Annotated in this window: 50 protein-coding genes and 1 tRNA gene; 6 read left to right on the top strand and 45 right to left on the bottom strand. The window is 47.6% G+C overall.

Annotated elements, in window-relative coordinates:
* From JHL22_RS16005 to ndk, 23 genes are all read right to left on the bottom strand, one after another.
* On the bottom strand, nt 1-223 hold a 223-nt coding region (locus JHL22_RS16005; RefSeq protein ID WP_234041309.1), incomplete at its 3' end, for a hypothetical protein.
* Between the two features lie 20 nt (nt 224-243).
* A complete protein-coding gene (locus JHL22_RS14055; protein WP_200238808.1) occupies nt 244-618 on the bottom strand; it encodes a rhodanese-like domain-containing protein in 375 nt (124 codons plus the stop codon).
* A 28-nt stretch (nt 619-646) separates the two neighbouring features.
* A complete protein-coding gene (gene msrAB, locus JHL22_RS14060; RefSeq protein ID WP_234041310.1) occupies nt 647-2,215 on the bottom strand; it encodes a bifunctional peptide-methionine (S)-S-oxide reductase MsrA/peptide-methionine (R)-S-oxide reductase MsrB in 1,569 nt (522 codons plus the stop codon).
* 461 nt (nt 2,216-2,676) lie between these two features.
* A tRNA-Ile gene (locus JHL22_RS14065) sits at nt 2,677-2,753 on the bottom strand.
* Between the two features lie 120 nt (nt 2,754-2,873).
* Entirely contained in the window at nt 2,874-5,240 is a 2,367-nt protein-coding gene (gene rpoD, locus JHL22_RS14070) for an RNA polymerase sigma factor RpoD (RefSeq protein WP_234041311.1), read from the bottom strand.
* A gap of 118 nt (nt 5,241-5,358) precedes the next feature.
* Nucleotides 5,359-7,272, bottom strand: coding sequence for a DNA primase (gene dnaG / locus JHL22_RS14075; protein ID WP_200238813.1), 1,914 nt, complete (start codon nt 7,270-7,272; stop codon nt 5,359-5,361).
* Entirely contained in the window at nt 7,269-7,481 is a 213-nt protein-coding gene (rpsU, locus tag JHL22_RS14080) for a 30S ribosomal protein S21 (protein WP_169294755.1), read from the bottom strand. Before rpsU ends, dnaG begins: the two co-directional genes overlap by 4 nt.
* Before the next feature lie 231 nt (nt 7,482-7,712).
* Entirely contained in the window at nt 7,713-8,258 is a 546-nt protein-coding gene (locus JHL22_RS14085; protein WP_200238816.1) for a phosphoribosyltransferase, read from the bottom strand.
* A 19-nt stretch (nt 8,259-8,277) separates the two neighbouring features.
* Nucleotides 8,278-9,573 carry an adenylosuccinate synthase gene (locus tag JHL22_RS14090; protein WP_200238819.1) on the bottom strand — a complete coding sequence of 432 codons (1,296 nt, stop codon included), beginning with the start codon at nt 9,571-9,573 and terminating at the stop codon, nt 8,278-8,280.
* A gap of 68 nt (nt 9,574-9,641) precedes the next feature.
* Nucleotides 9,642-10,808, bottom strand: a complete 1,167-nt coding sequence (locus JHL22_RS14095) for an ATP phosphoribosyltransferase regulatory subunit (protein WP_200238821.1) — start codon at nt 10,806-10,808, stop codon at nt 9,642-9,644.
* Nucleotides 10,809-10,938: 130 nt separating this feature from the next.
* Nucleotides 10,939-11,829, bottom strand: a complete 891-nt coding sequence (hflC, locus tag JHL22_RS14100; protein WP_200238824.1) for a protease modulator HflC — start codon at nt 11,827-11,829, stop codon at nt 10,939-10,941.
* 12 nt (nt 11,830-11,841) lie between these two features.
* On the bottom strand, nt 11,842-13,164 hold the full coding sequence (hflK, locus tag JHL22_RS14105; RefSeq protein ID WP_200238827.1) for an FtsH protease activity modulator HflK: 1,323 nt from the start codon (nt 13,162-13,164) through the stop codon (nt 11,842-11,844).
* Complete coding sequence (hflX, locus tag JHL22_RS14110; protein ID WP_200238829.1) at nt 13,139-14,236, bottom strand: GTPase HflX; 1,098 nt, start codon at nt 14,234-14,236, stop codon at nt 13,139-13,141. The genes hflK and hflX overlap by 26 nt, the downstream gene beginning before the upstream one ends.
* 72 nt (nt 14,237-14,308) lie before the next feature.
* Nucleotides 14,309-14,545, bottom strand: coding sequence for an RNA chaperone Hfq (gene hfq, locus JHL22_RS14115; protein ID WP_169294762.1), 237 nt, complete (start codon nt 14,543-14,545; stop codon nt 14,309-14,311).
* Between the two features lie 117 nt (nt 14,546-14,662).
* Nucleotides 14,663-15,757: a histidinol-phosphate transaminase gene (gene hisC, locus JHL22_RS14120; protein WP_200238832.1), complete on the bottom strand. Its 1,095-nt coding sequence runs from the start codon at nt 15,755-15,757 to the stop codon at nt 14,663-14,665.
* A 12-nt stretch (nt 15,758-15,769) separates the two neighbouring features.
* A complete protein-coding gene (der, locus tag JHL22_RS14125; protein WP_200238920.1) occupies nt 15,770-17,176 on the bottom strand; it encodes a ribosome biogenesis GTPase Der in 1,407 nt (468 codons plus the stop codon).
* A 5-nt stretch (nt 17,177-17,181) separates the two neighbouring features.
* Entirely contained in the window at nt 17,182-18,339 is a 1,158-nt protein-coding gene (gene bamB, locus JHL22_RS14130; RefSeq protein ID WP_200238835.1) for an outer membrane protein assembly factor BamB, read from the bottom strand.
* Nucleotides 18,340-18,342: 3 nt separating this feature from the next.
* The gene (locus tag JHL22_RS14135; RefSeq protein WP_200238838.1) at nt 18,343-18,984 is read right to left on the bottom strand and encodes a YfgM family protein; all 642 of its coding nucleotides are present in this window, start codon (nt 18,982-18,984) and stop codon (nt 18,343-18,345) included.
* Nucleotides 18,985-18,992: 8 nt separating this feature from the next.
* Entirely contained in the window at nt 18,993-20,294 is a 1,302-nt protein-coding gene (hisS, locus tag JHL22_RS14140; RefSeq protein ID WP_200238842.1) for a histidine--tRNA ligase, read from the bottom strand.
* A 45-nt stretch (nt 20,295-20,339) separates the two neighbouring features.
* Entirely contained in the window at nt 20,340-21,602 is a 1,263-nt protein-coding gene (gene ispG, locus JHL22_RS14145; RefSeq protein WP_200238844.1) for a flavodoxin-dependent (E)-4-hydroxy-3-methylbut-2-enyl-diphosphate synthase, read from the bottom strand.
* A 2-nt stretch (nt 21,603-21,604) separates the two neighbouring features.
* Nucleotides 21,605-22,099, bottom strand: coding sequence for a helix-turn-helix domain-containing protein (locus tag JHL22_RS14150; protein ID WP_200238846.1), 495 nt, complete (start codon nt 22,097-22,099; stop codon nt 21,605-21,607).
* The gene (gene rlmN, locus JHL22_RS14155; protein WP_200238848.1) at nt 22,099-23,244 is read right to left on the bottom strand and encodes a dual-specificity RNA methyltransferase RlmN; all 1,146 of its coding nucleotides are present in this window, start codon (nt 23,242-23,244) and stop codon (nt 22,099-22,101) included. The genes JHL22_RS14150 and rlmN overlap by 1 nt, the downstream gene beginning before the upstream one ends.
* Nucleotides 23,245-23,292: 48 nt before the next feature.
* Nucleotides 23,293-23,700, bottom strand: a complete 408-nt coding sequence (gene ndk, locus JHL22_RS14160) for a nucleoside-diphosphate kinase (RefSeq protein ID WP_200238850.1) — start codon at nt 23,698-23,700, stop codon at nt 23,293-23,295.
* A 145-nt stretch (nt 23,701-23,845) separates the two neighbouring features.
* Here ndk and JHL22_RS14165 point away from each other — a divergent pair, with 145 nt between their 5' ends.
* Nucleotides 23,846-26,698, top strand: a complete 2,853-nt coding sequence (locus JHL22_RS14165; RefSeq protein ID WP_200238852.1) for a valine--tRNA ligase — start codon at nt 23,846-23,848, stop codon at nt 26,696-26,698.
* A gap of 318 nt (nt 26,699-27,016) precedes the next feature.
* On the opposite strand, the gene ppa is transcribed toward JHL22_RS14165, so the two are convergent.
* From ppa to metE, 10 genes are all read right to left on the bottom strand, one after another.
* A complete protein-coding gene (gene ppa, locus JHL22_RS14170; protein ID WP_200238854.1) occupies nt 27,017-27,553 on the bottom strand; it encodes an inorganic diphosphatase in 537 nt (178 codons plus the stop codon).
* 33 nt (nt 27,554-27,586) lie between these two features.
* Entirely contained in the window at nt 27,587-29,035 is a 1,449-nt protein-coding gene (locus JHL22_RS14175; RefSeq protein WP_200238856.1) for a heme biosynthesis HemY N-terminal domain-containing protein, read from the bottom strand.
* A 3-nt stretch (nt 29,036-29,038) separates the two neighbouring features.
* Entirely contained in the window at nt 29,039-30,718 is a 1,680-nt protein-coding gene (locus JHL22_RS14180; RefSeq protein WP_200238859.1) for a uroporphyrinogen-III C-methyltransferase, read from the bottom strand.
* Nucleotides 30,719-30,822: 104 nt separating this feature from the next.
* Nucleotides 30,823-31,626, bottom strand: a complete 804-nt coding sequence (locus JHL22_RS14185; protein WP_200238862.1) for a uroporphyrinogen-III synthase — start codon at nt 31,624-31,626, stop codon at nt 30,823-30,825.
* 27 nt (nt 31,627-31,653) lie between these two features.
* Nucleotides 31,654-32,589: a hydroxymethylbilane synthase gene (hemC, locus tag JHL22_RS14190; protein WP_200238864.1), complete on the bottom strand. Its 936-nt coding sequence runs from the start codon at nt 32,587-32,589 to the stop codon at nt 31,654-31,656.
* A 139-nt stretch (nt 32,590-32,728) separates the two neighbouring features.
* Entirely contained in the window at nt 32,729-33,451 is a 723-nt protein-coding gene (locus JHL22_RS14195) for a TerC family protein (protein ID WP_200238866.1), read from the bottom strand.
* 336 nt (nt 33,452-33,787) lie between these two features.
* The gene (gene sucD / locus JHL22_RS14200) at nt 33,788-34,669 is read right to left on the bottom strand and encodes a succinate--CoA ligase subunit alpha (RefSeq protein WP_200238868.1); all 882 of its coding nucleotides are present in this window, start codon (nt 34,667-34,669) and stop codon (nt 33,788-33,790) included.
* Nucleotides 34,670-34,684: 15 nt separating this feature from the next.
* Nucleotides 34,685-35,845 carry an ADP-forming succinate--CoA ligase subunit beta gene (gene sucC / locus JHL22_RS14205; RefSeq protein ID WP_200238870.1) on the bottom strand — a complete coding sequence of 387 codons (1,161 nt, stop codon included), beginning with the start codon at nt 35,843-35,845 and terminating at the stop codon, nt 34,685-34,687.
* A 59-nt stretch (nt 35,846-35,904) separates the two neighbouring features.
* On the bottom strand, nt 35,905-36,474 hold the full coding sequence (locus JHL22_RS14210; RefSeq protein ID WP_200238872.1) for a DUF2889 domain-containing protein: 570 nt from the start codon (nt 36,472-36,474) through the stop codon (nt 35,905-35,907).
* Nucleotides 36,475-36,604: 130 nt separating this feature from the next.
* Nucleotides 36,605-38,899 carry a 5-methyltetrahydropteroyltriglutamate--homocysteine S-methyltransferase gene (gene metE, locus JHL22_RS14215; protein ID WP_200238874.1) on the bottom strand — a complete coding sequence of 765 codons (2,295 nt, stop codon included), beginning with the start codon at nt 38,897-38,899 and terminating at the stop codon, nt 36,605-36,607.
* Between the two features lie 180 nt (nt 38,900-39,079).
* On the opposite strand from metE, the gene JHL22_RS14220 reads away from it, so the two are divergent.
* Entirely contained in the window at nt 39,080-39,994 is a 915-nt protein-coding gene (locus tag JHL22_RS14220; protein WP_200238876.1) for a LysR family transcriptional regulator, read from the top strand.
* A 177-nt stretch (nt 39,995-40,171) separates the two neighbouring features.
* The gene (cfa, locus tag JHL22_RS14225) at nt 40,172-41,332 is read left to right on the top strand and encodes a cyclopropane fatty acyl phospholipid synthase (RefSeq protein WP_200238879.1); all 1,161 of its coding nucleotides are present in this window, start codon (nt 40,172-40,174) and stop codon (nt 41,330-41,332) included.
* Nucleotides 41,333-41,371: 39 nt separating this feature from the next.
* On the opposite strand, the gene rlmD is transcribed toward cfa, so the two are convergent.
* From rlmD to surE, 6 genes are all read right to left on the bottom strand, one after another.
* Nucleotides 41,372-42,682, bottom strand: a complete 1,311-nt coding sequence (gene rlmD / locus JHL22_RS14230) for a 23S rRNA (uracil(1939)-C(5))-methyltransferase RlmD (protein ID WP_200238883.1) — start codon at nt 42,680-42,682, stop codon at nt 41,372-41,374.
* 148 nt (nt 42,683-42,830) lie between these two features.
* On the bottom strand, nt 42,831-43,508 hold the full coding sequence (locus tag JHL22_RS14235; RefSeq protein WP_200238886.1) for a Spy/CpxP family protein refolding chaperone: 678 nt from the start codon (nt 43,506-43,508) through the stop codon (nt 42,831-42,833).
* Nucleotides 43,509-43,664: 156 nt separating this feature from the next.
* A complete protein-coding gene (locus JHL22_RS14240) occupies nt 43,665-44,441 on the bottom strand; it encodes a 3'-5' exonuclease (RefSeq protein WP_200238889.1) in 777 nt (258 codons plus the stop codon).
* 9 nt (nt 44,442-44,450) lie between these two features.
* The gene (locus JHL22_RS14245; RefSeq protein ID WP_234041312.1) at nt 44,451-45,170 is read right to left on the bottom strand and encodes a peptidoglycan DD-metalloendopeptidase family protein; all 720 of its coding nucleotides are present in this window, start codon (nt 45,168-45,170) and stop codon (nt 44,451-44,453) included.
* Between the two features lie 45 nt (nt 45,171-45,215).
* Complete coding sequence (locus JHL22_RS14250; RefSeq protein ID WP_234041317.1) at nt 45,216-45,893, bottom strand: protein-L-isoaspartate(D-aspartate) O-methyltransferase; 678 nt, start codon at nt 45,891-45,893, stop codon at nt 45,216-45,218.
* Between the two features lie 179 nt (nt 45,894-46,072).
* Nucleotides 46,073-46,834 (bottom strand): 5'/3'-nucleotidase SurE, encoded by a 762-nt coding sequence (gene surE / locus JHL22_RS14255; protein ID WP_200238895.1) that lies wholly within the window; start codon nt 46,832-46,834, stop codon nt 46,073-46,075.
* 225 nt (nt 46,835-47,059) lie between these two features.
* On the opposite strand from surE, the gene plsY reads away from it, so the two are divergent.
* Nucleotides 47,060-47,701 carry a glycerol-3-phosphate 1-O-acyltransferase PlsY gene (gene plsY / locus JHL22_RS14260; protein WP_200238898.1) on the top strand — a complete coding sequence of 214 codons (642 nt, stop codon included), beginning with the start codon at nt 47,060-47,062 and terminating at the stop codon, nt 47,699-47,701.
* On the opposite strand, the gene tsaD is transcribed toward plsY, so the two are convergent.
* Nucleotides 47,698-48,726, bottom strand: coding sequence for a tRNA (adenosine(37)-N6)-threonylcarbamoyltransferase complex transferase subunit TsaD (tsaD, locus tag JHL22_RS14265; RefSeq protein ID WP_200238901.1), 1,029 nt, complete (start codon nt 48,724-48,726; stop codon nt 47,698-47,700). The two genes, plsY and tsaD, sit on opposite strands and share 4 nt — an antisense overlap.
* Before the next feature lie 220 nt (nt 48,727-48,946).
* Here tsaD and JHL22_RS14270 point away from each other — a divergent pair, with 220 nt between their 5' ends.
* Nucleotides 48,947-50,236, top strand: a complete 1,290-nt coding sequence (locus JHL22_RS14270) for an NCS2 family permease (RefSeq protein ID WP_200238904.1) — start codon at nt 48,947-48,949, stop codon at nt 50,234-50,236.
* Between the two features lie 201 nt (nt 50,237-50,437).
* Nucleotides 50,438-50,824: a thioredoxin gene (gene trxA / locus JHL22_RS14275; RefSeq protein WP_200238907.1), complete on the top strand. Its 387-nt coding sequence runs from the start codon at nt 50,438-50,440 to the stop codon at nt 50,822-50,824.
* Between the two features lie 119 nt (nt 50,825-50,943).
* Here the strand turns inward: trxA and JHL22_RS14280 are convergent, their stop codons facing one another.
* The 5 genes from JHL22_RS14280 to JHL22_RS14300 all read right to left on the bottom strand — a co-directional run.
* Nucleotides 50,944-51,543, bottom strand: coding sequence for an IMPACT family protein (locus JHL22_RS14280; RefSeq protein WP_200238909.1), 600 nt, complete (start codon nt 51,541-51,543; stop codon nt 50,944-50,946).
* Nucleotides 51,543-53,144 carry an ABC-F family ATPase gene (locus JHL22_RS14285; RefSeq protein ID WP_200238912.1) on the bottom strand — a complete coding sequence of 534 codons (1,602 nt, stop codon included), beginning with the start codon at nt 53,142-53,144 and terminating at the stop codon, nt 51,543-51,545. Before JHL22_RS14285 ends, JHL22_RS14280 begins: the two co-directional genes overlap by 1 nt.
* Before the next feature lie 189 nt (nt 53,145-53,333).
* Nucleotides 53,334-54,482 (bottom strand): LD-carboxypeptidase, encoded by a 1,149-nt coding sequence (locus JHL22_RS14290; RefSeq protein ID WP_200238915.1) that lies wholly within the window; start codon nt 54,480-54,482, stop codon nt 53,334-53,336.
* Nucleotides 54,479-54,931 carry a tRNA adenosine(34) deaminase TadA gene (tadA, locus tag JHL22_RS14295; RefSeq protein ID WP_200238926.1) on the bottom strand — a complete coding sequence of 151 codons (453 nt, stop codon included), beginning with the start codon at nt 54,929-54,931 and terminating at the stop codon, nt 54,479-54,481. The genes JHL22_RS14290 and tadA overlap by 4 nt, the downstream gene beginning before the upstream one ends.
* Before the next feature lie 269 nt (nt 54,932-55,200).
* Nucleotides 55,201-55,372: IS3 family transposase (locus tag JHL22_RS14300; protein ID WP_200237477.1), on the bottom strand; the 172-nt coding region annotated here is incomplete at its 5' end.

Here is a 55,372-nt window from a genome sequence, read left to right on the forward strand (position 1 = left end):
TTGTGTTTTTACACCACATCCATTGAGCTGCTGTTTTTCCATGCATGATCAACTTATTCATTAGACCTGCTGCCAGGTGATGGGCGACTGCCTGGCACTTGGACCGATCGCACCGCAACATCACAAAGATAACCGTGTGCCAATTTACAACAAGCAGTAAAAAGGACAAGCCGTTAACACAACGCTTGTCCTTTTCTTTTTTCTCTTTACCTATGAATATCACCCGATCTCACCGCATGGCTTTCAATTCTGAGTAACCATCTTTTTGACCATATCGTATGCACCTTTATTAATCACATTTGTATAGCCCATATTCAATAGGGTCTGCCTGGCGATTTCAGAACGTCGACCACTTCTGCAATATAGATTAATAGGTGCATTCTTATCTGGCGCAATAGACACAATTGCGGAACCAAGATTCTGATATTCAATATTCAAAGCATCACTTACATGACCGCTTTCAAATTCAGCAGGCGTACGCACATCAATCCATATAGCCTCTGCTTCCTTAATTTTCTGTATCCCTACAGTTTCCGCCTGGACATGAACATATACAGTTGCACCTAAACCAAACAATAAAGCCGAAGCCAGCACTATGTATTTTAATGTGGCGATCATGACAAGACCCTCCTATTACTATTTACTATTAATTAACCAGTTTTATCAGGGAGCCATAACCTTCGGCTTCCATCTTGTCCAAAGGAATGAAACGCAAGCTTGCACCGTTTATGCAATAACGTAAACCACCCCGATCTTTTGGCCCATCCGGGAATACATGCCCCAAATGAGAGTCCGCAATCCTGCTACGTATTTCTATACGCTGCATGTTGTAACTTAGGTCTTTATGCCTGCTTACCGCATTCTCATCAATGGGTTTGGTGAAGCTTGGCCAACCACAACCCGAATCATATTTATCCCGGGAACTAAATAAAGGCTCATTGCTCACGATATCCACATACAAGCCCGGCTCAAACAAATGGTCATAAGCATGACTAAACGCAAACTCGGTACCATTTTGCTGGGTAATACGATACTGCTCTTCAGTCAGACTTTGACGCAATAAGTGATCCTCAGGTTTCTGAAATTTTTTCCAATCAACCTTATTAGTTACTGAATTCTGTTTTTCCAGCGGGATCTCGGCCTTACTTAAATCAATATGACAATATCCATTGGGATTTTTAACCAAATAATCCTGATGATATTCTTCGGCATCATAAAAATGCACCAAGGGCTGGTTTTCTACAACCAAAGCCTTGCGGTATTTTTTCTTTTCCGCATCCAATGCCGCCTGGATTACGGGCTTTTCGTCAGGATCAGTAAAATAAACCCCGGTACGATACTGCGTACCTCGATCATTACCCTGTCTGTTCAAACTGGTTGGATCAATAACACGAAAATAATAAGTCAGGATATCAGGCAGGCTTAACCGATCTGCGTCGTAGGTAACCCTGACAGTTTCAGCATGGCCCGTTTTCCTGTAAATCACATCCTCATAGCTGGGGTTGTCTGTACGACCGTTCGCATAACCGGAAACCGCATTAATAACGCCAGGGATACGCTCAAAGTAAGCTTCTACCCCCCAAAAGCAACCACCCGCCAGATAAATGACTTTTTGGTTCATGGCTATCGAAGCCGTACCCTTGACTGGCTTGTAAAATGACTGGGCGACTTTCTTTAAATCAGATTTGGGGTCTTGCACCAGCGCAATTGCCTGATCCCTATGTAAACTGCCTTTAACCACCCGAACCAGACGTTTGTCTTTATCGAATAAAGCCCAGCTAGGATACACGGCAACACTGGCATTTTTGATTGTTTTGCCATCAGGATCCAACAACACCGGCAGATCTGGGTAACTTAAACCCGCATACCATTCATTGAAATCGGCCAATGATTTTTCTCCCAATTTACCAGGAGAAACCACAGAAACCAGATTAATATCCGCAAAACGCTCGTCCTGAGCCCAGCCCTGGGTAGTTTCCAGTTCTGACAAACATAATGGACACCAGCTTGCCCACAGCTTTACCAGTGTAGGTCGGCCTTCTTGTATCCATTTTTTAGCCGATTGCCCTTTGCCATCCTGTAAAGTCAATAAATGCTGAAAACCGGCCGTATCATTTGCATAAGTCTTGCCTGAACCAAAACCCAATATAACTGCAAACAACATCAAAAAACCGAAGAAAAACACCCCAACAGAACTGCACTGCCTGGCTTTCATAATTGAATCCTAAAAATAGTAATAAATACCTTACCTTGGTAAGATCTATTTTCTTACAACTCGTTCAGGGAAGTAGCCAATTTAGAAAAATGGATTGAAACCAAATGTTCGATGAAGAAAAAAACTGCCGGTTAAAGCCGCTTTAAATTCGGTAGCGCAGGATTTTGAGAAATGAGGCCGTTTCTGACCAATTTAATTGCCATATCGATAAATTGTTAAAGCATTAATAGCACAGCTTTTTTACAACAAAACAAGACGTCGCAATGCCATACTGGCTCAAGTAAAACAATCAACTCAGCATCATTAACACTACCAGGCAACTTAATTTTTTTCTGCTTATCCAGTACTGTATACACCACTGGATATTGGACAGCGTCCAATATAATTGCATTTTTGACCATTTCAGGCAATAAAAAAGCCGCTATAAAAGCGACTAATTTATTGAATACAAAGCGTTTTATTGGTCCCCCCGGCTGGACTCGAACCAGCGACCAAAGGATTATGAGTCCTCTGCTCTAACCAACTGAGCTACAGGGGGATAATGCGACCAAAGGATTATGAGTCTTTTGGCTTACCCTCTTTGCATAAGCTTTCCTGAATATTCATTTACATCCAGAAAGACCAGTATTAAACCATACTTATTACTGATTTTCAAGAATTACTGATTTTCAAGGAAGCTTTTAAGTTTATCTGCTCTGCTAGGGTGACGTAACTTTCTTAAGGCTTTTGCTTCAATCTGGCGGATACGCTCACGGGTGACATCAAATTGCTTGCCCACTTCTTCAAGTGTCTGGTCTGAGCTGATACCAATACCAAAACGCATTCTTAGCACTTTTGCTTCGCGAGGTGTCAGCGAGTCAAGAACTTCTTTGAAGGCATCACGCATTGACCCATACAATGCAGAATCTGCAGGAGCCAGGGTAGCGCCATCTTCAATAAAATCGCCCAGATGGGAATCATCATCATCGCCAATTGGGGTTTCCATGGAAATGGGCTCTTTGGCAATTTTCAGAATCTTGCGAATCTTTTCCTCGGGCATATCCATTTTCTGGGCCAGGGTTGCCGGATCGGGCTCAACGCCGGTTTCCTGCAAAATCTGACGATTGATACGATTCATCTTATTGATGGTTTCAATCATATGAACCGGAATTCGAATCGTGCGAGCCTGATCAGCAATGGAGCGCGTAATTGCCTGGCGAATCCACCATGTTGCATAGGTAGAGAACTTATAACCACGACGATATTCAAATTTATCCACCGCCTTCATAAGACCAATATTACCTTCCTGAATAAGATCCAGGAACTGCAGGCCACGATTGGTATATTTCTTGGCAATTGAAATTACCAGACGCAGGTTGGCCTCGATCATCTCACGCTTGGCTTTTTTAGCCTTGGCTTCACCCGTTACCATGCGCTTATTGACTTCCTTCAGATCCTTGATAGGTAATATCACGGACTTTTCAAGGTCAATAAGTTTTTGTTGAATTTCATGGATATCAGGGATTGAACGCTCAAGGGTAGCGGCATAAGATGGATTTTTTGCCACTTCCTTATGAACCCAATCAAGATTGGTCTCATTGCCTGGAAACACTTTGATGAAATAAGAACGTGACATGCCAACACGATCAATACATGTATGCAAAATCGTCCGTTCCAGCATGCGAACCTCTTCAACCTGCGTGCGCAGGGAGTCAGCCAGACGCTCTACCATTTTCGCGGTAAAACGTACTCCGATCAACTCACCCAGAACGGCTTGCTTGGCTTCCATGTATTCGGGCGTTTTGTAACCACCTTCTTCATAGATATCTTTCATCTTGCCAAACCAGTGTTCGACAGTGTCGAATTTGGCAAGCGCCTCATCACGCAAGGTCTCTATCTGCCTGCTGCTCATGCCACCGGCAGGTACATCTTCCTCGTCATCTTCCACGACACCTGAACCGGCATATTCTTCGCCATCCTCAGACAACAGGCCATCAACGACCTCATCAATTTGAGCCTGGCCATCGCGTACGCGCTGGATATGATTCAGGATTTCCTTGATGGTTGTAGGACAAGCGGCAATTGCCATGACCATATGCTTAAGGCCATCTTCAATTCGTTTGGCGATTTCAATTTCGCCTTCCCTGGTCAACAGCTCTACCGTACCCATTTCACGCATATACATACGGACAGGATCAGTAGTACGGCCAAAATCGGAATCAACCGTTGTTAATGCCGCTTCGGCCTCATCCTCGACGTCATCATCGGGGGAAGCCATTGGCGCATTATCGTTGAGCAGCAATGACTCGGCATCGGGTGCCTGATCATAGACTGAAATACCCATATCACCGAAGGTACTGATAATGCTATCAATCGCTTCAGCATCTACCAGATCATCGGGCAATTGGTCATTAATTTCACTGTAAGTAAGATAACCACGATCTTTACCCAGTTTGATTAATTGCTTGAGCCGATTCCGGCGCGCTTCGAGTTCTTCAGCTGAAAAAGGACTTCTGGAACCACCCGTAACAACGTCTTTGGCATCTTTAGCACGCTTACCACGTTTTACAGGTTTAAGCTCAGGGACTTCTTCCGCCTCTTCATCACCATTATCGAGAAAATCATCCTCGTTACTTTTAGGCTTTGATGGGCGTCCCGGCTTGCGTCCGCTAGAAGCTGGCGCCTTGGTTTTTTTGCTTGGGAGAGTATTTTCTTCCTGAAGATCATCATCAAAATCATTCAGCGAATCATCTGTATCAAGATTTTTACTGGGAACACGAGTCTTGGTCGTTATGTCTTTAATTGATTTAGCCACCGTATTACTTGCTGCCTTATTAACTACTTTTGAAGATAGGGATGCATCGCCCTGAAGTTGCTCTTCTGATTTTACAGTAGCAGACTTCCCGGGCCTGGATGCTGAAGATTCTGGTTTAATTATGTTTTTTGTGTCAAGCTTTGCCTTGGATGGACTCTTACTTACAGTTTTTGTTGCTGTTTTTTTTACTGCTGTCTTGGTAGAAGTTGGCTTACTACTGTCTTTGATCATATTAGATTCCGAAAGTGACAAAACAACCACAAAACAACACTAATTTATGAATTCTTTATTAAAAAACTATAAATTAGAATTGGCGAAAAAGCATGAACAACCGATTATTGTACATCATTTATCGCTTTACCACACGACTCAAAAATAAAATTCGTTTATTCAATGCTTTATAACGTTGGCGGGCCACTTCAGAATTCAATCCTTCCTGAACCAGCTTTGCCTGTTCACTGCGTAAAGAATCCATTTCAATACGCTGTAATGCATCATTCCATTCATCCAAAGGATGAGGCAATTCTTCCATATCGATGGTTTCTACCGAAATGGAAGACAAAATGGCGTACAGATCAGAACTTTCGTCAACGGCCTGCAATAATGCGCCCATATGTCTTGCACCACTTGAAATTGCCAATGAAATAAACTCACGCACTAATATCAGATGGGGGCTATGGCTTAAAACTTCAAGCTGTTGATCTGCAATTTGATCTACAAGTGCCGGATGCATGGCCAGTAAACGCAATAGCCTTTTTGCCAATGGCGTTACCTGCTTGCCTGAATTTCTTTTGCCGCCAATAGAAAAAGACTTGGTTTTTTCCATCCGGGCCGGTGGAAAATCATCAAACGGCACGACATCAAGGATTTCATTGAACCCATCAAATGCAGAAGACTCAAAAGCCGGCATGGCCGGACTATGCGTTACCACAGGCTGCAACACCACCGATGTACGCGCTGCAGTTTCTTCCTGATAAAAAGCAAGATCCTTGATCAACTCTTCAGAAGTCAGGGAAACAAGTTTGGCAAAATCATGCCCAATCTGGGTTTTTATACCAGACTCCGGAATTTGGGTAATTAAGGGTCTTGCTTCATGCAGGCACGCTGCCCTTCCCTCCGCCTCATTGAGCGGATAACGCTCAGCCAATGTCTGCAACATAAATGAAGACAACGCCATGGACTCCTGCACTTTTTCCCGGAAAGCATCAGCACCGAATTCCCGAATATAAGAATCAGGATCATGCTCAGCTGGCAAAAACAGGAAACGAATGGAGACATCATCACGCAGCAATGGCAGACAGGTCTGCAATGCACGCCATGCGGCTTTCTTACCTGCATTATCGCCATCAAAGCTGAAAATAATCCGATCACTTGCCCGGATTAATTTCTGGATATGCTGGGGAGTCGTGGCGGTACCCAAAGTAGCTACCGCATTATCCATCCCTTGTTGTGAGAGGCCCACCACATCCATATAGCCTTCCACCACCAGCACAAACCCTTCGGCACGGATTCCCTGGCGGTTTTCCCACAAACCATATAGTTCCTGGCCCTTGGAAAAAACGGGTGTTTCTGGCGAATTAAGGTACTTGGGCTCACCTTTACCAATGATACGTCCGCCAAAACCGATTAATTTCCCCTTTGCATTGAAAATGGGAAACATGATCCGCTCACGGAACCGGTCATAACGACGCCCGTCCTCTGACTCTATGACCAGACCAGATTCAACCAACAGGGATTCTTCGTAATTGGCAAAAACCTCTTTGAGACCCTGGCGTTTGGTACCCGACCAGCCCAACCCAAAACGCTTGGCCGTTTGCCCGCTTAAACCTCGTTGCTTTAAATAAGCAATAGCCTGTGCACCGGATCTTAACTGGGACAAATAAAAGGAATGCGCCTTTTCAAGCACCTGCTGATGCAGCATGGTTTCGGTCTGTTTTTGCCTGACCTGTTTTTGTTGGAAGGGACTGCGCTGCTCTTCAGGTACAACCAATCCTACCGAACCAGCCAAGGATCGGACCGTTTCGGGAAAGCTGGCCCCGGTATGTTCCATTAGAAAAGTAATGGCGGTACCATGCGCCCCACAACCAAAACAATGATAAAACTGTTTAGTGGGACTGACCGTAAATGAGGGGGATTTTTCGTTATGAAAGGGGCACAGGCCAAGCAAATTGGCCCCGCCCTTTCTTAACTGAACATACTTGCCAACCACATCGACAACATCGACGCGGGCCAGCAAATCCTGAATAAAACTTTCAGGAATCAATATAAGCGTGGAGGCAGTTGCTGACTACGAATGCGTTTGTAGTGACGCTTAACAGCAGCGGCGTGTTTGCGCTTGCGCTCTGCAGTCGGTTTTTCATAGAATTCGCGCGAACGCAATTCTGTTAGCAAACCGGTTTTTTCAATAGTGCGCTTGAAGCGACGCAATGCAGCCTCGAATGGCTCATTTTCTTTTAATCTTACTTGTGGCATGTATATGAAAGCAATTAAGCTCAGTTAATGGTAAATAAAAATTAGCCTGATAAATAAATAAAATCACATAACGTTGTTGGCTGGCTATGCCAAATACAGGTGTTTCGCCATGCTTAACTTTACGCTACGGGCATGACCTTATCTATTCCTAACTAAAACCTTGCGTTTTATTTTGTCTGGGTTCAACAAAAAAAACTAAAAAACATAAGTAATCTCGGATTATAGCATAAATTAGTTATTTTTCACACCCTTTCTAACCCAGGCTTCCAATTGATGTGGTCTTAAACTGTCATAATCTTCAAAAGGCTGGTGAATCCAGGGGTTTGTAGGCAATTTATCAACGTAATAATCAGGTTCAACCTTGGCGTGACCTTTCCACCACAAAACAGCAGAACGCATTTCCACGATGCTTGGAAATTGACTTAACAGATGCTCTTGCACCCTGCTAAAAGTAAGCCCCGTATCCACCATATCATCCACCAACAAGACGCGTCCCTCTAGAGTGCCTTTAGTGATGGTAATGAACTGGGCAATGTCAAGCTGCCCCTGGACAGTGCCTGCCGCTTCGCGATAACTGCTGGTAGCCAGAATACCCAGAGGAACATCAAATATACGGGAAAGCACGTCTCCTACGCGGACACCGCCGCGCGCCAGACAAACTATAGTATCAAATTTCCAACCCGATTTATAGACGATCAAACCCAGCCTTTCGACCAGGTGATGATACTCATCCCAACTGACCCATAAATCGCTATCTGTACTAGGAGGTAACGACATATATATTCACCTGCTCTGATTAATCCAGGAATGGATGACGACGAAGAATGGTTTCCATGCGATCGGGACCCGTTGAGATCATATCAATAGGTACTTCGCAGATTTCAGCGATACGATTCAGGAAATGACGGGCATTTTCAGGTAATTGATCATACTCTTTGACGCCAACAGTAGTCTCTGTCCAGCCCGGCATCATTTCGATAATCGGTTCGGCCTTGGCAACTTTATGTGCACCATAAGGAAGAAGATCAACCCGCTTGCCATCAATATGGTAACCTACACACAGGCCGATGCTTTCAATACCGTCAAGAACATCCAGCTTGGTCACGCACAGACCAGAAATCCCGTTCACAATAACCGAACGTTTGAGGGCAGCACCATCAAACCAGCCACAACGACGTGGACGACCGGTTACTGCGCCAAATTCATTACCGACTTTAGCAATCTGGACGCCGATTTCATTATTAAGCTCGGTGGGGAATGGACCTGAACCCACACGTGTTGTATACGCCTTGGTAATACCCAGAACATAATTCAACTGCTGAGGACCAACACCGGCACCCGCAGAAGCGGCACCCGCCAGGCAATTGCTACTGGTAACGAATGGATAAGTACCGTGATCGATATCAAGCAGGGCACCCTGCGCACCTTCAAACAGCAGGCTCTGACCTTCTTTTTTAGCTTCATACAACAAAGCCGAAACATCCGCAACCATTGGCTCAATAATGGGAGCCAGCGCCATGGCCTGCGCCTTAACCTCATCAAAAGAGATGGGTTCTGCACCCAGATGCTGGGTAAGGATAAAGTTATGATACTCGAGCACTTCATGCAGCTTTGCATCGAAAAGCGCAGGATTATAAAGATCCTGTACCCGCAACGCACGACGTGCAACCTTGTCTTCATAGGCAGGACCAATACCACGACCGGTTGTACCAATCTTGTTATCGCCTTTTTTTGCCTCACGTGCCTGATCAACTGCCACGTGATAGGGCAGGATCAAGGGGCAGGCTTCTGAAATCTTAAGGCGTGAGCGAACATCCAGCCCAGCGCTTTCAAGCTCTTCAATTTCTTTAAGCAGCGCCTCGGGAGACAGCACAACACCGTTGCCAATATAGCAAGTAACGTGGGGATGCATGATTCCAGAGGGAATCAGGCGTAAAACCGTTTTTTTACCATTAATCCACAAGGTATGACCTGCATTGTGACCACCCTGGAAACGAACAACGCCTTGCGCTGATTCGGCTAACCAGTCAACAATCTTTCCCTTGCCTTCATCACCCCATTGGGTACCGATAACAACTACGTTCTTGCTCATATTAAATAAAATAAAAAAATATATCGTTCGTCACTTGCCGGTAAAAAAGCATCCGTCAAGACCTGATTTTACTGAATACTTTCCAGGACCCAGTCACCCTCTTTGTAGACCAATTCACTTTCAAAAATAAATTCATCGACACTTTGTGTACTGTTTGGAAAAATCTGAATTACCACATGACCCTGATTTCTCAATTCGCGAATACGCTCTACCAGCTCTGCATTTAGATCCCATGGTGCCCTGATCGCCCTTGAAGGCTGAGCAGGCGAAAGCCCGCCAGAGACCTTGCGCAGATCAAGACTGAAACCCGTTGCAGGACGCGCCCTGCCAAATACTTTACCTACGTTATCATAACGACCACCACGCACAATAGCATCGTGCCAGCCTGGCGCAAAAATGGCAAAGCTGACACCAGAGTGATAATCGTAACCACGAACATCAGCCAGATCAATGCCTACACAAGCGTTATCTAAAGCATTAACCAGTTCGCGCAGTGACTGCAGCGCCTGACTGATGCCCGGTAAACGTGGGAGCTTTTCCTGGGCCTCGTCAAGGACATTGACAGAACCATATAAGGTTGGCAACAGAATTAATGCGTTGGCAATATCTTGCGGCACATCCTGGCAACTTTCAAGCAATTCTTTTAGGCTTGGCACATCTTTATCATTAAGCAGGGAGAATATCTCGCTGGCTCGCTCGGAGAGCGCCGGCACAGAATCTACCAGCACACGAGAAACATTAGGATGATTCAGGTCGATACGCGGTTTTTTAACACCTGCCATTTCAAGGCTTTCGAGCGCCAATTGAATAATTTGCAAGTCTGCCTCAAAACCGGCGTGACCATAAATTTCGGCCCCAATTTGCAACAACTCACGGTCGGATAACAAGCCGGACGGACGAGCATGAAAGACACTGCCACAATAGCAAAGCCGCGTTACGCCCTCGCGATTAAGCAAGTGCGCATCTATTCGCGTTACCTGCGGCGTCATGTCTGCACGCAAACCCATAGTACGACCTGACAACTGATCTACCAGCTTGCAGGTGCGCAATTGCAAATCAAGGCCCTTGGCAGCTAATAGTGAGTCGGTATATTCAATTAATGGCGGCGCAACCATTTCAAAACCGAAGGTGCGGTAAAGATCGAGCAATTTACGTCGCAACTCTTCTATACGCCGTGCCTCTGCCGGGAGAATATCCGACAAGTGTTCGGGCAATAACCAGTTACTTGTTGTCATGGCAATTTTTCAAATAAAAATGCGACTCGTTGCGTAAGCAATGCGAGTCGCATTTAGGAATAGTTTCTGAACTTACACGGCATTGTACAACTAATTACGCATAAATTCAGAAAATAAACCGGTTTTCAATTTATTGTTCGTTGCTTGACACATTTCCATCTGATTGCTTGAAGAAGCGGAAGAAATCAGAATCAGGATCGACGACCAGTAAATCTTTTTTGGAACCGAAGATCGATTTATATGCATTCATGCTATTGTAAAAACTGTAAAAATCAGAATTTTTACCATAAGCATCAGCATATATGCCCGCAGCTTCCGCATCTCCCACACCGCGAATGGCCTGGGCTTTGGCATTGGCCTGGGCAAGCTCTTCCTGGACCTTACGGTCCGCCTCGGCACGAATCATCTCGCTTTCTGCAGCGCCATTGGCTCGCAAACTATTTGCCTCTTGCTTACGCTCGGCCTGCATCCGTGAATAGACGGAATCGGAAACCTCCTGTGAGAACTCAATTCGCTTCAGGCGCACATCGACCACCTGGATACCCAAAGGTTTGGCACGCTCCTCTACGTTATTCAGAATCTCGGCCATGACGACATCACGCTCTTGTGAAATAACAGCGCGAACCGTACGAGTGTTGACCGAAGCGTTCAGGGCATCGCGAATTTGCGCACCCAGACGATTCTGTGCCGCATAGGTGCTGTCTCCGAAAGACACATAGAATTGCAATGGATTTGAAATACGCCACTTGATATAAGAGTCGATAATCAGGTTTTTCTTTTCCGAAGTCTGGATTCTTTCAGTATCACCGGATTCGATAGTCTGGATTCGTTTATCAAGATAAACTACATTTTCAAGTGGTGTTGGAAGCTTGAAGTAAAGGCCAGGTTCCTGGATGGTACGCTGCCATTCACCCAACTTGAACACCAGAGCATAGTTTCGCTCGGAAACAATAAAAACTGACGACGACAGCAAAAGAGCCGCCACAAAAAATACAATACCTACTATAGTTTTACGATTCATTTTACCCACCTCCTAGCGACGATCAAAATTATCACGGGTCAGGCGACTTCGTGATGCTGCACTGGCATCAGTGGTAGAACCTGAGACAGTACTGCTGGAGGAAGTAGTGGCACCGGAGGGTACCGATGTTGTCGCTGGTGCTGAAGCAGAAGCCGGTGTTTGCTCGATCAGCTTATCGATAGGCAGATACATCATATTATTGCCGCCTTCGGCGTCCAGCATGACTTTAGAGGCATTTTTAAAGACATTTTCCAGTGTGGAGATATACATACGTTCACGCGTAATCTCCGGTGCTTTGGCGTATTCCTTTTCTATGCTTTCAAAACGGGCAGCCTCACCTTGGGCCTGCCCCACCACAGTGGCACGATAACCTTCTGCATCCTGCACCATACGGGAAGCCTGACCACGTGCCTCGGGAATAACCTTGCTGGCATACGCATTACCTTCGTTTTTCTGGCGCTCGTTATCTTGGCCGGCCTTGATGGCGTCTTCAAATGCGGCCTGCACCTGCTCGGGCGGCTGCACGTTCTGGATGGCCACCGTGGTGACTTCTATACCAGACTGGTAACGATCAAGAATTTGCTGCATCAGTTTCATGACATCTATGGCGGCCGCAGTACGGCTTTCATAAAGGATTTTATTCATTGACTGTTTGCCAACCACTTCTCGTATGGCCGTTTCTGCCGCTTGGCGCACTGATTCATCCGGGGAAACCAGACGGAACAGATAATCTGCCGCAGGACTGTAGTCTCCGGCCCCAAGGGGCATTGCCGCCTTAAGACGATACTGGACATCAAATTGTATGTCGACGATATTCTCATCTTCGGTCAGCATTAAGGCTTCAGGCAATACTTTATTGCGCGAGTTGTCGCGATAACCAACCGAGAAAGAGCGAACACTGGCAATATCCACCAATTCAACGTTTTGAACAGGTCGCGGAATATGCCACTGGAAACCCGGCTGAACAGTTTTTAAATATTTCCCGAATTGGGTGACCACACCCACCTGACCTTCGCGGACAATGTAAAAACCACTGGCCAGCCAAAGCAACAAGGCAACGATAATAATAAAAACAACGCCAAACCTGGCTGCTTTGGGAGAAGGATTGAACCCTCCGCTACGTGGAGGCTTGCCAAAACCACCGCCACCCCCTTTTTTATTACCAAAGACGCTTTTTATTCGATTATTGAAATCAGCCCAGACCTGATCAAGATCTGGGGGACCATCACCCTGGTTGGAGGGGCGTTTTGGTGGTTCGTTTTGGCCTGAACCATTTTGATTACCTCGACCCCAACCCGGATCGTTCAAATTAAATATTTTTGAGATTCGCAACATTATTTCCTATTTTTTCTTTGGCCTCAGCGATTGCCCCGCGCAATCCGTCCAGACCGGTTCGATCTAATGCACTGACAAAAACGCGGACTATCCTGCCCTCTTCGTTTCGTTCAATTTTTGGTTCATAACCAGCAGCATCAATCTTATTGTAAACAAGAATGCATGGTATGTCTTTAGCGCCGATCTCTTCAAGCACTTTATTCACTTCCAGGATCTGTTCATCGCGCTGCGCACTGGAAGCGTCAATAACATGCAAGAGCAAATCGGCCTGAACTGTTTCTTCAAGCGTCGCCTTGAAAGCTGCAATGAGTGTTGTGGGAAGATCACGAATAAAGCCTACCGTATCCGAGACCACCACCTGCCCTGCGTCCTCAATCCAAATTCTCCGTGTTGTTGTATCAAGCGTGGCAAACAATTGGTCAGCAGCATAGGCTCCTGCACGGGTAAGGGCATTGAACAAGGTGGATTTACCCGCGTTGGTATAACCCACCAGGGAAACTGACATGACCCCACCTCTTGCCCTTGAGCGGCGTTGTGTAGTGCGTTGCCTTTCGACTTTACTTAATCGTTCTCGCAACACTTTAACCTTGTCACCAATCATCCGCTTATCCATTTCAAGCTGGGCTTCACCCGGACCACGCATGCCTATGCCGCCACGCTGGCGTTCAAGGTGAGTCCACATTCGGGTAAGCCGGGTCATGAGATGTTGTAATTGCGCCAGTTCAACCTGCAGTTTCCCTTCATGGCTTTTGGCACGCAAGGCAAAAATATCCAGGATAAGCGCCACACGGTCAACTACCCTAAGTTTGAATGCCCTTTCAATATTTCGTTGCTGCGCCGGACTAAGCGGCTGATCGAACAAAATAATATCGACATCGGAAGACTCGGCCAGCAAAACAGCCTCTTCAAGTTTTCCGGAACCAATGAAATGTGCCGCATCGGGTTTATCCCGTTTGGCCACGACCGTCGCCACAACCTCTGCTCCGGCGCTTTTAGCCAGCATTTCAAATTCTTCGGCATGAGCCTGATAATCGGGCTTGCCAAAATCTACACTTATAATTAATGTGCGCATACACCCCTAAAAAGGAAAATGCCCGCACAGGCTAACCTGGCGGGCCATGTTTTTGCGAAAAGATTATTTTTCTTATTCAGCAGGAACATCAACCTGAAAACTGACAGCACGAGCTGGAACAACAGTGGAAATTGCGTGTTTGTAAACCATTTGGGTAACGGTATTTCTTAGTAAAACCACATATTGGTCGAATGATTCGATTTGTCCTTGTAGTTTGATCCCGTTGACCAGATAAATAGATACGGGAACATGCTCTTTACGCAGTGCATTTAAGAAAGGATCTTGTAGTGATTGCCCTTTAGTGCTCATTGGCGAGGCTCCATTTTAATGTTATTAATAGGTGAATTTTATAGAAATAGTACTTTACCGACATTTTATACAACTTACCACCTAATAAGTAAATTCCAATATTTTCGGTAATTTTTTTTATTCAGACCCAATATTAGTTGAAGTTAATATTTCAGACAATGTTTTTATTAATACTTCACATTGTTTCCGGGTTCCGATTGTAATTCTCAAGTACTGCGAAATGCGATCCTGATCAAAATGTCGTACCAAAACAAGATGCTCACGTAATTGAGCGCTTAGTACAGACGCCTCAACCTGAGGGTGAGAAACAAAAACAAAATTGGTTTTTGAAGGCAAAACAACAAAACCCAAACTGTTTAGTTCCTGGGCTACATATTCCCGTGTGGAGATGATTTCCTGCCGGGTTTGTTCGAAATAGGCGTCATCTTCAAAGGCGGCCACCGCACCTACTTGTGCCAGCCTGTCTATGGGATAGGAATTAAAACTGTTTTTAACCCTGATAAGCGCCTGCAACAAATGAGGCTGCGCCAAGGCGAACCCTACCCGCAAACCCGCCAGGGAACGTGATTTGGACAAGGTTTGTAAAACAATCAGGTTATCGTACTGTTCCAATAACCTAACCGCTGAATCCGCACCAAAATCGACATAGGCTTCATCTATGGCCACCACAATATCAGGCTGCGCCTGAAGTAGTTGTTCTATTTTTTCAAGGCTGACTGCAATCCCAGTAGGTGCATTCGGGTTAGGAAAAATAATACCACAGACATCTTCTGAAGAAACATTAATATAGTCATTGATGTCTATTTCAAATTGACTGTTTAACGCAACCGCATCGAAATTGATATTATACAGTTTGGCATACACCCGATAAAAACTGTAGGTAATATCGGGAAACAGGATTTTTTTGCCCCTGTGTTTGAACAGGGCATAAAACAAATGGGCCAGCACCTCATCGGAACCGTTTCCGGGAAACACGTAATCAGCAGGAATATCGTAATAACGCCCAATTGCCTCGCGTAATTTATCAGACTCAGGGTCAGGATATAAACGCAGGTTTTCTTCGACTTCCTGCCGCATCGCATCTATAACGACCGGAGAGGGATCAAAGGGTGATTCATTGGTGTTGAGCTTGATATACTCGCCATCCTTGGGTTGTTCTCCGGGAACATAAGGCTTCAGTTCCTGAACAAAATCACTCCAGAATTTACTCACGCTTTACCCCGCTTATTTATATGGGTTGTGGGAAGATTTGAACTCTATTCGCAAAGGTGTACCCGACAAATTGAAAACCTTGCGCATTCTGGATTCCAGATAGCGCCTGTATGACTCGGGCACAGTATCCAGGGCATTACCATGAACAATGATAAGAGGTGGATTTTGTCCCCCTTGATGCGCATAACGCATTTTAGGCCTAAAAATCCCTTTGCGTGGTGGCTGTTGCTGCTCTACCGCAGCATGTAGTTCCCTCGTAAGCTTGGGTGTTGAAAGCTTAATGAAAGCGGCGGCATGTGCTTCGTTGACCGATTTAAGCAACGCGTTTACACCCTGCCCCTTAAGAGCGGAAATCGTATGCATTTTAGCAAACGTTAAAAAGCGTAGCTTGCGTTCAAATTCCCGCTGAATCCATTCACGTTTGTCGGCATCAAGACCATCCCATTTATTAATGGCCACCACCAGCGCACGGCCTGACTCAAGAATGAATCCGGCAATATGGGCATCCTGATCGGAAATTTCAGATTGGGCATCCAACAGCAGCAACACCACGTTACTGGCCTCAATAGCCTGCAATGTTTTGATCACCGAAAATTTCTCGACCGACTCAAACACCTTCCCGCGCTTACGCAAGCCGGCGGTATCAATCAGGGTATATTTTTTACCATTGCGTTCAAAATCAATTTCGATGGCATCACGTGTGGTGCCAGGCATATCGAAAGCAATGACCCGTTCTTCACCCATCAGGGTATTGATAAGGGTGGATTTACCCACATTGGGACGACCAACAATAGCAAGTTTGATACGGTGGTCGGTAAAAACCGTTTCTTCCTGCTCTTCAAGCTCAGACTCTTCCAACTCAAGATCGGGCTCGGGAACCTCTGTCTCGGGCTCTGCTGAAACAGACTGGATATAGGGATTTTCAAGCTGGGACAGTGCTTCTTCGATCAGGTCAACAACCCCGTCTCCGTGAGCCGATGAAATGGGATGGGGTGTACCCAGGCCAAGCTCATGGAACTCGGCACTGGCCTGCCCGGCATTCATGCCTTCGGCCTTGTTAACGGCCAGCACCACCTTGGGGCCGGCGCGACGCAGCATGTGAGCAATCTCATGGTCGTGTGCATTAATACCGGCACGGGCATCCACCAGGAAAATAACCACATCAGATTCGGCAATGGCCTGTTCTGTTTGTCGGGCCATTTCCTTGAGAATACCTGTTTTGGCCACCGGCTCAAAACCGCCGGTATCAATAACCAGAAACGGATAATCACCCACACGACCTTCGCCATAGTGACGGTCACGGGTGAGACCGGAATAATCGGCGACCAATGCTGCCCGTGAACGGGTTAAGCGATTGAAAAGGGTTGATTTACCAACGTTGGGGCGCCCAACCAGGGCGACGACCGGTTTAAACTTAATACTGTTCACTTGACACCAAGCATGACTAAATTACCCGAACCATTCTGTATTAATATACCGATATTGGTTGCCGTCATGGGAGAAACGATGGCTCGCCCGCTACCAGCGGAAACACGTCCAAGAAGCGTGCCATCAGCGGCTGAGTAGAAATGCACATAGCCCTCATAGTCACCTGTGGCAAGCACGTTGCCATAAACGACCGGGTTAGTCAATCCACGATTGGTTAATGTTTGGTCAGTCCATAATTCCTGACCATTTGTGATATTGTAGGCGCGTACCTCACCGTGCACACTGGCCGCATACAAAGAATTACCGGCAGCACCTACACCCACTGCGCTTGAAAATGGCTGGTTCCAGACCGGTTGCGCACCATTGGCAGAAATCGCATAGCACCCAACCCGGCCCTGATACGTGGCCAGACACAAACCGTTGCCTGACAGCAAAGGTTGCCCTACCACGTCAGTGACACTATCAAGGTCTGTTGGCCCCTGTATGGTGGCGGCCAGAATATCCCACTGAGGTGTACCTGTTTGCAAATCAAGGGATACCAACCTGCCGGTTGGAACACCTACAAGCACCTGATTGCCGTCAATTAGCATGCGCGAATTTGCCTTGAGCGCCATTTCAGGATTCGTCCTGAGATAGCTCCATTGCAACTCACCGTTTTGCGCATTGAACGCCTGCACGCGATAATCATCGGCACGCACCACAACCAAACCACCCGCAATAGTGGCAGGTGTGGAAACAACGGTGGACGCATTAGTGGTCCATAACAATGTACCCGTTGAGTCCAGCGCAATAACTTTGCCTTTTGTGGTGGTTACAACCACAACATTACCATCGGTACCCACACCGGCAGCCAATGCTTCATCCAGCTTTGTTTTCCACTGGATTGCACCATTGGACAGATTTGCCTTAACAACAGAACCATCGGGTGTTGCCGCATAAACCGAGTCTCCCACCAATGCTGGTGCAAAACCAAAACCGCTACCGGAACCAATACTGGCAGACCAAACAGTAAAGCCATTTACCTGCTGTTGATACTGGGTAAGATCGACCGGTTCAAAACGGGACTCGTTACTAAACAGGGAACAGCCGCCCATAGCGGCAACAGCAAGCGCAAGAACTGACCCTGACAAAATGCGATGACACGATTTTTTCATAAATTACTCTCCACCCAGCACACTTAGTTTTAATTGAACGGCACGAATAAAATCAGGTGCCAGATTTGGCTGTTCAAGTGCTAACTTCCATTGCTGGACAGCTTCTTGTTTTTTGCCTTGTGCCACCAGGACGTCGCCGGCACGATCCAGAAACAACGCCTTGAAAGAGGCTGGCGGATTGGCTAACTGTAACAGGGCCTCATCATATTTTTCCTGGTCGGCCAACAGGGACGCCATTCCTAAACGGGCAACCGGCACCAACTCAGGGAAAGAGTCGGTTTGCGTAATTAACCACTCAAGCTGAGCCTGGGCCGCTTCGGGCTGGTTGTTGTTTGCCAGAAAATTGGCGGCCAGCAACACGGCCCTGCCTGTATAAGACGTGTTGGCATAATCTTTTCGTAAAATTGCGCTGGCTTCATGCACGCGCGTGGCTGCCGCCTTGTCATCATTGACAGAAGCACTTTGAATGACCTCAAAGTATCCCAGCGCCTGCCTTGACTGGTTGGACTGGTACCATTGCCAGCCATACCAGGCCAAAAAAGCCAGCATAACAACGGTAACCACCGACATAATAGGTGTACCCCAACGATCCCACCAGGCTCTCAGGGCATCGATTTTTTCCTGTTCTTCTAAGTCAAAAGCCATACTTCTGTTTAAATCCTATTTTTTAATTCATTAATGAATGTAGCCAAAGGTACGGTTACCTGAGGTGCAATATTACCATTTTCAGATGCCCGCAACGATTTGATACCAATGGTGCCGTTTTTAACCTCATCTTCTCCCAGTATGGCGGCAACCGGTGCCCCACTACTATCGGCACGCTTGAATTGCGCTTTGAAAGATGCAGCACCGGCATGCACAATAACGCGGACACCCGCATCACGGCATTGTTCTGCCAGTACTTGGGCATGGCGCGAAGCCTCTACCCCCTGGTGGATGAAATAAACATCACAATCAGCCGGCTTAAGCCATTCTTTATCTTGCACGACCAGTGCCAGCAAGCGCTCGATACCAATACCGAAACCGATAGCCGGAGCGGCCTTGCCACCCAGCAAGGACAACAAGCCATCATAACGGCCTCCACCACATACCGTACCTTGTGCCCCCAGGCGATCGGTGACCCATTCGAACACCGTCAGGTTGTAATAATCAAGACCACGAACCAGACGTGGATTAATGGTATAAACAATGCCAGCCTGATCAAGGCGGGCCCGTATTTCATTAAAATGAGCCAACGATTCTTCTTTCAGGAAGTCAAACAGTTTGGGCGCGTTATTGGCCATGTCCTGCATGGCCGGATTCTTGGTATCCAGTACACGCAAGGGGTTGCTGTACATGCGACGCAAACCATCTTCATCTAGCAGGTCTTTATGCTTTTCAAGGTGAGCAATAAGGGCATCCCGGTGTGCCTGACGCTCTTCGGGCTGCCCCAATGAGTTCAGCTCCAGGCGAACATCGGTAAGACCCAACATTTTCCACAGGCGCGCCAGCATGATGATTTGCTCGGCGTCGATGTCGGGGCCGGCATAACCCATAGCTTCTACGGAAACCTGGTGAAACTGGCGGTAACGCCCTTTTTGCGGACGCTCATGGCGAAATACCGGACCCATTGAAAAAATACGCTGTGGACCATCATAAAGCAAATTATGCTCAATAACCGCACGCACGATGCCCGCCGTAAACTCGGGACGCATGGTTAGCATTTCGCCCACATCCGTTTTATCTTTTGACATGCTGAACGTGTACATTTCTTTTTCAACGATGTCAGTCACTTCACCAATGCCGCGGGCAAACAAACGCGTTTGCTCCAGAATGGGGGTGCGGACATTGTTATAACCATATTGGGCAAGCCATTCGCGAATGGTGGCTTCCAGCTTTTCCCAAAGCCAGCTTTCGGCTGGCAAAATATCATTCATTCCACGTATTGCAGAAACTTTTTGGAATGTTTTAGTCATACAAACGGATCTCTTTATTCAGATAATTTATTTTTTACCGGGCGCTTATGCTCGGGTACCGTAACGCTGCTTTACATAGTTACGAACAATTTCATGAAACTCGGCTGCAATATTATCACCCTTCAGGGTTATTGTACGCTCTCCATCAATAAAAACCGGTGCAGAAGGCACTTCACCGGTACCAGGCAGGCTAATACCAATGTCGGCATGACGGCTTTCACCGGGACCATTAACCACACAGCCCATCACGGCCACGTTCATGCTTTCAACACCGGGATATTCGGTTTTCCATAGCGGCATTTGATCGCGCAAATAAGACTGGATACTATCGGCCAGCTCCTGGAATACCGTACTGCTGGTACGGCCACAACCAGGACAGGCCACCACCATGGGGGTAAAAGCCCGCAATCCCAGACTTTGTAATATTTCCTGGGCCACCACCACTTCCTTGCGACGATCACCGCCCGGTTCGGGGGTTAACGAAATACGAATGGTATCGCCGATGCCTTCCTGCATGAGCACCGCAAGCGCGGCCGTAGAGGCAACAATACCTTTGCTGCCCATACCGGCTTCGGTAAGGCCAAGATGCAAGGGATAATTACAACGACCCGCCAGATTCCGGTAAACGGAAATAAGATCCTGGACATGACTGACTTTGCAGGAAAGAATGATGGCATTATCTGGCATGCCCAGTTGCTCGGCCCGCTGTGCATTGCTGATTGCCGACACAACCAATGCCTCTCGCATGAGGGATTGGGCATCCCATGGCTCGGGCTTGGCATTATTTTCATCCATCATGCGGGCCATTAATTCGTGATCCAGGCTACCCCAGTTCACACCAATACGAACCGGCTTTTCGTACTTGCAGGCAACCTCGATCATTTGGGCAAAATTATCGTCGCGTTTTTTACCGCCACCCATATTTCCGGGATTGATACGATACTTGGACAGCGCCTGGGCACACTCGGGATATTGGGTTAACAATTTATGGCCGTTGTAATGGAAGTCTCCTACCAACGGCACTGAAACACCCATTTTATCCAGTTGTTCACGAATGGCCGGCACGGCCTGCGCCGCCTCTGGGGTATTGACTGTAATCCGGACCAGCTCGGAACCGGCCAACGCCAATTCTTTAACCTGGATAGCCGTGCCAATATGATCGGCCGTATCGGTATTGGTCATTGACTGGACGACAATAGGCGAACTGGCACCAACAGGCACAACGGTTGAGCCCCAGGTAACATTAACCAAACGGGTCTGGTGGCGGACAACAGGCCCGACAGGAAAGGGATTTTGGCAAATGGACATAATTAATTAAATAAATTCCTGAAGTTTTCCAAGCCGATATCTTCAAGTGTAAACCACTCACGGCTATAGCCATAAACAGCAATAACAACCAGGATCAGAACAATAATGAAAATCCAGGTTCCCGTACCCGAACGCGATGATTCATAACCCTCACTGGCACTGAAATCAGCCGTTGATTGCAGGCTTGTTAATTCCTGTTTATTGACATTGGCACCATTTTGCCTGATCAAAAGATCAAGCATTTGCTGCTCATCTTCTCCTAGCAGGCGGGCATATTTACGAACCAATCCTTTTAACACAAACCCTTGCGGCAATACAGACCATTTTTGCGCCTCAAGGGCGTTGATTTGCATGGATGAAAACTTGATCTGGTTGGAAACATCACTAACAGACCAGCCTTTTTTTTCACGCAATCCTTTCAACAATACCCCCAGGTTTTTGTCTTCTGGAGAATCAGAACCGGATACTTCGTTCATGTCTGCACTTAATTGCGTCACTACTGCACCTCTATAATGGGAATGGATTTTCTGGCCTGCATGAGAGTGCTGATCTTGGTTTTATCCTTAACATCGCCTGCCAACTGACCACAGGCGGCATCAATATCTTCACCCCTGGTTTTACGCACGGTAGTAATCACTCCGGCATCCATTAGCAGGCTGGCAAATATACGTACCCTGGCGGATTTGGAGCGTTTGAGGCCCGATTCAGGGAACGGGTTGAAAGGAATAAGATTAAGTTTACAACGAACCTGTCTGGTAATTTCAATAAGCTGGCGTGCATGTTCATCGCTGTCATTAACCCCATCAAGCATGACATATTCAAAGGTGATGAAATCACGCGGAGCAAATGCCAGATAGCGATTGCACGAGGCGATCAATTCGGCCAGCGGGTATTTTTTATTTAATGGAACCAGCTGGTCACGCAAGGCATCGTTGGGGGCATGAAGCGAAACCGCCAGCGCCACAGGACAGTCTTGTGAAAGACGGTCTATCATGGGCACTACCCCAGAGGTGGAAACCGTAACACGACGGCGTGACAAACCATAAGCATTGTCGTCAAGCATAAGTTGAAGGGCCGGAACGACCTGATCATAATTGAGCAAGGGTTCTCCCATGCCCATCATGACAACATTGCTGATGACTCGTGAAATTTCTTCAGGGGCTTCTGCATTGCCAATGCGGGCTGACTGCAGGTCTTCCTGGATAACCCGGCGGGCATGCCATAACTGGCCAATAATTTCTGCCGTGGTCAAGTTGCGGTTAAAACCCTGATGCCCGGTGGAACAAAACCGGCAGGCAACGGTACAGCCGGCCTGGCTTGAAATACATAAGGTACCACGATCATCTTCAGGGATAAACACCGTTTCAATAGCGTTATTATTACCCACATCAAACAGCCATTTACGGGTGCCGTCGGAGGATATTTTTTGCGTAATGACCGGTGGTGCCTGAACGCAACAGGAGCCGGCAAGCCGGGAACGGAAATCTTTGGCAAGATCGCTCATTTCCCCGAACTCGCTGACCCCACGCTGATGAACCCAGCGCTGAAGCTGCTTTGCACGAAAGGGCTTACTCCCCCACTGACCAACCAGGTCAATGAGGGCATCGGTTGGGATACCCAGGAGATTAATTTGGTCAGTCATGGAATAAGCCTTATTCAATATCAAAACTCTATATTTTAAAATTACCGATTACTTGCCAAAGAAGTAGGCAATTTCAACAGCAGCGGTTTCTGGGGCGTCAGAGCCATGAACCGCGTTTGCGTCGATGCTTTCAGCAAAGTCGGCACGAATGGTGCCTGGTTCTGCTTTTTTAGGATCGGTGGCACCCATCAGGTCACGGTTTTTCTGGATAGCATTTTCGCCTTCCAGGGCCTGAATAAATACAGGTCCGGAAATCATGAACTCGACCAGATCATTAAAGAAAGGACGCTCTTTGTGAACCGCGTAAAAGCCTTCGGCTTCTTCACGGGTTAATTGTTGCATACGTGCCTCAACCACTTTCAGATCAGCCTTTTCAAAGCGGGAAACGATCTCGCCAATTACATTTTTTGCAACTGCATCGGGTTTGATGATAGACAATGTGCGTTCAACAGCCATTTAATACTCCAAAATTTCAATAAAAACAATAACTTCAAGTAAGTTTTACTCAACTTGGCATTTTAACATGCAAAAAGTACCTTCTACACCTTAAAATAAGGGTTTTCGCGAACAAAACAACCAAACCGTCGGAATCAGAATCATAATGAACCAAGAATCTAACAACATTGATACCAAAGAACTCTCCAAAAGCTTCGAACCCAAAGAACTGGAAGCCCACTGGTATCAGGAGTGGAACAAACAAGGTCTTTTCGCTGCAGGACAATACACCACAACCAGCTCAGAAGAATGTGGCCAGCCATTTACCATTCAGTTTCCCCCACCCAACGTGACCGGGACCCTGCATATGGGGCACGCTTTCAACCAAACCATCATGGATGGCCTGATCCGTTACCACCGCATGCTGGGTAACGACACCGTTTTTGTTCCGGGCACCGACCATGCCGGTATTGCCACACAAATCGTGGTTGAACGCCAACTGGATGCACAAAATATTTCCCGCCACGATCTGGGCCGTGAAAAATTTCTTGAAAAAGTCTGGGAATGGAAAGAGCTTTCAGGCAATACGATTACCAGCCAGGTACGCCGTCTGGGCGCATCGGCAGATTGGCCGCGCGAGTATTTCACCATGGACGAACAAATGTCCAAAGGCGTTATTGAAACCTTTGTCCGCCTGCATGAACAAGGCCTTATTTACCGTGGCAAACGACTGGTCAACTGGGATCCGGTACTGGGTACAGCGGTTTCCGACCTTGAAGTTGAAAGCTGTGAAGAACAAGGCAGCCTGTGGCATATTCGCTACCCGCTCAGTAAACCGTCGGGCGAACTGACCCATTTAACCGTGGCCACCACCCGCCCCGAAACCATGCTGGGCGACGTGGCGCTTATGGTTCATCCTGAAGACGAACGCTACCTGCACCTGATTGGACAAACCGTCATCTTGCCGCTGGTCAATCGTGCAATCCCCATCATTGCCGATGATTATGTCGACCGGGAATTTGGTACCGGCGTGGTTAAAGTAACCCCCGCCCACGACTTCAATGACTATGCGGTCGGACAACGTCACGGCCTGTCATTTTCCAGTATTCTTACGCTTGACGCCAAAATTGTCGATGATGCTCCTGAAGCTTACCGTGGCATGGACCGCTTTGATGCCCGAGAAAAAATCGTTGCCGACCTTCAGTCCCTTGACCTGCTGGAAAGCGTCAAACCCCATACATTAATGGTTCCCCGTGGCGACCGCACCAAAACAGTCATCGAACCCATGCTGACCGACCAATGGTTTGTGGCCATGAGCAAACCTGCGCCCGAAGGCACTTACAACCCTGGTAAAAGCATTACCGACACGGCCCTGGATGTCGTGCGCTCGGGCGAAGTCAAGTTTTACCCCGAAAACTGGAGCAACACCTATTATCAGTGGCTGGAAAACATCCAGGACTGGTGTATTTCCCGTCAATTGTGGTGGGGTCACCAAATCCCGGCCTGGTACAGCGAAGATGACCAGATTTTTGTGGCCCGCAATGAAGAAGAAGCGCTTCAAAAAGCCCGGGCAGCGGGTGTAAACGGCCCCTTGCGCCGCGATGAAGACGTGCTGGACACCTGGTTCTCTTCAGCCCTGGTTCCCTTCACCACCATGGGCTGGCCCGAAGAAACCCCCGACTACAAGCGCTACCTGCCCTCCAGTGTCCTGGTGACCGGATTTGACATTATTTTCTTCTGGGTTGCCCGCATGATCATGATGAGCATGCACCTGACTGGCCAGATCCCATTCAAATTCGTTTATGTGCATGGCCTTATCCTTGATGCCAATGGCCAGAAAATGAGCAAATCCAAAGGCAACACACTTGACCCCGTTGACCTGATTGATGGCATTGAGCTTGAGCCCCTGGTTACCAAGCGCACCACTGGCCTGATGAACCCCAAACAGGCATCCAAAATCGAAAAGGAAACCCGCAAAGAGTTCCCGGATGGCATTGACGCGTACGGTGCCGATGCCCTGCGCTTTACCATGGCGGCCTACGCCACGCTTGGCCGCAACATGAACTTTGACCTTAAGCGCTGTGGTGGCTACCGCAATTTCTGCAACAAACTATGGAATGCCTCGCGCTTTGTGCTGATGAACGTGGAAGGCCATGACCTTTCAGGAAAAGACGGCGTTGAACTTTCTTTTGCAGACCGCTGGATTCTTTCGCAGTTGCAAAAAACACTGGCCGAAGCCGAAAAAGGCTTTAACAATTTCCGCTTTGACAACATTGCCAATAGCATTTACCACTTTGTATGGGATGAATACTGCGACTGGTATGTTGAACTGGCCAAGGTACAAATCCAGCAAGGCACACCTGCCCAGCAATGCGGCACCCGCCAGACATTAATTAACGTATTGGAAACCATTCTGCGCCTGGCTCACCCTATCATTCCATTCATTACCGAAGAATTGTGGCAAAAAGTAGCCTTAATCGCCGGTAAACGCCAGCCCGATGAAACCACCTCCATCAGTATCCAGCCCTATCCATTGCCTGATGCCAATCTCATTGATGAGTTAGCCGAAAGCTCATTGAATCAATTAAAGGCCCAGGTAGAGGCTGTACGTGCCCTGCGTGGAGAAATGAACCTGTCCCCCGCCCAAAAAGTGCCCATGTACGCTCAGGGAAATGCCGTTTTACTTGCCCACAACGCGCCTTATTTGCAGGCATTGGGCAAATTAAGCCAGGTGGACATTGTTAATGAACTGCCCGATTTAGGTGCACCGGTGCAAATTCTTGAAGACACCCACCTGATGCTTAATGTTGAAATTGACATTGAAGCGGAACTGGCCCGTCTGGACAAAGAAACCAACCGTCTGGAAACCGAAATCGCAAAAGCCAATGGTAAATTGAGCAACGAAAAATTTGTTGCCCGTGCCCCTGCTGCAGTCATTGATCAGGAAAAAGAAAGGCTGGCCAACTTTAGCGAACTACTGCTTAAAATCAACGAGCAGAAAAAACGTCTGGTTAAATAAAACAAGAGCCCTGGATGCCGGCCTGGCATTCCACTAAGCTTTTTCAAAAGCCATCCTGAAAACGGATGGCTTTTTTTATGACAAGCATATTGACATCTGATTCACCAAGCGCCCGCATGCCACGGTTTTAACCCGGGTCTACAAACTGGCAAGCAAATAAACAGGCAACAGGCAACAGGCAACAGGCAACAGGCAAGCAAATCCTGCCAGGCTTCAAGACAAAAAAAAGCCCCAGAAAAAGTGGAATAAAATCCCGTTTTTGGGGCAATTTCAATGAAAGCCAGGCGGCCGGTTAAAAGGCCAGGCAATTACCAATCATTAATTGGCGCCCTTTGCATATCTGTCTGCGCTGGCCATAATTTCTGCTTTGGCAGCGTCAATACCTTCCCAGCCTTTAACCTTGACCCATTTACCGGGCTCCAGATCTTTGTAGTGCTCAAAGAAATGCTGAATGCGCTTCAACTCTTCTTCGGGCAAATCTTCAGGTGACTTGATATTACGATAAACAGGGTACAGTTTATCAACAGGAAGTGCCAACAATTTTGCATCGCCACCGCCTTCATCTTCCATTTGCAGAACGCCAATGGTACGGCATTTGATTACCGCACCAACCTGAATGGGAAAAGGGCTCATGACAAGTACATCAACCGGATCGCCATCATCGGAAATGGTTTGTGGAATATAGCCATAGTTGCAGGGATAATGCATGGCTGCCATCATGAAGCGGTCTACAAATACAGCACCAGTGTCTTTATCCACCTCGTATTTGACGGGGTCAGAATTCATTGGGATTTCAATAACCACGTTGAATTCATCTGGCAAATTTGAACCTGCTGGTACGCGATCTAAACTCATAAAAAGACCTTTAAAAATTAAAAGAAATATTAACTATTTTCTGACTGCTTTTTCGGCTTCATAACCCGGTATAGGCGCTGTATCAAAATACTCATCTATCTGATCATCCGCATGGGCATCGACTGAAATTTTTGTCGACATAATACGATCATCCAGATTATCAAGCTTTTTCCTGTCTGGCGGACCATCGGGATCTTCGGTGGTATCTGCCGCCGGCAAAATACTACCACTATTTAAAACAGGTAATGCCGAAGTGGCCGCTGAAGCAATACGCCAGTGCTTGATGGCATCTTGTGCGCGCCCAAGCCGGTCATAGAGCGTTCCTAATAATGCATGGGCCAGAGCTTCATCGCGCGACACCCCCGTTTCCTGGCTTGCATCTGAAGCACCCACTTCAGCACTAATAGCCAGGCTACGCGTAAGGTAGCGTTCAGCCTGCCCCCACAACTGCCCCTTCAGGCACAAATAACCCAAGGCTGTTAGCAACTCGGTGTTATTGCCATCATTTTTAAGCCAGGTTTGTGCCATCGCCAAACGGTCATGAACCGACTCACCCGCGGTCTGCACATAAGCCTTCAGCAAACGGATATCTTTGCTAATGGCCAAGGCATCTTCCAGCACCTTGCCGGCATTTTTATGATCACCTTTGGCATCAAAGCGCACAGAAGCCGCCAATGCGACCAATGGCATTGTTTTTTCATCACCATTCAGGCTTTTCCAGACATATTGCCATTCGTCAGGGGCGGCACTATTGATACTTCCCGCTGCCGCATGCTCAATAAGTCTTAAGGCCTCAAAACGGTCTACGCGGCCTTTTTTCAGCATAATGCGGGCCAGCGGCAATAGTTTTTCATTGTTACCGGTTTGTTTATAAGCCCGCAACAGCAATTTCTGGATATGCACCTGATTACTTCCATTGGCCGTATCAAGTGCTTCAAGCAAAGCCTGCGCCTGTTTGGATTCTCCCTGTTCCAGTAACAATTCGGCCTTGACCGTGGCAGCAGCTTCAGCAAGACGGGGAAGGTTCATGGACTTCGTTTCGGCCAACTGCAACAGCTTGTCGCGTTGCTCATGATGACCCGACAGATGTGCCGCCTTGGCTGCAGCTAGACTGGCAATTACCTGACGCGAGGGGTTATGGCTGTGATTGAACAGACGCGTAAAGTCTTTTTCTGCTGAATCTGCACGGCCTTCTATTAACTCAAGCCAGCCTTTTTCAAGCAAATCGACATCTTTGTTAATATGGCGACGTGTTCGCCATTGTTTAAATGTAACGGGTGAAGCACCTAAGGTAGCAATAAACCTGACGAGCAAATAAACAAGCACAAAGGCAATAAGCAGCAGGAAAACGCCTGTCGTTAACGAGACTGTGCGACGCTCGTCTCCGGTTACCAGCATAAGATAACCGCTTGAATCTTGAATAATAAGTGCAAAACCCACAGCAAGTGCGAGTAGCACAAGTAATTTTAAACCTGTCCTCATGACTTACTCCTGCGGTTTGCCCAGATTGATAATCTGGCTTCGGGTTTCCTCGATTGCTTTTACACTATGTGTAATTTGTGGCAATTGAGGCCTTACGGGTATTGCCAGCAAGGTACGGGTCAATTCCAGCGCATTCCGGGTTTCTGGTGCATCCTGGTTATAATATTTAAGCAAGGCGGCCTGTACTGACTCTAGAGAGCTGGTCCAAATTCCCTGCTGAGCGTTCAGCAAACCCTGTTGGGCAAATCGCAAATCAAGTTTGAGATTGTTTTTAAGCGCTGCGGCTTGTCCGGTGGAAATCAGGGCAACCGTTGGATCATCCAGTTTTTCAACCCGAACCAGGCCACCCAGGTCGGATTTCAGCATGCCCACGGCCTGTGAAGGCCAGGACTTGACCTCTTCCCAGGCTTTGTCATACCAGTTTGCATCTTGGCTGACAGCTGCCTGAGCCTCTTGCCCGTTTGGCTGAGCATTGGTGTTTTCTGGCAAAACGGTAGAAAGATGATCTAACCGGTCTGGTGAAACCAGCGGTGCATTATCAAGCAAGTCGATTAACTTGCCTACTTCCTTGAACAAGGTGTCCTCATTCATGAGCGGTGCCGATTTCAGCATGACGATATCAGAAGCGATGGCACCCGCAAGCCCAGAAAGTATGGGACTATCTGTACGCCGAATAGTTTGCTGCGCCATTTCCAGTGCACGAACAGCATTGGACAGGTTACCGGCAATGCCCAGTTCGTTATCGGCGGACTGAACCAGGCGGGCTACATCATTCACCACAAACAGACTGACATCAACATCGGCCCGGCTTACCCGTTGCTCTAACAATTCAGTGTATTGTTTCTGAATTTGCTGCAACTCAGCCTTAAGCTGGCTGATCTGCCCCGTTTGCTCGTCTAGTTGCGCTTTAACATCGTCTCTTATATTGCTGTCAGTGTGAGCCTCTGACAAAGAAGAAGATGCAGACGCTTCTTGACCTGAAACACCAGATACTGAAGCATTCACTTCTGAGGCCTCTGTGCTATCTGGTTCATGTTCACTCACCGTTGAGTTGGCATCAATGGCCTTACTTTGGTCTGCACTGGGTGTTGTTTCAATCAATGCACTTTCTTCTTGATCAGCTGGTTTTTCCTGCTGTGCAGTGCTGTCTTCAACGGCAACAACTTCATTTTCTGCGGTGACTGGCTGAGCGCTGCTGGCGTCAGGTGAGGTTGCTTCTGCCTGCGTGGATGGCGCAGCTGCCGTTACCCCAACATTGCCATCGTCTTCAGGTTGCGCCAGGTTTTCCTCTGTCTGGGCGCTGCTTTGCGATGCGTCAGGTATTGAAGCACCGGAAAGGGCTTCAGAATTATTGGACTGCGTTTGTGTACTTGACGTTGAATTGCCATTTGCCCACATGCCGTCTATTTTGGATTGCTGTGTAATATAAACAGCCCCCCCCACCACTGCTGCCACAACAACCACTGCAGCGCCAACCACTTTTTTATTAATGCCTGACTTTTGACCTGAGGTTAACGCTGAAGCGGTCGTGTTTTCCTGAAACGCCGATTGCGCTTGTTCAACATCAATGGGAGCCGTTTCAGGCGTCATGTTCTCTGTCGTATTATTGTGCTGGTTTTCTTCTGGCGTATTCAATTCTTTATTATCTGAAGATTGAATACTTCCCTGTTTTTTCTCATCCATGTTTTTTGATCCCTTGCTGAGATTATGGTTTTTGGAATGTAGAGTATGGCGTGTTCGCTTATTTCTCATAATCGCATTGTAGTGGAAGATGACGACCATTTTACTTAAGATATGGTCAACATCTCAAATATTGAAGCATCGTTTGGTTGACATACCTTAATGTCAAGCGTCTTTTCAGGCAAATTATACTGATCCATGGCTGCTTTCAAATGACCATGAAGCTGCTCTGCAATCCTTGGGTGAATAACTAAAAAATGGTGATCCAGAGCGTATTCAAGTAACTGATACCGTTTCAGCTCATTGAATACGCTATCTATACTTTCCTTGCTGGTTAACAGCCAGCTTATTACTTTATTTGATTGAAATAACGATAACATTTTTTCGCTTTCAGGTGCGGTCCATGCCCGGGGCTTTCTTTCGTAGACCGGTAAAAAATCTACCGGTATATTCAAGGCCTGCAGCTTTTCAGCAAGCCATTGACGGCCGGCCTGACCGCGAACGACCAGGACACGGGAAAATTGCCCAAGGTCTTTTTTTAGCAATTCATCAAAAAATGCCTCGGAGTCCTGGTTATTGTTGCCGAGGCCTGGGTGGATGACTTGACTGGCCGGAATGCCCTGCTTCTGTAAGGCATTGGCCGTGGCCATTCCAACGGCCCCCGCATAAAGCCCTTTAGGCCAATGCAAATCATATTTTCCAAGCGTTTCAAAAAAAACCTGGACAGCATAACCGCTAACAAAAAACACCAGGCTATAGTGGGCAAAATCAGGTACTTCTCCTGCCGTTAAAGGCAAGGGTAAGCGCTCCAGGGCTGGAAGTTCGGTAACCTGAAAACCCGCCTCGACAAGCAGTGATTGTAATGATGAATTTTTTCCTGCCGGACGGGTAAGAATAATGTGTCTATTCATGTTTTCTTGCCAATCAAGAAAACATGATTAATTATTCAACAATGTTGCCAAAATTTTGTCGGCGCCCGCCTGATGCAATTCTTTGGCGACATCAAGACCCAGTTGCTCAGCCTGCTCTACTGGGCCACTGCGTTGCGCACGCAACACTTTGGTGCCATCAGGTAAGGCAACAAATGCCTTAATATCAAGCGTTGTGCCGTTGATAACCGCATGAGCAGCCAAAGGCACCTGACAAGAACCGCCCAGAAATGATGAAACCGCCCTTTCGGCCGTTACACAAGCCAGTGTTTCTGGGCAAGACAACGGCTGCAAAGCAGCCAGTACATCGGGACGAGACTCAAGAATTTCTATCCCCAGCGCCCCCTGCCCAGCTGCAGGCAAGCTGTCCTGGACCGACAGGCAACTGCGGATTCTTTCTTGCAAACCCAGGCGCTGCAAGCCAGCTGCAGCCAGAATAATAGCATCGTACTCACCCTTGTCGAGTTTGCCAAGACGGGTATCAAGATTGCCTCGCAAAGGTTTTACCACCAGATGGGGAAAATTTGCCCTGATCTGGGATTCGCGGCGCAGGCTGGAAGTACCCACCACAGCACCTTCTGGCAAATCGGCCAGCTTTTCGTATTTACTGGATACAAATGCGTCACGCGGGTCTGCCCGGTCCATGACAACGGCCAGCTGGAAGGGAGAGCCCAGATCCATGGGTACATCTTTAAGAGAGTGCACAGCAAGATCGGCCCGGCCATCGAGCAAGGCGGTTTCAAGTTCCTTGACGAACAGACCTTTTCCACCCACTTTTGACAGGGTACGATCAAGAATCTGATCGCCCCTGGTCGTCATGGTCAGAAGTTCGACACGGCAGGCTGGATACAATGCCTGCAACTTAGCCTGTACAAATTCGGCCTGCCATAAAGCCAGACGGCTGGCTCGTGTAGCGATAATCAATTTCTCGGGTTGTACTGACATTGCAAGTTCCTATTTAAAATAATTGGCAAGGACAGCAATAACAATACCGATAACCGCCAGGACAAACAAAAATTGCAACAGGGTAAGTTTGGGTTTTTGTGACATATTTTTAACTGACTATCCTTAAAATAAATACGGGCTATTCTGCCTTTTCCGATGCGGCATCCGCTTTTCGTATGGCGATAAGCTTACCCACCATCATGACCAATAATGCGCAACCGATCTCGGCAGTATACTTGATTACAGCAGGTGATTCTGTCCCGCCAAAGAATGTATTTTGAATATATACATCGCCTATAAACATTCCCCCTGCCAGCCAGCCCAGCAACCCGGCACCAAACATGATAACCAGCGGAAATTTGTCAATAATTTTAAGAACGATGGTACTGCCCCAGATAATGACAGGTACACTAACCAGCAAACCAAAAATCACATAAGCAGTCTGGTGATCGGCGGGGGCATTGGTTGCTGCGCCGGCAATGGCAATCACGTTATCAAGACTCATGACAAAGTCTGCAATCAGGATGGTTTTAACCGCCCCCCATACACTGCTACTGGCCTGAATACCGTCACCATGATCATCTTCGGGAATCAGCAATTTAATACCAATCCAGAGCAGCAAAGCACCACCCACCAACCTGAGGAATGGTATTTTCAGCATTTCCATGGCGAATAGAATAAGTACCACACGCATACCAATGGCACCCACTGTACCCCAAAGAATACCTTTGATGCGCTGTGCCTTTTGCAGGTTACGACAAGCCAGGGCGATAATAATGGCATTATCTCCACCCAGGAGAATGTCGATCAGAATAATTTGGCCGATAGCCGACCATTGTAGCTGTTGAAAAAACTCAAACATCTTTTTACCTATTTTCTTGTTAAGAAGACAGTTTATGAACAGCGATGGTTTTATTATCTGTTCAAAACAGCCTTAACGGCCAATACTGCCTATATTGAATTATATATTTACTACGTTTCGTGTGGAAACACGCTAATTATAATTCAGTTCAAGGTAGTGTTAATTTTGAATTGCAAAAGCCAACCTTATAAGCCTGGCAAACCAGTCTGCATTGCAGGCCGGACTTTCCCTTGCCAAGATGACAAGTACCCGCTTACTATAGCGGCCTTTACGTCAAGCAAAAAACCGCCAATCAAAAAATATTGATTGTGCGGTTTTTTGTTGTACTAAGACATATTACAGAATGGACTTCAGCAATTTGCCCATTTCAGAAGGGTTGCGGGTTGTACGAATACCGCAAGCTTCCATGACTTCAAGTTTGGCATCTGCCGTATCGGCACCACCGGAAATTAAGGCACCTGCGTGACCCATGCGTTTTCCGGGAGGGGCTGTAACGCCAGCGATAAAACCAACAACAGGTTTTGTCATGTTGTCTTTGGCCCACAATGCCGCGTTAACTTCATCGGGTCCGCCAATTTCACCAATCATGATAACCGCTTCGGTTTCAGGGTCATCGTTAAACATTTTCAGGATATCGATGTGTTTGAGGCCATTGATTGGGTCACCACCAATACCAACCGCCGCAGACTGGCCCATACCCAATTCTGAAACCTGTGCAACGGCTTCATAGGTTAATGTACCGGAACGGCTGACGATACCGATTTTACCTTTACGGTGAATGTGGCCGGGCATAATACCAATCTTGATTTCATCAGGAATGGTCAAGCCTGGGCAGTTAGGGCCCAACAACAGAGTTTTCTTGTTTTCAGCGCGCATGCGGTTGCGTAGTTCAAGCATGTCACGAACAGGAATACCCTCGGTGATGCAAATAGCCAGATCCAGGTCGGCTTCGGCAGCCTCCCAGATGGCGGCGGCGGCACCTGCGGGTGGAACATAAATAACGGAAACAGTAGCGCCGGTTGCTTCTTTGGCTTCTTTAACAGAAGCATAGATTGGAATACCTTCGAAATCTTCGCCGGCACGTTTGGGGTTTACACCCGCGACAAAGGCTTCTTTACCATTACCGTACTCACGGCACATGCGTGTATGAAACTGGCCGGTTTTACCTGTAATACCCTGGGTAATTACTTTTGTGTCTTTATTGATAAGAATAGACATTGATGAGTTCCTTCCTTACTTGGCTGCTTCAACAACTTTGGTTGCAGCTTCTGCCATTGTGTCAGCGCTGATAATGGGAAGACCTGAATCTTTCAGCATTTGCTTACCCAGCTCTTCGTTGGTTCCTTTCATGCGAACAACCAAAGGAACATCCAGGTTTACCGCACGGCATGCCGCAATCACACCTTCGGCGATAACGTCACAACGCATGATACCGCCAAAAATATTAACCAGAATCGCTTTCACGCCTTCATTTTTCAGCATGATCTTGAACGCTTCGGTTACTTTTTCTGCGGTAGCACCACCACCTACGTCCAGGAAGTTGGCGGGTTCGCCGCCAAACAGCTTGATCGTATCCATGGTTGCCATGGCCAGACCGGCACCGTTAACCAGGCAGCCGATATTGCCGTCTAGCTGAATATAGGCCAAATCAAATTTGCTGGCTTCGATTTCGGCAGGATCTTCTTCATCCAGATCGCGGTAAGCAACAATCTCGGGCAAGCGATACAGGGCATTTGAGTCAAAATTGAATTTGGCGTCAAGGGCGATGATATCACCAGAACCGGTCAGGATCAGTGGGTTGATTTCAGCCAAAGAGGAATCGGTATCGCAATAAACCTTGTACAGTTTCTGGAACTCTACGGCAGCCTTGGTAACAGATGCCTCGGGTACGCCAATGCCACGCGCCAGTTCTGCCGCATCTTCATCGGTCAGGCCTGTAGCCGGATCAACAAATACTTTCAGGATTTTTTCGGGTGTTTCTTCGGCAACTTCTTCTACATCCATGCCGCCTTCGCTGGATGCCATGACACAAACGCGCTGAGTGGCACGATCGGTAACGATCCCAACGTAGTATTCTTTTTTAATGTCGGCGCCTTCTTCGATAAGAAGACGCTTGACTTTTTGACCCTCGGGGCCAGTCTGGTGTGTAACCAGTTGCATGCCCAGGATTTCAGAAGCCAATTGATGTACTTCATCGATGGAGCGAGCCAGTTTGACGCCACCGCCCTTACCACGGCCACCGGCATGAATCTGGGCTTTGACAACCCAAACTGGTCCGCCCAGTGTTTCTGCTGCCTTAACAGCCTCGTCAACAGAGAATGCGGGAATACCGCGAGGTACGGTAACGCCAAACTTCTTCAGAAGTTCTTTACCTTGATACTCATGGATTTTCATGTATTACCTATATAGATGTAGGAAAAAATAAAAAGCCCGGCTTGCGCAGGGAGCCATCATCAATTGATCTTGCCTGCTGCAATTTTTTCATTGACATACCAGTCTGGATAGAACTCTTTTACCACCGGCGAAGTTAAAGCCAGGGCATGACAACCTTCAAGCTGGAAAGGTTTTTTACCGGAATTTGCTTCTTTCCGGTTACGGGATGCCGACAAACTTTGGATAAAAACCGTGGGTAATAATACAACAAGTTCAGACATATGGGTGCAACCCGATGTTCTGGAAAAGCGATCTTTGACTGCATTGCGAAAATTCCTGAGCAAATGCAAGCCAACCAGGCCCTTGTAAGCCGCCTCGATTGCCGAGCAGATTTGATCGTAAGGGGCATCATCATAACGCGCACAAACATCGCTCACCTCTCCGCCTTCTGTAACCAGCAGACAGATTTTCATATTATGCACCGGCGAACCCGCTACTTTGATGCTGCCATTGCGTTTGGGGAAATCGTAAGCCTTATAATCAAGCAAAGACGCCTCTAATTCCCACAACCCATCCTCCCTTAGAAAGGAATTCATTTCTATTTTTCGGGTATGAATGGGCTTACGGCGTACTGAAGAATCAAACGACATTATGGACGAATTCAAGAACAATTGATGAGTGATTGCAGAAAGTATAACTTACCCGTAAATCATCATGCATGGATTCTTAAATTCGTCGTTTATTTCTAGGGTTTACCCTAATTAAAACCAAATTAATAATCTATTGCAACCTTAATACCTTGGCAGCCTCAACCATTTTTTCCAGTGCCGCACGGGTTTCCGGCCAGTCCCTTGTCTTCAGGCCACAATCAGGGTTGACCCACAAACGCGCCCTGTCTATTTTTTCCGAGGCCTTTTGCATTAATTGAATCATCCAGTCCGTATCGGGAATATTGGGAGAATGAATATCATAAACACCCGGACCAATTTCATTGGGGTAATGAAACTGCTCAAAGGCAAGTAGCAACTCCATATTGGAACGGGAGGTTTCGATGGTGATCACATCGGCATCCATCGCCGCAATGGCTTCAATAATGTCATTAAATTCCGAATAACACATATGCGTATGGATTTGCGTCGCATCCCGAACACCAGAAACAGACAGCCGAAACGCATCAACCGCCCAAGCCAGGTAAGCCTGCCACTTGCACTTGCGCAATGGCAGCCCTTCGCGAAACGCGGGCTCATCAATCTGGATAATATGAATACCCGCCTTTTCAAGATCCAGGATTTCCTCACGTAATACCAAGGCCAGCTGGCGACATGTTTGTTCTCTTGGCTGATCATCACGCACAAATGACCATTGCAGCAACGTGACAGGACCAGTCAACATACCTTTCATGGGTTTGTTCGTTAGGGATTGAGCATAAGCCGTCCATTCAACCGTCATTGGCATCACCCGGGCCACATCACCATAAATAAGCGGTGGTTTTACACAGCGTGAACCATAACTTTGTACCCAGCCATTTTCGGTAAAGGCATAGCCGGCCAGAAGCTCACCAAAATACTCAACCATATCATTGCGTTCAGGCTCTCCGTGAACCAGGACATCCAGCCCGACCTCTTCCTGGAAAGCCACCACTTTAGCAATCTCTTCCTTGATGGCTGCCTCATATTTTACATCGCTCAACCCACCCTGCTTCCAATCACGACGTAATGCCCTGATGTCTGCCGTTTGCGGAAAAGAACCGATCGTGGTGGTTGGAAACAAGGGCAAGCCCAACGCAGCCCGCTGTTTTTTCATGCGCTCATTAAAAGGCGTCCGGTCACGGCTGATTGACACGGATTGAGCCAGTTGCTGCTGCACCGCCGGGTTATGAATTCGCCTGGATGTTTTCCTGTTTTCAAGCGCCTGATGTTGCCTGGCCAAAAACGCCTCAATGGTGGGCGTTTGGCGCTTATCCAGAACCGCGGCCAGAGCGTTTAATTCTTCAAGTTTCTGGCGTGCAAAAGATAGCCAGGATTTCAGTTCGTCATCAAGCTTTTTTTCAGAAGCCAGATCCACCGGCACATGCAATAAAGAGCAAGACGGCGCCAGCCATAAATTTTCACCCAACTTTTCTTTTAGCGGCTGTAAACGGACTGCTGCGGCATCAAGATCAGTACGCCAGATATCACGGCCGCTGACAATCCCCGCCGACAGAACCTGCCCTGGCTGAAGAATATCTGCAATGGCTTGCAAATCGTCATTGCCACGAACCAGATCCACATGCAAACCGTCAACCGGCAAGCGGCCGGCCAGGGCCAGATTATCATCCAGACCCTCAAAATAGGTGGCCAACAGAATCTTCAATTTCTGTTGCACCAGTTGCTCATACACGGGTTTGAAGGTATCTTTCCAGGCCTGAGGCAACTCCAGCGTCAGGATAGGCTCATCAATCTGCACCCATTCAACACCCTGCTCTTGCAAGCGTGTTAGCACTTTTTCGTAAACCTCCAGCAAAGCGGGAATCAAGGCCAGCTTGCGCTCATCACTGGCGCCATTGTTGAAGTCCTCTCCTTTGCTTAACCACAAATAGCTTAGCAAACCCGGAATAACCGGCTTGACCTGATGTCCTGCGGCAAGGGCCTCATCAACCTGATCAAACAGGGAGCTGCGGGCAATACGGAACGTCTGCCCTGCTTCCAGTTCGGGGACGATATAGTGATAGTTGGTATCAAACCACTTGGTCATTTCGCATGCTGCGGTGGGCTCTCCGGTAGGCGCTCTGCCCCGCGCCATTCTGAATAAAGTATCCAGCCCGGTTTCCTGCTGGGCATCTTGTGCAAAACGGGCAGGAACGGCACCAATCAATGTGCTCCACTCCAGAATCTGGTCATACCAGGAAAAATCGCCCACTGGCAATAAGGATACACCGGCATCCGCCTGCTGCTGCCAATGTTTTTTTCTTAGTCCAAACCCAACCGCCTCAAGTTCCTGGGCATTGATTTGTCCGCGCCAGTATTGTTCCAGCGCTTTTTTCAATTCCCTTTGGACACCAATCCTGGGGAAACCCAAGTTATGAATAATAGTCATATAAATCCTAAATAGCATGAATGTTTATCAAGTATCTGGATTTTGCCTTACAATTAACATGAATATATCTCTAAATTCTTAAAATAACATGAGAGTTTTTAATATTAATGCATAAGCAATTGATTTATTTACTTATTTTTAATTGCATAAACGAATAGTCTTGTTTGAAAAAATCGACACATGCTTGAAATAAAACATCTGGAAACGCTAACCGCGATTCGTAATTTTGGCAATCTCCAAGAGGCGGCTGACCATCTTTCGGTCACCCAATCCGCCCTGTCACACCAGTTGCGCGACCTTGAAAACAGGCTGGGCACAACGGTCCTGAACCGACGAACCCGGCCGGCCAGATTAACCACCGCCGGATTACGTATACTTGCGCTGGCCGATGATATTTTGCCAAAGGTAAAATCTACTGAAAGGGAATTGCAAAAACTGGCCGCAGGCAATACCGGCAGACTGCATCTGGCCATTGAATGCCATTCCTGCTTTGAGTGGCTTATGCCCGCTCTTGATGCATACAGGCAACAATGGCCCCACATTTCACTGGATTTGTCAGCGGCATTTTCTTTTGCCCCTTTTCCTGCCCTGCGGCGGGGTGACCTGGATCTGGTCATCACTTCAGACCCTGTGCGCTCGGAAAACATTGATTACCTCCCGCTTTTCAAGTATGAACTGGTGGTTGCCGTCTCTGCAGACAATCCGCTTTCAAAAAAGCGATACATCAGGCCACAAGACCTGGCCGACCAGATATTAATTACTTATCCGGTTGAAAAAAACCGGCTGGATATTTACCATACTTTTCTTGACCCCGCCGACGTAGAGCCCGCTGCCACCAGAACCGCAGAATTAACGCCTATGATTATCCAGCTGGTGAACAGTAACCGGGGCGTTGCCGCCCTACCTAACTGGACATTGAGCAATTATGTCAGGCAGGAATGGCTTAAGACTTGCCATTTAGGTGACCCACCAGGCATTTGGCAAACATTGTATGCCGCCGTACGCAGCGAAGACACTAATGCTGCTTATATCCAGGCTTTTTTAACATTAGCCAGGGAAATATGCTTTAAAAACCTATCAGGCATTAGAACCTAATAGATTCAGTTTGAAATTTTGTGGTCACAATGGTAAGTTATACCTATTATAAATAATAGAAAGATATCTTGACGATGTAAAAGGTATCCATTTCCAGTATTACACAGTGCCTTTCATCTCTTTAGGCTCTGTGCTCTTTAATTCGTTGTTTTCTTTATCTACGCTAAAGGAAAGCTCATGAAACACCAGGAGTTAACAGAAGCAGCACATTCAAAAACAATCAATAACAAGTCATGCGAATACCTTAATCAACTATTGGCCAGCGCAGGCATAACCATAAACGGGAACAATCCATGGGATCTCCAGATTCATGATCCCAAAGCGGCCGACCTGATTCTGGCCCAAGGCAGCAAGGGCTTGGGCGAAAGCTATATGGCAGGCATGTGGGATTGCCAGCGTATTGATGAACTGATCAACCTGATCCTGCATAGCAAACTGGATGCCAAAATTAAAAACTTAAGCACCTTATGGTACAGTTTACGCGCCCAAATTCTTAACCATCAAACCCGTACCCGCGCATGGGAAGTGGGCGAAACCCACTATGACATTGGCAATGATTTTTTTGCCAAAATGCTGGATCCCTACATGACTTACACGTGCGGTTACTGGGACAAGACCGACAACCTGAACGACGCCCAATTGGCAAAACTGGATCTGGTTTGCCAGAAACTGAATTTAAAACCCGGCATGCACGTTCTGGATATTGGTTGCGGATGGGGTGGTTTCATGCGCTATGCCGCAGAAAACTACGGCGTTACCTGCACAGGGGTAACTATTTCAAAAGAGCAAACCGAATATGGCGAGCAATTGTGCCAGGGCCTGCCCATTACTTTTCGCCTGGAAGACTACCGCGACCTGGATGAGCAATATGATGCCATTGTCAGCCTGGGCATGTTTGAACACGTTGGACGCAAAAACTATCGTACCTATTTCGAAGTGGCTCGTCGCAACCTGAAGGAAGACGGCCTGTTCCTGCTGCACACGATCGGCGGTCAGATCCGCGATCATCACCCCGACCCCTGGATTGACAAATACATTTTCCCCAATGGTGAAGTGCCCGTACTTGGCCAGATTTCAGACTCCCTCGAATCCCTGTTCGTGATAGAGGATGTCCACAACTTTGGGGCTGATTACGATAAAACACTAATGGCCTGGCATGCCAATTTCGAAAAACACTGGCATGAATTCAAGGATCAGTATTCCGAACGCTTTTATCGCATGTGGCGTTATTATTTATTGGTTTGTGCCGGTTCATTCCGGGCACGCTCAAACCAGCTATGGCAGATTGTGCTCTCTCCAGATGGCGTTAAAGGGGGTTATCACCGCCCCAAGCTGTAAACAGTTTAAAGCAAATAATAACCCGGTACCGTCTATTACTTAAGACTCAAACACTGCGATGGATTCTACATGGGCGGTATGCGGGAACATATTAATCACACCTGCTGATATCAGCTTGTAAGCACCATTTTCAACCAGCACACCAGCATCACGCGCCAGTGTGGCCGGATTACAGGAAACATACACAATCCGTTTGGGTCTTTCACTTGCCGTGAGCTGGGCCAGTGACTTGGCAACCTCAAGCGCCCCTTCCCGTGGTGGATCAATCAGCATACGGTCAAAATAGCCCAAATCACGCAGCCATTGAACATCCACCTCAAACAGGTTAAGGGTTGAAAAGCTGGTTTTATCGTCCAGCGCATGATCTTTGGCGGCATCAAGCGCCCGATCAGTCAGGGTTTTACTGCCTTCAATGCCTACCACTTCTTTGGCAACAGTCGCCAGTGGCAAGGTAAAATTGCCTAGGCCACAAAACAAATCAGCGACCCTGTCCTGGGGTTGCGCACCCAGCAAATTAAGCGCCCTGGCAATAAGTGCCTGATTAATCTGATGATTAACCTGAGTGAAATCAGTAGGCTTATAGGCCATACGCAAGCCAAATTGCGGCAGGCTGTAAGACAGCTTGCCCACATCCTTTTCGTGCAAGGGTTTGACGGTTTCAGGCCCTTTGGATTGAACCCACCAGATAATATGATGCCTGGCGGCAAACTCATCTAACAAGACAAGATCATTTTCCGTAAACGGATCCAAATGACGCATGGTTAATACGGTTGTATCATCGCCAACGGCCACTTCAATTTGTGGCACCCGTTCGCGTAGACTTAAGTTTCCGATTAATTGACGCAATGGCAACAACAAATCAGAGACATGCTTTGGCAAAATATGGCATTCGGTCATATCAGCCACATAGCCACTTTTGCGCTCATTAAACCCGACCAGAACCGCACCTTTTTTCCTGACATAACGGACTGATAAACGGGCCCGGTAACGATAGCCCCAGTCTGGCCCGTGCATGGGAGCCAGTATCTGGGGAATTTTAATTTTAGATATATGCAGGAAACAATCTTCAAGCGCCCGCTGTTTGACCGCTACCTGGGTAGACGTATCAAGGTGTTGCATGGCACAGCCGCCACACATGCCAAAGTTTGGGCAACGGGGTTTGACCCGCAAACTTGATTCTTTCAACACCCGCTGCGTACGGGCGATTTCATAAGAAGGCTTTTTTCTAATAATGGTGGCCTCAACCACTTCTGCGGGAAGCGCCCCCTGGACAAAAATGGTTTTTCCTTCACGACGTGCGATGCCACGTGCCTCAAGATCCAATGATTCTATAGACAATACTTCAGACATGACTGTTCCAATCCAAACGAAGCACCTATTGTAAATTCAAGCATGGCGCAAATGGCCAAAGTCATGAAAATCATAAAAAAATCCCGGTTAAAAACCGGGATAAAAGAGAGGATGGATATTACGCGGTAAAAAAACGACTCAAATCCAATCAGGATTTGGCTTCAGCCTGCTCTACAGGAGCCTGTTTACCCTTGTTGTCCATGCGTTGTTCACGTTTTTCTCTGCGCTCTTCCATGCGTTTTGCACGTTGCTCTTTGCGCTCTTGCATTTTTTGGGCACGATCCTGATAGTATTTACCAACGGTTGTCTGCTGCTCAGGTGTAAAACTGTCCCATAAAGCCAGCCATTGTGCCTGGTGTGCATCACGTTTTTCCTGCATGGCGGCACGCGATTGTTTTTGTGCTTCCAGCATTGCTTTAGGATCAAGCTTACCGGATTCGACTTGTTGCTTGCGAAGATCAAACGTTTTCTTGAACATCTCGCGAGGTTCACCACGTGCCTGTTTTTGATTTTCCAGCGCAGCCTGAAGCTTGGCTTTCTGCTCATCGTTCAGCTTGAGATCATCAACCAGCTGTTGGCTGGCAGGACCAAAACCAGGAATAACAATAGCGGCCTGGGTACGCATTTGTTTGCCATGATGTTTAAATTGGCCACGCTCACCTTTGTGATATTGACCATACCCATCACCCATTTTCTGGCTCATACCCTGACGGGAACCGGCATCTTGGGGCTGTGCGACAGCGACTGAAAAGGTTGACCCGATTGCCAATGCTGCGGTGGCAGCAGTAAGAGATTTAACAACGAATGATGAAATTGATTTAGCCATAATAGTAGCTCCTTGGGTTTAATTGATAACGTGAAGCCATTGTGAGACATAACCCGTTTCAAACCAATTTCACTTACGCCGTAATATTTTCAAATGATTACTGAAAAACCGGAAATTTGAAATAATTGCCGCCTGTTTTCCAGCTTACCTCTTTGCTTACTTGTCCCAGGCAGCCAGATATTCCTGCCAATGCGGTGCATTGATTTCTTCAAGTGTATGCCGAACCAGTTCAACTTCGCGATCGTAGGAAATTTGATCAATTTCTCCGCGGATAAAGCGGAAACGGCAATAAACCAGCCATGTATTAACAACATCGGTTTCGCAGTAGGCACGTACCTCATCGGCCTTGCCCTCTTGCCAGGCTGGCCAAACCTGCCCGCCATCCATACCCAGTTTGCCAGGAAAACCGCAAAGCTTGGCCAGTTGATCTAATGGCGCATTGGCCCTGCCGTTATACTTGGCCAGCAAATCCATTAAATCTATATGCCGATTATGATAGCGACTAATGTAATTATTGTATTTAAAGTCGCGATCTTCTTCGCCCATATCCCAATAACGATGAGCCGGCACCCCATGAATCAGGCTTCTGTAATGCAATACCGGCAAATCAAACCCGTTGCCATTCCAGCTAACCAGCCGCGGAGTATAGCGCTCTATGGTTTTGAAAAAACCGTTAATTAGTGCAGCTTCATCATCATCTGGCTTTCCTAATGTTTTAACCCTGAACCCGCTATCGTCGCGAAAGACACAACCAATCACAGCAATTTTTTGCAAGTGCAAGGGGAAAAAATCAGAACCAGTTTGCGCTATCCTGATGTCCGTGGCATGCTCAATGACTTCAGCATCGGGCATATCAGGATCCCAGCCATTCAAGCTACGGAGCCCCTGTGCATCGGGAATGGTTTCAAGGTCAAAAACAAGAGTGGGAAGCATAAACAAACTTTATTTTGGCAAGTATGACAATGGATTGACTGGCTGACCATTGCGACGGATTTCAAAATGCAAGCGTGGGGAAGACGTGTCAGACTGACCCACTTCGGCAATTTTTTCTCCTTTGCTCACCCTTTGCTTATCTTTGACCAGCAACTTGCTGTTATGTGCATAAGCGGTAATAAAGCCATTACCGTGAGTGATCAGGATAAGATTACCCAAACCACGCAAGCCATTACCCACATAGGAAACGGTTCCTGAAGCGGCCGCATAGACCGGATCACCCACATTGCCCGCAATATCTATGCCTCGGGTTGAACTGGAATAGCCGGTAATGACATTGCCCTTGATGGGCCACGCCCAGGAAACCAGACTGGCATCACTGGCCGTGGGCGCAGTCGTTGACACGCTTGTGGCTGCGGGGGCCCTGGCAATCGTGCCAGAACTGGCAGCAGCACCTGAAGATGAAATATTCAACCGTTGCCCCACCACAAGCTGGGAGGGATCAGGAATATTATTCAATGATTTTAGCTGGGCAACACTCACATTATGCCTGCGTGAAATACTGTAAAGTGTATCGCCCCTTTGCACAACATATTGCCCTGCCGATGTCGCGCCACCACCAAGGGTGGATACCGGTGCTTTTCCGGTACCGCCACAACCTGCAAGCACGGCAGCCATGAATACAGTACTTAATAACAATGATTTTCTTCTGAACGAATGCATATTCATAATATCCAGTTTGCCTATTAACTATTAATGGCAAAAACTCTCCATCTAAGATTGTATACCTGACCGTAACGGAACGAAGCGTACTGCCTCAAGTTCGGAGCGGTCCCAACTTGCTTCACCGGTTCTTTCGATAAGAACCAGTCTTTGATTACTGGTGCCTTCAGGGGCAATCAACCTGCCACCTACACTAAGCTGATGTAACAATACACTTGGAATTTCCATGCCGGCTGCCGCAATGACAATAGCATCAAAAGGCGCATAAGCGGGCAACCCAAGCATACCATCGCCGAATATTAACCTGACCCTGGAAACCAGGCGCAAGTCTCTTAAATGCTCACGCGCCATGTCATACAGGCCTTTTATTCGCTCTATACTGTAAACAACAGGAAACAGGTGAGCCATGACCGCAGCCTGGTAACCACACCCCGCCCCAATTTCCAGGACTTTTTGCGGGTTTCGGTTTTCACACACAATAGACAGCATTCTGGAAATAATCCAGGGCTGGGAAATGGTTTGGGAAAAACCAATCGGTAAAGCAGCATCTTCGTAGGCCCTGCTGGCCAAACCCTGATCAACAAATATATGCCGGGGTACTACCAGCATGGCCGCCAACACGCGGGTATCGGTGATACCTTTTTGCTTCAGGCGCTCAACCATCTGGTGTCGCAAGCGATCCGAATTCAACCCAAGATTCATGGAGCCCCCTGTGGTACCACCCGCCATGCCTGGCTTACCCTGCCAGGAAACACTGCTTTGCCCATAAGAAAAAGACTGGGCACCCGATAATATACGCGTATTACTATTAGTAGGGGTGATTTTAATTTTATTTACCGCCGATGGACTGACCACTGAGGTTTTTTTAACATCCTTAACATTTTTATTACCATAAACCACAAGATCGTCTATGGGTTTACGCATAAACCCTCCAGCCACTCATGAGTAACGCCTAACTCATCATAATGCGTCAAATCAAGTCGCAGGGGGGTCACTGATATATGCCCCTGATTGATAACGCCAAAATCGGTATCACTGCCCGCATCGGCCACTTCACCGGTAGGACCAATCCAGTAAATGGTTTCTCCGCTGGGATTGGTTGCTTCAATAACCGGCTGGGAGGGATGACGGCGGCCAAGACGGGAAACCCGGATATTTTCGGGCTCGTGCCTTGGCAAGGGCGGAATATTCACGCTAAGCAAACAGGGTGCCTGACGAGGCTGCTCCAGCTGATGCTTGACGATATAAGCCGCTATTTCAACGGCCGCTTCAATATGCGGCCAGTTGCGTTCTGTCAGGGAAAAGGCGATGGAAGGAATACCAAACAGATACCCTTCAGTTGCAGCAGCAACCGTACCTGAATACAGTGTATCTTCGCCTAAATTGGCACCATTGTTAATACCGGACACCACCAGATCGGGTTTATGCTTGAGGATGCCCGTTAAGGCTATATGCACACAATCGGAGGGCGTACCGTTAACATAGTAATAACCATTAGCAGCCTGCCGCACGGTTAACGGGCGAGTTAGCGTTAATGAGTTGGAAGCACCGCTATGATTGGTTTCTGGCGCAATGACAATGACTTCTGCGAACGATCGTAGCGCCTCTGCCAGTAATTCAACGCCTTTTGCGTTATACCCATCATCGTTAGAGACTAAAATTCGCTTCATAAGATCCAAACTAGAAAAATAATGGGTTGGAAAGCCCCGAACCCGGAACAAAAGTTGACTTGCTCATTGTTTTTATAATTAGCTGATTGCATTTTAAAACAATATAACCTGAATGAACTTGTTTGAATTACATCCTGCAAATATTATCCAAAAATATCCCATGTTGGCTTAAAAATAAAAATTTTCCTGTTTATAATCTGCTCTTGATTAAAAGAAGGATTCCCGATGAACAGCATACTGGCAAGTATTATCGCCATTATTTTAGCGTACCTGGCAGGATCGATCCCTTTCGCCATTATTACCAGCAAATTATTTGGCCTGAAAGACCCCCGGACCTTTGGCTCGGGCAACCCGGGCGCCACCAATGTGCTCAGGACCGGCAACAAACTAGCCGCCGCACTCACCCTGTTCGGAGATGCCTTCAAGGGGTGGCTGGCGGTATACATAGCCATCAAGTTTGCACCCGACCTTAATCTTACTGTCACCGGTGTTGCGCTGGTTGCCCTGGCTGTTTTCCTGGGGCACTTGCATTCCGTCTTTCTTAAATTCAAAGGCGGCAAAGGCGTGGCAACCGCCATCGGTATTTTGCTGGCTATCCAGCCCTGGCTGGCCATGGCCACCCTAGCCACCTGGATTATTATTGCGGTATTTTTCAGGTACTCTTCTTTGGCTGCCATTATTGCCGCCATTTTTGCGCCCTTTTACTACTATGCCGGCCACCAGATAGCCTGGTACCGCTTGCCTGAAATTTTTTGGGTGATATGCCTTATTTCTTTTCTGCTTATTTACAAGCACAAAAAAAACATTGCCAACCTGCTGGCAGGCACAGAATCAAGGCTCGGCCAAAAAAACAGGCAAAAAACTTAAACCTCGGCAAGATCCCAGCGGGGCTTTACCGTAAACGCATAAGCGCGATGACCAAGATCCACCAGCCCCGCCTTTACCCGTTCTGCTGCAGCATGCGCAATCATTGCGCCGTTGTCGGTACACAGGGCAAGGGGCGGAAAGAACACCTGCCCGCCCTGCTTGGCCATTTCACGACGTAAATAACTGCGCAATTGACTGTTTGCGCCAACCCCACCTGCCACCACCAGCCTTTTGAGTTTGGCTTGCTTCATGGCCTTGATCACCTTGTGACCCAATACATCAACAATGGCCTGTTGCGTTGAGGCCGCCAGATTGGCCCTGTCCTGTTCACTCAAAGCCCCCCCCTGCTCTATTTTACGTAGCGTGGTTAGCACCGCTGTTTTCAGGCCACTAAAGCTGAAATCAAGGTCTGGACTATGCATCATGGGACGCGGCAAGGCATAAGCGGCAGGATCACCTTTTTCGGCCAGGCGGGAAAGCGCTGGCCCGCCGGGATAAGGCAAGCCCATGAGTTTAGCCGATTTATCGAAAGCCTCTCCGGCAGCGTCATCAAGGGTTTCACCCAGCAATTCGTACTGCCCAACACCATTCACCCGCATAATTTGCGTATGTCCGCCGGAAACCAGCAAGGCCACAAAAGGAAACCCGGGAACCTCATCAGCCAGCATGGGGGAAAGCAAATGCCCCTCTAGGTGATGAATAGGAATGACCGGTAAATTATGGGTCCAGGCAAAGGCCTGCGCCACCGATGCACCCACCAACAAGGCACCGGCAAGACCGGGACCCGCCGTATAGGCAACGGCATTAATATCATTAATGGTTAAACCGGATTTTTCAAGGACCTCTCGGGTTAACGGCAACACACGCCGGATATGGTCACGCGAGGCCAGTTCTGGCACAACGCCACCATACGCCTGATGCATGGCAATCTGGCTATGCAGGGCATGGGCAAGCAAGCCCTTTTCTGTATTGACAATGGCCACGCCTGTTTCATCACAGGAACTTTCAAAACCGATAATATTCATTATTTCAAATTAAAAACAGCCATTTCAGGCTAAATGGGACATGAGCGGAAAACCCTGCCAGCAGCACCAGCCAAAACGATTATGCCGCTGTTGTGTTGCTTATTAAAGACGCAAGCGTACAAATACGCCAGCCATGCGCCTTTTTATTGATGAAGGATACACCGTGTACGTTAAAGTACGTATTTTACACGTTGTTCTTCATCAAATAGGAGTAATACCCATGCTTGAGTCACTGTTTAAGCTACGGGAACATTCAACCGATGCCCGGACAGAGGTTCTGGCCGGCGTGACCACTTTCCTGACCATGGCCTATATTATCTTTGTCAACCCGGAAATCCTCGCGACAACCGGTATGGACAAAGGTGCCGTATTTGTGGCCACTTGCCTGGCGGCTGCCCTGGGTTGCTTTATCATGGCGTTTCTGGCCAACTGGCCCATCGGTATGGCCCCCGGCATGGGACTGAATGCGTTCTTTGCATTCGGGGTGGTGGGCGCCATGGGTTATACGTGGCAACAGGCGCTTGGCGCCGTCTTCGTATCCGGTGTTATTTTCCTGGTTCTTTCCGCTTCCGGTTTGCGAAAATGGCTCATTGAAGGTATTCCCAAGTCCCTCAGGGCCGCTATTGTGGCGGGCATTGGCCTGTTCCTGGCCCTGATTGCCCTTAAATCAGCCGGCATTGTGGTGGGCAATGATGCCACCCTGGTATCCCAGGGCGATTTAAGCTCACCCACGGTATTGCTGGCCATTCTGGGCTTCTTTATTATTGCGGTTCTGGATGCAATGAAAATCAAGGGTGCCATCCTGATCGGGATCCTGGCCATTACTGTTTTATCGGCCATCCTGGGTTATAGCCCGCCCATTTCAGGCATTGTTTCCATGCCACCAAGTGTTGCCCCCACTTTCCTTCAGCTTGATATTGCCGGTGTACTTAATCATGGCTTCCTGAACGTCATTCTGGTATTTGTGCTGGTAGAGGTATTTGATGCCACCGGTACCCTGATTGGCGTGGCAAAACGGGCCAACTTGCTACCTGAAGGCAAGCCCAACAAACTGGGACGCGCCCTGTTTGCCGATAGCAGCGCCATTTTAGCGGGCTCTTTAATTGGTACCAGCAGCACCACCGCCTTTGTAGAAAGCGCAGCCGGTGTACAGGCAGGCGGCCGTACCGGCATGACTGCCCTGGTCATTGGTATTTTGTTCCTGCTCTGCCTTTTCTTTGCGCCGCTGGCCAGTATTGTCCCTGCCTATGCAACCGCGCCAGCACTGCTTTATGTGGCCGGCTTAATGATTAGGGATCTGACCGAAGTGGAATGGTCTGACGTTACTGAAGCCATTCCAGCCTCCCTGACCGCCATCATTATGCCCTTTACCTATTCAATTGCCGAAGGCATTGCTTTTGGGTTTATCAGCTACGTCGTGATGAAAATGGGTACGGGCAGGATGAAAGAGCTGCATATTGCCAGCATTATTGTTGCCGCACTGTTTGTTATCCGGTTTATTCTGGAATAAACAAACGTTTTAACAGGCATTAGCGCTTTATTCTGACCAACCAACTATCGGGCCTGAGACAAAACAAAACCGGCATTGCATTGCAAGCAATGCCGGTTTAATAATTTGGCTATGGCATCGATATAAAAATTCAACTTTAATTTGGCGTCTTCAGCCCACATTTACAGTTACTATACAAATTTAACTTCCGGAACATGCATCATGGCCATTAAAGAACTTACCCAGACAACCTTTGAGGATGCCATCAAAGACGACAACATCCTGATTATTGATTTCTGGGCCCCCTGGTGTGGACCTTGCCGTCAATTTGCACCCGTTTTTGAAAAAGCGGCAGAAAAATTCACGAATATTGAATTTGCCAAAATCAATACCGAAGAAGAACAGGAGCTGGCCGGCGCACTCAGGATCCGCTCTATTCCCACCCTGATGGTTTTTCGTGAAAAAGTCCTGATGTTTTCCCAGGCAGGTGCCCTGCCCCCCAATCAACTGGATGAATTGCTCACCAAAATCCAGGAAATTGACATGGAAAAAGTGCATCAGGAAATTGCCATTGCACAAGCAAAGGCAGACGAAGAAAACCAAGCCTGAACTTAAGCCTGCGTTATCTTTATCAGAAGATGGCAGGCACACAGCCTGCCTGGTTTCCAAAATAACGGCAATTATTTATTTACCGGATTGCGCGAAAAGCCCCGTCGTTCAGACGGGTGTCAGGACTGCCCGATTTCGTCAGGAAAATACCACTGCCCCTTTCCCTTGGTCAGGTTAATAAAAACCTGCTCAAGCGGCTTTACCTGATCAATAGGTATTTCCAATGTCATGGTAATACCCGTATTGGTATAAATTTCATCACCAATTTTTGCGTCAGTCTGGGCAATACGTGACTTGACCAGCGCCATTTCCGAGAACAGGCAGGAACAAATCACGGTTTTTGTTTCTATAATTTCATGCTGTGGGGCTTCACGCAGACATTTTGCCGCGCAACCGCCATAAGCCCGAACCAGGCCACCTGTACCCAGCTTGATACCGCCAAAATAACGAATAAGCAATACGGCGACATTGGTCAGATCCTGGCCTTCTATGGCCTGCAAAATAGGTCGCCCGGCCGTTCCGCCCGGTTCGCCATCGTCATTAAAACGATAGTTCTGGCCTACCTTGAAGGCCCAGCAATTATGGGTTGCTTCAGGCTCATGAAGCCGGGCGAAGAAGTCTAGCGCTTCCTCTGAAGAAGAGACCGGCATGGCGTGCGCAATAAACCGGCTTTTTTTAATCTCTTCTTCAAACGAAAAGGGAGCTGACAGCGTCTTCATTAACCATCAATACCGCGCGAAGACAGATAATCTTCATAATTACCGTGATAATCTACAATCTCGCCATTAGGCATGATTTCAATAATACGGTCGGCCAAGCCTGAAACGAACTCCCTGTCATGCGAAACAAAGATCAATGTGCCGGCATATTTTTCAAGGGCAAACTGCAATGATTCGATGGACTCCATATCCAGGTGGTTGGTGGGTTCGTCTAGTAACAGCACATTATGCCGTCCAAGCATGAGACGGCCAAATGTCATGCGGTTTTTTTCGCCTCCTGACAAAACCTTGACCTGCTTGACGATATCATCAGCCGAAAACAGCAGGCGTCCCAACACCGAGCGAATAGCCTGGTCTTCATCACCTGGTTTGCGATACTGTCCCATCCAGTCAAACACATTAATTTCGGCCTGGAAGTAATCGGAAACGTCTTGGGCCATGTAGCCGATATCGGCATTTTCAGACCACTTAACCGTACCACTGTCCGGTTTTAAGTCACTGGCAAACAATCTTAACAGCGTTGTTTTTCCCACGCCGTTGGCACCAATAATGGCAATTTTCTGGCCTGCTTCTATCATGGCTGAAAAGTGATTAATAACCGGTGCATCAAAGGCCTTGCTGGCTTTATCTACCGTTACTGCCAGACGATGCAGGACTTTTTCCTGTTCGAACCTGATGTAAGGGTTCTGGCGTGAAGACGGTTTGACCTCAACGGTTTCAGATTTGATGCGGTCAATTTGCTTCAGGCGCGACGTAGCCTGGCGTGCCTTGGATTTATTGGCGGCAAAACGACGCACAAAATCCTGCAACTCTGTCACCCGCTCTTTAGCCTTGGCATTATCAGAGGTCAGCCTTTCACGGGCCTGGGTGGAAGCCAGCATATAATCGTCATAGTTGCCCGGATAAATACGGATTTCACGATAATCAAGGTCAGCCATATGGGTACACACCTGATTCAGGAAGTGACGGTCGTGACTGATAATAATCATGGTGCTTTGATAACTGTTCAGCACCCCTTCAAGCCAGCGAATGGTATTGATATCCAGGTTGTTGGTGGGTTCATCAAGCAGCAGGACATCGGGGTTGGAAAACAGGGCCTGCGCCAGCAACACCCGCAGTTTCCAACCTGGTGCAATTTCTTTCATGGGCAAATTATGCTGTTCAACAGGTATTTCCAACCCAAGCAATAATTCACCGGCACGGGCCTCGGCCGTATAACCATCGTATTCGGCAAATTTAGCCTCCAACTCGGCAGCATGCATATAATCGTCATCGGTGGCTTCAAGATTGGCGTAAATGGCGTCACGCTGGCTCATGGCCTCCCACATTTCAACGTGGCCCATCATGACCACATCAAGCACACGAATTTCTTCGTAGGCAAATTGGTCTTGACGCAGTTTACCCAGGCGTACACCAGGATCCAATGAAACATTACCGGAGCTCGCGTCCAGGTCACCACCAATAATTTTCATGAAAGTGGATTTACCGGAACCATTGGCACCAATCAGGCCATAACGGTTGCCTCCACCGAATTTAACACTGACATTTTCGAACAGGGGTTTGGGGCCGAATTGAATGGTAAGATTTGCTGTAGAGATCACGATAGTTTTTTAATGGAAAAGTTGCTTGCAAAGAAAAATGCCTTTTCCTGAGGGAAAAGACATTTCAAGATTGAGTATGGCATTATTTTAACAAAATAAGGCCTTAATTATTGAAATTAATACCTTTTTTTAATAATTCGCCTATTTTGTGCGAAAGCTCCCACCATTCATGGCGGGAAGAATATGTGATTATTTTTTCTTCTTTTTCCCTGGTTTTTTCTTGCTGTCGGGCTTGGACTCTTCATGTATATGCAAATGCACGCCTTCATGGAAATGGCCCGGTTCACCACACGCATCCGTGCATGCCTCTGGTTCATGAACATGATCATGTTCATCAAGCACCAAATAAGCCATGCCATCTTCAGTGGCAACCCCCACTTTTTTGCCAATTGGCAGGGTTACCCTGACATCGCCATGGCCATAAGGCAGGCCATAAACAACCGGTACATTTACCTGCTCTTTCAGCCACTTGATAACATGAGGCATATCGTAGCCGTTGTCATTGTCGGTTAATTTGTAGTCGGTAATATGGCCCAGCACAATCGCCCTTTGTTTTTGTAAAATACCGGCATGTAGCAGATGGGTTAGCATACGCTCAACCCGATAAGGGTGCTCGCCGACATCTTCAAAAAACAGAATGCCGTTTTTGATCTTGGGCAGATAAGGTGTGCCAACCAGTGAGGCAATCATGGCCAGGTTACCGCCCCAAAGCGTTCCCCGGGCATCCACTGCATCGGACCCCGGTGATTCAAAACTTAAAATCTCCAGCTCGCCGCGCATGCTTTCCACAAAAATTTCGGCAGTCAGATCATCTATTTTTTTGTTGCCGAAATCGGATACCGCGGCTGGGCCGGTATAACTACTTAAGCCGGTTTTTGCCAGCAAAGCCAGGTTGAAAGCGGTAAAGTCACTGTAACCAATGTATTTCTTGGGGTTGTTTTCCAGCAGCTTCCAGTCAATCTGGTGCAGGATCCGGCTAATGCCATATCCGCCACGGGTTGCCATGACAACCGTGCTGCTGTCTTTGGCCGCACGGGAAAACGCCTGGGCTCTTTGCTTGTCGGTACCGGCAAAACGCAAGTGCCTGGCATCTGCCGCTTTATCGGTGGTAACGCGAAACCCCATTTTAGTCAGGCGCTTTTCGGCCAGCGCCAGTTTACCCGAATCCAGCAAAGCACCCGATGGTGAAAGCAAATATAAACCGATGGGATCTTCATAGACAGAAACCGGTACGGGTACGTCATCGGCCTCATCCAGCAGGATCTGGACATCGTTTAAACGCTCAATTTCTTCCTGGGTTTTATCTTTCTTGCTGTGATGCTCTGCGCTTGCGTTCATAATCTTGATCCTTTTCTACGTTCCCTGAAAAAACGGCGCAGCTTTTCTGCGCATGCCTGTTCCAAGACACCCGATGTTATTTTTGTGTGATGATTGATTTTTTTGTTGGCCTGAATGCACAAAACACTGCCACAGGCACCTGTTTTTGGATCGGAAGCACCATAAACCACATGGGCGATCCTGGCATGCGTTAATGCACCAATACACATAACGCAAGGCTCAAGTGTTACATAGACTGTCAGGTCGGGCAAACGATAATTACACTCATGAGCCGCAGCCTGACGCAAAGCAACAATTTCTGCATGCGCAGTTGGATCGGAATCAGTAATGGTGCGATTATAGCCCTTGCCAATAATATATCCTTCACTGTTAACCACTACCGCGCCAACCGGCACTTCTGCGCAATCATACGCCAGTTGCGCCTGTTGTAAAGCCATTTGCATGAACATTTCATGCTTGTCTGCCAGTGACACCTGGAGTTACTCCCACTCTATTTTTAATAGCAGCCTAAATTCTATACTTTTCAAAAACTGATGGAACAAAAACACCGGTAAATCATGAAAAATAACGGGTTTGCAATTTTTTTGTGTGATAAAGGGGAGCGTCCTGTCTATAGTAAATTTTTTATTATTGAGTCTATGCCTTTCTTTTCGTTGGAGTAAGCGTCGTCATTCCCACGCAGGAGTGAACTGACCCCCTAAAGTTGGACAGTTAAAAACTAAGCAGCTTCTAAAACCTGAGTTCGGTATTGTACCGGACTCAAACCATTTAAGTTAAGCTTGATACGCTTGTGATTATAGTAGTGAATGTATTCCTCAATCCCAGCCTCCAGCTGTTCGATATTATCGAAGCGCTCCAGATGGAAGAACTCGGACTTCAGCGTACCGAAG

It is taken from the genome of Advenella mandrilli (assembly GCF_016595155.1).
GTDB classification, from domain to species: Bacteria; Pseudomonadota; Gammaproteobacteria; order Burkholderiales; family Burkholderiaceae_B; genus Advenella; species Advenella mandrilli.

Bases quoted from the DNA above. Each gene is read 5' to 3' on its own strand.
- JHL22_RS14240 (WP_200238889.1), bottom strand. From the start codon at position 44,441: ATGCTTCCCACTCTTGTTTTTGACCTTGAAACCATTCCCGATGCACAG.
- hflC (WP_200238824.1), bottom strand. From the start codon at position 11,829: ATGAATCGTAAAACTATAGTAGGTATTGTATTTTTTGTGGCGGCTCTT.
- rlmD (WP_200238883.1), bottom strand. From the start codon at position 42,682: ATGTCTGAAGTATTGTCTATAGAATCATTGGATCTTGAGGCACGTGGC.
- ispG (WP_200238844.1), bottom strand. From the start codon at position 21,602: ATGTCCATTTGCCAAAATCCCTTTCCTGTCGGGCCTGTTGTCCGCCAC.
- trxA (WP_200238907.1), top strand. From the start codon at position 50,438: ATGGCCATTAAAGAACTTACCCAGACAACCTTTGAGGATGCCATCAAA.
- hemC (WP_200238864.1), bottom strand. From the start codon at position 32,589: ATGTCAGTACAACCCGAGAAATTGATTATCGCTACACGAGCCAGCCGT.
- ppa (WP_200238854.1), bottom strand. From the start codon at position 27,553: ATGAGTTTAGATCGCGTACCAGCAGGTTCAAATTTGCCAGATGAATTC.
- JHL22_RS14250 (WP_234041317.1), bottom strand. From the start codon at position 45,893: ATGGCGGGTGGTACCACAGGGGGCTCCATGAATCTTGGGTTGAATTCG.
- JHL22_RS14235 (WP_200238886.1), bottom strand. From the start codon at position 43,508: ATGGCTAAATCAATTTCATCATTCGTTGTTAAATCTCTTACTGCTGCC.
- JHL22_RS14185 (WP_200238862.1), bottom strand. From the start codon at position 31,626: ATGAATAGACACATTATTCTTACCCGTCCGGCAGGAAAAAATTCATCA.
- JHL22_RS14210 (WP_200238872.1), bottom strand. From the start codon at position 36,474: ATGTCGTTTGATTCTTCAGTACGCCGTAAGCCCATTCATACCCGAAAA.
- hfq (WP_169294762.1), bottom strand. From the start codon at position 14,545: ATGAGCACTAAAGGGCAATCACTACAAGATCCTTTCTTAAATGCACTG.
- bamB (WP_200238835.1), bottom strand. From the start codon at position 18,339: ATGAAAAAATCGTGTCATCGCATTTTGTCAGGGTCAGTTCTTGCGCTT.
- tsaD (WP_200238901.1), bottom strand. From the start codon at position 48,726: ATGAATATTATCGGTTTTGAAAGTTCCTGTGATGAAACAGGCGTGGCC.
- surE (WP_200238895.1), bottom strand. From the start codon at position 46,834: ATGAAGCGAATTTTAGTCTCTAACGATGATGGGTATAACGCAAAAGGC.
- JHL22_RS14245 (WP_234041312.1), bottom strand. From the start codon at position 45,170: ATGAATATGCATTCGTTCAGAAGAAAATCATTGTTATTAAGTACTGTA.
- tadA (WP_200238926.1), bottom strand. From the start codon at position 54,931: ATGTTCATGCAAATGGCTTTACAACAGGCGCAACTGGCGTATGATTGC.
- JHL22_RS14090 (WP_200238819.1), bottom strand. From the start codon at position 9,573: ATGAGCAAGAACGTAGTTGTTATCGGTACCCAATGGGGTGATGAAGGC.
- metE (WP_200238874.1), bottom strand. From the start codon at position 38,899: ATGACTATTATTCATAACTTGGGTTTCCCCAGGATTGGTGTCCAAAGG.
- JHL22_RS14095 (WP_200238821.1), bottom strand. From the start codon at position 10,808: ATGACAACAAGTAACTGGTTATTGCCCGAACACTTGTCGGATATTCTC.
- ndk (WP_200238850.1), bottom strand. From the start codon at position 23,700: ATGGCTGTTGAACGCACATTGTCTATCATCAAACCCGATGCAGTTGCA.
- JHL22_RS14165 (WP_200238852.1), top strand. From the start codon at position 23,846: ATGAACCAAGAATCTAACAACATTGATACCAAAGAACTCTCCAAAAGC.
- cfa (WP_200238879.1), top strand. From the start codon at position 40,172: ATGAAACACCAGGAGTTAACAGAAGCAGCACATTCAAAAACAATCAAT.
- msrAB (WP_234041310.1), bottom strand. From the start codon at position 2,215: ATGAAAGCCAGGCAGTGCAGTTCTGTTGGGGTGTTTTTCTTCGGTTTT.
- sucD (WP_200238868.1), bottom strand. From the start codon at position 34,669: ATGTCTATTCTTATCAATAAAGACACAAAAGTAATTACCCAGGGTATT.
- JHL22_RS14220 (WP_200238876.1), top strand. From the start codon at position 39,080: ATGCTTGAAATAAAACATCTGGAAACGCTAACCGCGATTCGTAATTTT.
- JHL22_RS14135 (WP_200238838.1), bottom strand. From the start codon at position 18,984: ATGGCTTTTGACTTAGAAGAACAGGAAAAAATCGATGCCCTGAGAGCC.
- JHL22_RS14290 (WP_200238915.1), bottom strand. From the start codon at position 54,482: ATGAACGCAAGCGCAGAGCATCACAGCAAGAAAGATAAAACCCAGGAA.
- JHL22_RS14195 (WP_200238866.1), bottom strand. From the start codon at position 33,451: ATGTTTGAGTTTTTTCAACAGCTACAATGGTCGGCTATCGGCCAAATT.
- hisS (WP_200238842.1), bottom strand. From the start codon at position 20,294: ATGACTAAAACATTCCAAAAAGTTTCTGCAATACGTGGAATGAATGAT.
- JHL22_RS14180 (WP_200238859.1), bottom strand. From the start codon at position 30,718: ATGGATGAGAAAAAACAGGGAAGTATTCAATCTTCAGATAATAAAGAA.
- rpsU (WP_169294755.1), bottom strand. From the start codon at position 7,481: ATGCCACAAGTAAGATTAAAAGAAAATGAGCCATTCGAGGCTGCATTG.
- plsY (WP_200238898.1), top strand. From the start codon at position 47,060: ATGAACAGCATACTGGCAAGTATTATCGCCATTATTTTAGCGTACCTG.
- hflX (WP_200238829.1), bottom strand. From the start codon at position 14,236: ATGCGCACATTAATTATAAGTGTAGATTTTGGCAAGCCCGATTATCAG.
- JHL22_RS14280 (WP_200238909.1), bottom strand. From the start codon at position 51,543: ATGAAGACGCTGTCAGCTCCCTTTTCGTTTGAAGAAGAGATTAAAAAA.
- JHL22_RS14085 (WP_200238816.1), bottom strand. From the start codon at position 8,258: ATGTCGTTACCTCCTAGTACAGATAGCGATTTATGGGTCAGTTGGGAT.
- JHL22_RS14270 (WP_200238904.1), top strand. From the start codon at position 48,947: ATGCTTGAGTCACTGTTTAAGCTACGGGAACATTCAACCGATGCCCGG.
- rpoD (WP_234041311.1), bottom strand. From the start codon at position 5,240: ATGATCAAAGACAGTAGTAAGCCAACTTCTACCAAGACAGCAGTAAAA.
- sucC (WP_200238870.1), bottom strand. From the start codon at position 35,845: ATGAAAATCCATGAGTATCAAGGTAAAGAACTTCTGAAGAAGTTTGGC.
- JHL22_RS14175 (WP_200238856.1), bottom strand. From the start codon at position 29,035: ATGAGGACAGGTTTAAAATTACTTGTGCTACTCGCACTTGCTGTGGGT.
- JHL22_RS14055 (WP_200238808.1), bottom strand. From the start codon at position 618: ATGATCGCCACATTAAAATACATAGTGCTGGCTTCGGCTTTATTGTTT.
- rlmN (WP_200238848.1), bottom strand. From the start codon at position 23,244: ATGACTGACCAAATTAATCTCCTGGGTATCCCAACCGATGCCCTCATT.
- hflK (WP_200238827.1), bottom strand. From the start codon at position 13,164: ATGTTGCGAATCTCAAAAATATTTAATTTGAACGATCCGGGTTGGGGT.